This is a genomic window from Cypionkella aquatica, assembly GCF_030161095.1.
GTDB lineage: Bacteria > Pseudomonadota > Alphaproteobacteria > Rhodobacterales > Rhodobacteraceae > Cypionkella > Cypionkella aquatica.
Genome location: NZ_BSPP01000001.1, coordinates 1 through 56556, shown reverse-complemented (window position 1 = coordinate 56556; position 56556 = coordinate 1). Strand labels below are relative to the sequence as shown.

Annotated in this window: 56 protein-coding genes and 1 tRNA gene (1 of these 57 only partly in view); 32 read left to right on the top strand and 25 right to left on the bottom strand. The window is 59.2% G+C overall.

The window, feature by feature from the left end; genetic code table 11:
- The 9 genes in view from QQJ98_RS00285 to iscR are tightly spaced (at most 40 nt apart) and all read right to left on the bottom strand, a layout consistent with a single transcriptional unit that may run on beyond the window.
- A protein-coding gene (locus tag QQJ98_RS00285; protein WP_284323320.1) for a cysteine desulfurase crosses the window boundary here: on the bottom strand, positions 1–1025 show its 5' portion. Its footprint begins 196 nt before the window's first position; the window shows 1025 of its 1221 coding nt (coding positions 1–1025); the start codon lies at positions 1023–1025; the stop codon falls past the left edge of the window.
- Between the two features lie 2 nt (positions 1026–1027).
- On the bottom strand, positions 1028–1618 hold the full coding sequence (locus QQJ98_RS00280; RefSeq protein WP_284323319.1) for a Yip1 family protein: 591 nt from the start codon (positions 1616–1618) through the stop codon (positions 1028–1030).
- Positions 1608–2096, bottom strand: a complete 489-nt coding sequence (locus tag QQJ98_RS00275; RefSeq protein WP_284323318.1) for a YIP1 family protein — start codon at positions 2094–2096, stop codon at positions 1608–1610. Before QQJ98_RS00275 ends, QQJ98_RS00280 begins: the two co-directional genes overlap by 11 nt.
- Positions 2097–3383, bottom strand: a complete 1287-nt coding sequence (gene sufD, locus QQJ98_RS00270) for a Fe-S cluster assembly protein SufD (RefSeq protein WP_284323317.1) — start codon at positions 3381–3383, stop codon at positions 2097–2099.
- Positions 3383–4138 carry a Fe-S cluster assembly ATPase SufC gene (gene sufC / locus QQJ98_RS00265; protein WP_284323316.1) on the bottom strand — a complete coding sequence of 252 codons (756 nt, stop codon included), beginning with the start codon at positions 4136–4138 and terminating at the stop codon, positions 3383–3385. Before sufC ends, sufD begins: the two co-directional genes overlap by 1 nt.
- Positions 4139–4162: 24 nt before the next feature.
- The gene (locus tag QQJ98_RS00260) at positions 4163–4756 is read right to left on the bottom strand and encodes a hypothetical protein (protein ID WP_284323315.1); all 594 of its coding nucleotides are present in this window, start codon (positions 4754–4756) and stop codon (positions 4163–4165) included.
- Positions 4757–6271 carry a Fe-S cluster assembly protein SufB gene (gene sufB, locus QQJ98_RS00255; RefSeq protein WP_284323314.1) on the bottom strand — a complete coding sequence of 505 codons (1515 nt, stop codon included), beginning with the start codon at positions 6269–6271 and terminating at the stop codon, positions 4757–4759. It abuts the gene before it with no gap.
- 40 nt (positions 6272–6311) lie between these two features.
- A complete protein-coding gene (locus QQJ98_RS00250; protein ID WP_284323313.1) occupies positions 6312–7355 on the bottom strand; it encodes a cysteine desulfurase family protein in 1044 nt (347 codons plus the stop codon).
- Complete coding sequence (iscR, locus tag QQJ98_RS00245; protein ID WP_284323312.1) at positions 7352–7831, bottom strand: Fe-S cluster assembly transcriptional regulator IscR; 480 nt, start codon at positions 7829–7831, stop codon at positions 7352–7354. Before iscR ends, QQJ98_RS00250 begins: the two co-directional genes overlap by 4 nt.
- A 172-nt stretch (positions 7832–8003) precedes the next feature.
- Between iscR and QQJ98_RS00240 the strand changes: the two genes are divergently transcribed.
- From QQJ98_RS00240 to QQJ98_RS00205, 8 genes are all read left to right on the top strand, one after another.
- Positions 8004–8663 carry an alpha/beta hydrolase gene (locus QQJ98_RS00240; protein WP_284323311.1) on the top strand — a complete coding sequence of 220 codons (660 nt, stop codon included), beginning with the start codon at positions 8004–8006 and terminating at the stop codon, positions 8661–8663.
- On the top strand, positions 8664–8927 hold the full coding sequence (locus QQJ98_RS00235; protein ID WP_284323310.1) for a hypothetical protein: 264 nt from the start codon (positions 8664–8666) through the stop codon (positions 8925–8927).
- Complete coding sequence (locus QQJ98_RS00230; RefSeq protein WP_284323309.1) at positions 8924–9520, top strand: HD domain-containing protein; 597 nt, start codon at positions 8924–8926, stop codon at positions 9518–9520. Before QQJ98_RS00235 ends, QQJ98_RS00230 begins: the two co-directional genes overlap by 4 nt.
- Positions 9521–9615: 95 nt before the next feature.
- Positions 9616–10830 (top strand): NADP-dependent isocitrate dehydrogenase, encoded by a 1215-nt coding sequence (locus QQJ98_RS00225; RefSeq protein WP_284323308.1) that lies wholly within the window; start codon positions 9616–9618, stop codon positions 10828–10830.
- A 309-nt stretch (positions 10831–11139) separates the two neighbouring features.
- The gene (locus tag QQJ98_RS00220) at positions 11140–12159 is read left to right on the top strand and encodes a hypothetical protein (protein WP_284323307.1); all 1020 of its coding nucleotides are present in this window, start codon (positions 11140–11142) and stop codon (positions 12157–12159) included.
- Positions 12160–12268: 109 nt separating this feature from the next.
- Entirely contained in the window at positions 12269–12871 is a 603-nt protein-coding gene (locus tag QQJ98_RS00215) for a YitT family protein (RefSeq protein WP_284323306.1), read from the top strand.
- A gap of 75 nt (positions 12872–12946) precedes the next feature.
- Positions 12947–14764, top strand: coding sequence for a translational GTPase TypA (gene typA, locus QQJ98_RS00210; RefSeq protein WP_284323305.1), 1818 nt, complete (start codon positions 12947–12949; stop codon positions 14762–14764).
- A gap of 33 nt (positions 14765–14797) precedes the next feature.
- A complete protein-coding gene (locus QQJ98_RS00205; protein ID WP_284323304.1) occupies positions 14798–15733 on the top strand; it encodes a glycosyltransferase family 2 protein in 936 nt (311 codons plus the stop codon).
- Positions 15734–15742: 9 nt separating this feature from the next.
- Here QQJ98_RS00205 and QQJ98_RS00200 read toward each other — a convergent pair whose 3' ends face one another.
- The 6 genes from QQJ98_RS00200 to QQJ98_RS00175 all read right to left on the bottom strand — a co-directional run bounded on the left by QQJ98_RS00200 (position 15743) and on the right by QQJ98_RS00175 (position 24612).
- Positions 15743–16570, bottom strand: coding sequence for a class II glutamine amidotransferase (locus QQJ98_RS00200; protein WP_284323303.1), 828 nt, complete (start codon positions 16568–16570; stop codon positions 15743–15745).
- A gap of 107 nt (positions 16571–16677) precedes the next feature.
- The gene (locus QQJ98_RS00195) at positions 16678–16971 is read right to left on the bottom strand and encodes a DUF1330 domain-containing protein (protein ID WP_284323302.1); all 294 of its coding nucleotides are present in this window, start codon (positions 16969–16971) and stop codon (positions 16678–16680) included.
- A complete protein-coding gene (alaS, locus tag QQJ98_RS00190) occupies positions 16972–19626 on the bottom strand; it encodes an alanine--tRNA ligase (RefSeq protein WP_284323301.1) in 2655 nt (884 codons plus the stop codon).
- A gap of 138 nt (positions 19627–19764) precedes the next feature.
- Positions 19765–20832: a recombinase RecA gene (gene recA / locus QQJ98_RS00185; RefSeq protein ID WP_284323300.1), complete on the bottom strand. Its 1068-nt coding sequence runs from the start codon at positions 20830–20832 to the stop codon at positions 19765–19767.
- A 214-nt stretch (positions 20833–21046) separates the two neighbouring features.
- Positions 21047–23209, bottom strand: coding sequence for a hybrid sensor histidine kinase/response regulator (locus tag QQJ98_RS00180; protein ID WP_284323299.1), 2163 nt, complete (start codon positions 23207–23209; stop codon positions 21047–21049).
- A 248-nt stretch (positions 23210–23457) separates the two neighbouring features.
- Entirely contained in the window at positions 23458–24612 is a 1155-nt protein-coding gene (locus QQJ98_RS00175; protein ID WP_284323298.1) for an RsmB/NOP family class I SAM-dependent RNA methyltransferase, read from the bottom strand.
- Between the two features lie 123 nt (positions 24613–24735).
- Here QQJ98_RS00175 and QQJ98_RS00170 point away from each other — a divergent pair, with 123 nt between their 5' ends.
- The gene (locus QQJ98_RS00170; protein ID WP_284323297.1) at positions 24736–25353 is read left to right on the top strand and encodes an exopolysaccharide biosynthesis protein; all 618 of its coding nucleotides are present in this window, start codon (positions 24736–24738) and stop codon (positions 25351–25353) included.
- Between the two features lie 40 nt (positions 25354–25393).
- Here QQJ98_RS00170 and guaB read toward each other — a convergent pair whose 3' ends face one another.
- Entirely contained in the window at positions 25394–26842 is a 1449-nt protein-coding gene (gene guaB / locus QQJ98_RS00165; protein WP_284323296.1) for an IMP dehydrogenase, read from the bottom strand.
- Between the two features lie 141 nt (positions 26843–26983).
- On the opposite strand from guaB, the gene QQJ98_RS00160 reads away from it, so the two are divergent.
- Positions 26984–27679: a type 1 glutamine amidotransferase gene (locus QQJ98_RS00160; protein ID WP_284323295.1), complete on the top strand. Its 696-nt coding sequence runs from the start codon at positions 26984–26986 to the stop codon at positions 27677–27679.
- A 78-nt stretch (positions 27680–27757) separates the two neighbouring features.
- On the opposite strand, the gene QQJ98_RS00155 is transcribed toward QQJ98_RS00160, so the two are convergent.
- Entirely contained in the window at positions 27758–28543 is a 786-nt protein-coding gene (locus tag QQJ98_RS00155) for a phytanoyl-CoA dioxygenase family protein (protein ID WP_284323294.1), read from the bottom strand.
- 86 nt (positions 28544–28629) lie between these two features.
- Between QQJ98_RS00155 and QQJ98_RS00150 the strand changes: the two genes are divergently transcribed.
- The 3 genes from QQJ98_RS00150 to QQJ98_RS00140 all read left to right on the top strand — a co-directional run bounded on the left by QQJ98_RS00150 (position 28630) and on the right by QQJ98_RS00140 (position 31751).
- The gene (locus QQJ98_RS00150; protein WP_284323293.1) at positions 28630–29541 is read left to right on the top strand and encodes a LysR family transcriptional regulator; all 912 of its coding nucleotides are present in this window, start codon (positions 28630–28632) and stop codon (positions 29539–29541) included.
- A 161-nt stretch (positions 29542–29702) separates the two neighbouring features.
- The gene (locus tag QQJ98_RS00145; protein ID WP_284323292.1) at positions 29703–30731 is read left to right on the top strand and encodes a LacI family DNA-binding transcriptional regulator; all 1029 of its coding nucleotides are present in this window, start codon (positions 29703–29705) and stop codon (positions 30729–30731) included.
- Positions 30732–30779: 48 nt separating this feature from the next.
- The gene (locus tag QQJ98_RS00140) at positions 30780–31751 is read left to right on the top strand and encodes a glucokinase (RefSeq protein ID WP_284323291.1); all 972 of its coding nucleotides are present in this window, start codon (positions 30780–30782) and stop codon (positions 31749–31751) included.
- On the opposite strand, the gene QQJ98_RS00135 is transcribed toward QQJ98_RS00140, so the two are convergent.
- Both QQJ98_RS00135 and QQJ98_RS00130 read right to left on the bottom strand, forming a co-directional pair.
- On the bottom strand, positions 31748–32407 hold the full coding sequence (locus QQJ98_RS00135) for an alpha/beta hydrolase (RefSeq protein ID WP_284323290.1): 660 nt from the start codon (positions 32405–32407) through the stop codon (positions 31748–31750). The two genes, QQJ98_RS00140 and QQJ98_RS00135, sit on opposite strands and share 4 nt — an antisense overlap.
- Positions 32404–33048 carry a DNA-3-methyladenine glycosylase family protein gene (locus tag QQJ98_RS00130; RefSeq protein WP_284323289.1) on the bottom strand — a complete coding sequence of 215 codons (645 nt, stop codon included), beginning with the start codon at positions 33046–33048 and terminating at the stop codon, positions 32404–32406. Before QQJ98_RS00130 ends, QQJ98_RS00135 begins: the two co-directional genes overlap by 4 nt.
- Before the next feature lie 81 nt (positions 33049–33129).
- On the opposite strand from QQJ98_RS00130, the gene QQJ98_RS00125 reads away from it, so the two are divergent.
- Together QQJ98_RS00125 and QQJ98_RS00120 are read left to right on the top strand one after the other, a co-directional pair.
- A complete protein-coding gene (locus QQJ98_RS00125) occupies positions 33130–34338 on the top strand; it encodes an MFS transporter (RefSeq protein WP_284323288.1) in 1209 nt (402 codons plus the stop codon).
- Between the two features lie 3 nt (positions 34339–34341).
- The gene (locus tag QQJ98_RS00120) at positions 34342–34794 is read left to right on the top strand and encodes a GNAT family N-acetyltransferase (protein WP_284323287.1); all 453 of its coding nucleotides are present in this window, start codon (positions 34342–34344) and stop codon (positions 34792–34794) included.
- 69 nt (positions 34795–34863) lie between these two features.
- Here the strand turns inward: QQJ98_RS00120 and QQJ98_RS00115 are convergent, their stop codons facing one another.
- Genes QQJ98_RS00115 through cysS form a run of 3 tightly spaced genes read right to left on the bottom strand, consistent with a single transcriptional unit; the run spans position 34864 to position 38725 of the window.
- A complete protein-coding gene (locus tag QQJ98_RS00115) occupies positions 34864–35625 on the bottom strand; it encodes a squalene/phytoene synthase family protein (protein WP_284323286.1) in 762 nt (253 codons plus the stop codon).
- Positions 35622–37244, bottom strand: a complete 1623-nt coding sequence (gene cimA, locus QQJ98_RS00110) for a citramalate synthase (RefSeq protein ID WP_284323285.1) — start codon at positions 37242–37244, stop codon at positions 35622–35624. Before cimA ends, QQJ98_RS00115 begins: the two co-directional genes overlap by 4 nt.
- Entirely contained in the window at positions 37241–38725 is a 1485-nt protein-coding gene (cysS, locus tag QQJ98_RS00105) for a cysteine--tRNA ligase (protein ID WP_284323284.1), read from the bottom strand. The genes cimA and cysS overlap by 4 nt, the downstream gene beginning before the upstream one ends.
- 75 nt (positions 38726–38800) lie before the next feature.
- Between cysS and QQJ98_RS00100 the strand changes: the two genes are divergently transcribed.
- Entirely contained in the window at positions 38801–38989 is a 189-nt protein-coding gene (locus QQJ98_RS00100; RefSeq protein ID WP_284323283.1) for a hypothetical protein, read from the top strand.
- An 11-nt stretch (positions 38990–39000) separates the two neighbouring features.
- Complete coding sequence (locus QQJ98_RS00095) at positions 39001–39468, top strand: hypothetical protein (RefSeq protein ID WP_284323282.1); 468 nt, start codon at positions 39001–39003, stop codon at positions 39466–39468.
- Here the strand turns inward: QQJ98_RS00095 and QQJ98_RS00090 are convergent.
- The 3 genes from QQJ98_RS00090 to QQJ98_RS00080 form a co-directional block, all read right to left on the bottom strand.
- The gene (locus QQJ98_RS00090; protein ID WP_284323281.1) at positions 39465–41276 is read right to left on the bottom strand and encodes an ABC-F family ATP-binding cassette domain-containing protein; all 1812 of its coding nucleotides are present in this window, start codon (positions 41274–41276) and stop codon (positions 39465–39467) included. The two genes, QQJ98_RS00095 and QQJ98_RS00090, sit on opposite strands and share 4 nt — an antisense overlap.
- Positions 41277–41338: 62 nt before the next feature.
- Positions 41339–42088 carry a GNAT family N-acetyltransferase gene (locus QQJ98_RS00085; protein WP_284323280.1) on the bottom strand — a complete coding sequence of 250 codons (750 nt, stop codon included), beginning with the start codon at positions 42086–42088 and terminating at the stop codon, positions 41339–41341.
- Between the two features lie 54 nt (positions 42089–42142).
- Positions 42143–42640, bottom strand: coding sequence for an outer membrane protein assembly factor BamE (locus QQJ98_RS00080; RefSeq protein ID WP_348523116.1), 498 nt, complete (start codon positions 42638–42640; stop codon positions 42143–42145).
- 235 nt (positions 42641–42875) lie between these two features.
- On the opposite strand from QQJ98_RS00080, the gene QQJ98_RS00075 reads away from it, so the two are divergent.
- The 15 genes from QQJ98_RS00075 (at position 42876) to QQJ98_RS00005 (ending at position 56148) form a co-directional block, all read left to right on the top strand.
- Positions 42876–43448 (top strand): YceD family protein, encoded by a 573-nt coding sequence (locus QQJ98_RS00075; RefSeq protein WP_284323279.1) that lies wholly within the window; start codon positions 42876–42878, stop codon positions 43446–43448.
- A 162-nt stretch (positions 43449–43610) separates the two neighbouring features.
- Complete coding sequence (gene rpmF, locus QQJ98_RS00070) at positions 43611–43814, top strand: 50S ribosomal protein L32 (protein ID WP_054006057.1); 204 nt, start codon at positions 43611–43613, stop codon at positions 43812–43814.
- Positions 43815–43870: 56 nt separating this feature from the next.
- Complete coding sequence (plsX, locus tag QQJ98_RS00065; RefSeq protein ID WP_284323388.1) at positions 43871–44977, top strand: phosphate acyltransferase PlsX; 1107 nt, start codon at positions 43871–43873, stop codon at positions 44975–44977.
- On the top strand, positions 44974–45945 hold the full coding sequence (locus QQJ98_RS00060; protein ID WP_284323278.1) for a beta-ketoacyl-ACP synthase III: 972 nt from the start codon (positions 44974–44976) through the stop codon (positions 45943–45945). Before plsX ends, QQJ98_RS00060 begins: the two co-directional genes overlap by 4 nt.
- 100 nt (positions 45946–46045) lie before the next feature.
- Positions 46046–46345, top strand: coding sequence for an integration host factor subunit alpha (gene ihfA / locus QQJ98_RS00055; RefSeq protein ID WP_284323277.1), 300 nt, complete (start codon positions 46046–46048; stop codon positions 46343–46345).
- Positions 46346–46357: 12 nt separating this feature from the next.
- On the top strand, positions 46358–47158 hold the full coding sequence (locus tag QQJ98_RS00050; protein WP_284323276.1) for a MerR family transcriptional regulator: 801 nt from the start codon (positions 46358–46360) through the stop codon (positions 47156–47158).
- Positions 47159–47221: 63 nt separating this feature from the next.
- Positions 47222–47299 (top strand) — tRNA-Pro (locus QQJ98_RS00045).
- Positions 47300–47360: 61 nt separating this feature from the next.
- Positions 47361–48443: a 2'-deoxycytidine 5'-triphosphate deaminase gene (locus QQJ98_RS00040; RefSeq protein ID WP_284323275.1), complete on the top strand. Its 1083-nt coding sequence runs from the start codon at positions 47361–47363 to the stop codon at positions 48441–48443.
- 87 nt (positions 48444–48530) lie between these two features.
- Positions 48531–48905, top strand: a complete 375-nt coding sequence (locus QQJ98_RS00035) for a cupin domain-containing protein (RefSeq protein WP_284323274.1) — start codon at positions 48531–48533, stop codon at positions 48903–48905.
- Between the two features lie 12 nt (positions 48906–48917).
- Positions 48918–50975 (top strand): ASKHA domain-containing protein, encoded by a 2058-nt coding sequence (locus QQJ98_RS00030; RefSeq protein ID WP_284323273.1) that lies wholly within the window; start codon positions 48918–48920, stop codon positions 50973–50975.
- Positions 50976–51037: 62 nt separating this feature from the next.
- A complete protein-coding gene (locus QQJ98_RS00025) occupies positions 51038–51580 on the top strand; it encodes a sigma-70 family RNA polymerase sigma factor (protein ID WP_284323272.1) in 543 nt (180 codons plus the stop codon).
- Entirely contained in the window at positions 51577–52236 is a 660-nt protein-coding gene (locus QQJ98_RS00020) for an anti-sigma factor (protein WP_284323271.1), read from the top strand. The genes QQJ98_RS00025 and QQJ98_RS00020 overlap by 4 nt, the downstream gene beginning before the upstream one ends.
- Positions 52237–52381: 145 nt before the next feature.
- Positions 52382–52942, top strand: coding sequence for a fasciclin domain-containing protein (locus tag QQJ98_RS00015; RefSeq protein WP_284323270.1), 561 nt, complete (start codon positions 52382–52384; stop codon positions 52940–52942).
- Positions 52943–53166: 224 nt separating this feature from the next.
- Positions 53167–54828, top strand: a complete 1662-nt coding sequence (locus tag QQJ98_RS00010; protein ID WP_284323269.1) for a vWA domain-containing protein — start codon at positions 53167–53169, stop codon at positions 54826–54828.
- A 234-nt stretch (positions 54829–55062) separates the two neighbouring features.
- Positions 55063–56148 carry a tyrosine-type recombinase/integrase gene (locus QQJ98_RS00005; protein WP_284323268.1) on the top strand — a complete coding sequence of 362 codons (1086 nt, stop codon included), beginning with the start codon at positions 55063–55065 and terminating at the stop codon, positions 56146–56148.
- The last annotated feature ends 408 nt before the right edge of the window (positions 56149–56556 follow it).

Here is a 56556-nt window from a genome sequence, read left to right as displayed (position 1 = left end):
GCCTGACCTTGCAGGATAAACGAGAATATCGCCCCTTTGGTGGCCGAGTTTCCCTGCACTGTCAGCCAGTTAAGACCCGCCAGCTTTGCGCGGGCGTAATCTCGTAAAGACCGCTCATGCGCGGCAATGTTTGCCATGCCCAGGCTCGTCATATACTCCAACGCAACGCCAAGACCGATCTGCTGCACGATGCCCGGCGTGCCAGCTTCAAATTTCATCGGCGCATCATTGTATGTGACGCTATCCCGCGTGACTTCGCGGATCATATCGCCACCGCCAAGGAACGGCCGCATCTCGGCCATGCGATCAGCTTTGATGAAGATTGCTCCAGAACCACTTGGTCCATAAAGCTTATGTCCGGTTATGGCGTAGAAGTCGCAGCCAATCGCTTGCACATCGACGGCACCATGCACTGCGGCTTGCGAGCCGTCTACCAAGACCGCAACCCCCCTCGCCCGGGCCCCGTCGCAGATGGTTTTTACATCAACAACAGTGCCTAACACATTGGACATATGTGTAATTGCGACAAGTTTGGTACGTGGCGAAATTGCATCCAGCACCGCCTGCGGGTCCAGATCGCCGTTTGCATCAACCTCGACCCATTTCAGCACGACACCCAGACGCTCGCGCAGGAAATGCCACGGAACGATGTTGGCATGATGCTCCATAACCGACAAAACGACCTCGTCCCCGGCTTGAAAACGCGGTGCCGCCCAAGCGTATGAAACCAGATTGATACCTTCAGTTGCACCTGTGGTAAATACGATCTCATGCTCTGATCCAGCGTTCAGAAAGCGTGCAATCTTGCCACGGGTGGCTTCATACTTGTCGGTCGCAAGATTAGAAAGATAGTGCAAGCCCCTGTGAACATTGGCATATTCCATCGAATAGGCTTGGTTCACCGCATCAATCACCACTTGCGGCTTTTGTGCCGAAGCGCCATTGTCCAGATAAACCAAAGGCTTGCCATTCACCTGACGCGCCAAGATCGGGAAATCGCTGCGCACTTTTGCAATATCGTACATGATCAGCCTTTCAATTCCAGCAACCCAACCGTCGCCAGCGCCATCAGGAATGAGATCGCAAACACCGTGCCGACGATGCCAAACAACACTTTTCCGGTGGATTGGAAGCCATGCAATTCAGCGATGAAGTTCGATAAAACCCATACAAACAACACGATACCGAACATTCCCAAAGCCGCTGCAATGGATGGTGTGGCCAGCATCAAGATCGTCTGAGCCAGTTGGATCAGGCAGAGCAGCGCTTCGGTCCAAGCAATCAATATCAAGGCGTCGGGGAAGCTGCCGGTGCCACCAAACAGCCTGCCAATCCCCTGCGCCAGCATCGCCATGATCACCAGAACCAGGCCTTGCAGCAACGCGATCTGTAGTGGATTTGTGAAGATCGCCAACAGGTTAGGGTCAATCACACTCGGTTCAGACGGCGCGGGCGTCAGCAGAAATGATACGCTCGACAGGCATGCAGAGATCACCGCCATCAAAGCGATCATCAGCCACACCGTTGAGACCGGCAACTGCCATCCCATCAAACGCCGTGCGGCCGCGCGTGGGTTTTGCACTGTCAATTGCAGGACATGGCCTAATTCAGCTTGCATTGCCACGCTCTGCCTCCCGCAGCATCGAGATCCAGATCCACAGAAACGCCAGACCGACCAGCACCGAAACCAGATTGCTTTGCGCCCCAGGCCCGATCATTCCCGCAACTAGGCCTTGCAACAGCAATCCCGGCGAGATCGCAAGCAACGCCAAAAACAGCGCCATCCGAGCGGCGTAATAGCTGCCCTGCCCGCCTAAAGCCTTTGCAATCCAACGGCTTAATGCTGCCAGCAGATACCAGAATGGGATCAAGGCCAACAGCGCCAAGCCCGCCGCCACAAGCCGCTGCAGCATCGGCACCTCGGGTTGCAGCACGGTCTGGCGCGATAAAACCGGCCAAAGTGCCACGAAAGCCAGCACCAGAAACGCCACCAAAAGGCTGAAGGCGAAAGGCTCTGACTTTGGCCGTTGCAAATGCTGCGCGATCACCGCTTTCGGTCGCCGCCACGCCTGCACGATATCTGTGGTCACGGACATTTAATGCTCGTGCCGCGCCAGCCAGCTTTGCAGACGCTGCCGGATGTCGTCCGAGATCACCTCATCCTCGATCTCGGAAATCGCCTCTGCAAGGAAGGCAAGCACGAGCAACGATTGCGCCTCACGCAACGGCACCCCACGAGACCGTAGATAAAACAAAGCCGTCTCGTCAATCGCGCCCGAGGTCGAGCCGTGGCTGCATTTCACGTCATCTGCGTAGATTTCAAGCTCGGGTTTGGCGAGAAACTGGCTGTCACCATCCAGCAAAAGGGCTTGGCTGATTTGATAGCCATCGGTTTTTTGAGCGCCTTGTTTGACCAGAATCTTGCCCTGAAACACCCCAACTGCGCCGTTCTTCAGCACCTTCTTGAAAACCTGACGGCTTTCGCAGCGCTCTGCGGCATGGGTGATGAATACGGTGTCGTCGTGATGGAACGCGCCATCGCCCAATGCCACACCGGCCACATGCGCCACGGAATCCGCGCCAAGCAACTCGAGCACCGCGTCATTGCGGGTCAGTTTGCCGTTGGCGGTCATGGTAAACGATTTGAACGCAGCGTTGCGCCCGATCCGCGCGAACAGATGCGTGTTGGACTGACGGCTGTGCGCACGACCCTGCGCCCGGATATGATGGAAGCGGGCGTTATCGGCGATCTCTACTTCGGTCACATGGTTCAACCGCGCCGCTGCTGCACCATTTTCCAGCAAGATCACTTCTGCGCCGCTTTCGACCTTAATGCAATTGTGCAAAATCACGTCAGAAGTTTCTGATTTCTGTTGATAAATCAGAGAAATGGGTTTCGATGGAGTCGCGGTCACCCGGATCAAGACGCCATCGCTGGCAAAGGCAGAGTTCAGAGTTGCCAAAGGGCGCTGCACCGGGTTCTGGCCGCGCGCCTCTAGCACGCCGTAAAGCCCGCTTGCCCAATGGATATCAGCGCCTTCGGCCCCTGCCAGGCGCTCAATCACTACGCCATCCATCGCCAGAGCGTCGGATTGGGTTGGATCAAAGACGCCGTCGACGAAAACGATTTTCAGCCGGTCAATCGCATCAAACGGTGGGGGTTCGTCACGCGGATCAAAGAGCGCGACGGGGGTGGCCGCGGCGACATTCAGCCCGGTCGGGTCGGTGTAGCGCCAGTACTCATCGCGTTTGCCGGGCAGGCCCATCGCGGTTAACCGCGTCAAAGCCTCGGCGCGCGCGGCCCCCAGCCAGCCCTGCGGCGCAAAGCTAAGGCCAGCCAGTCGCGCCTGCAACGCGTCCAGTTTTGCTTGCAGAACGGCCATCAGATGCCCTCCGCCAGCAGATCCGCATAGCCGTTGTTTTCGACCTCAAGCGCCAATTCCGGCCCGCCGGATTTGATGATGCGACCCGCCGCCATGATATGCACAAAATCAGGTTTGATATGGTCCAGAAGCCGTTGATAATGCGTGATAACCAAGAAAGAACGCCCTGCCCCGCGCAAGGCATTCACGCCTTCGGAAACCAGTTTCATCGCATCGACATCAAGGCCGGAATCCGTCTCATCTAGGATGCACATTTTTGGTTCCAGCATCGCCATTTGCAGGATTTCGTTGCGTTTTTTCTCACCGCCCGAAAAACCGACATTGACCGGGCGTTTCAGCATTTCGGCGTCGATTTTCAGGGTTTTGGCCTTTTCGCGCACCAGTTTCAGGAAATCGCCGGCCGAGATTTCAGGCTCATTGCGCGCTTTGCGCTGTGCGTTCACTGCGGTGCGCAGGAAAGTCATGTTGCCGACGCCGGGGATTTCAACCGGGTATTGGAACGCCAGAAACAGGCCAGCGGCAGCGCGCGCTTCGGGCTCCATCTCCAGCAGTTCTTCGCCATCAAGGCTTGCCGAGCCGTCGGTCACCTCGTAGCCATCGCGGCCCGACAGCACATAAGACAACGTCGATTTGCCCGAGCCATTCGGCCCCATGATCGCATGTACCTCGCCCGCGCCGATTTTCAGGTTCACCCCACGCAGGATAACTTTATCTTCTTCTTCAAGTTTCACATGCAGGTTGTTGATTTCCAGCATTTTTTGTCCTTTGGGCAGGGCGCTTCAATGCGCGCGCAGAAATGATTGGATGATCCATTGCAGCCGATCAGCCGGAATGGGTGTCGGGGAAAGCGCAAACCGGGCCATGCGGCCATGCATTTCTACCGGTTTGGCGAGGGTTTCGCAGTCGTGGTATTCGGGGCGGTCAATGTAATCGTCCCACAGCAAGGTAATCGGTCGGGTGATCTTGAACAGCACCGACAAAAAGCAGGCCGGACGAAACCGACCATCAATCAGCACGACATCCGGATGAACAAACTCGGGTAAGTCCCAGATGGATAAGGGATATCCCGGCCACTTGCGAAACTGCTCGTCATTTTGCGGAAAGCCCCAGTCACGGGTGCGGCCAATCTTGCCGTGATGCATGGTGACCGCAGACTGGCCAGGATTGGCTTCAAAATAGTCGCGCATGCCGCGCCACCAGTTCACATCACTTTCCACAGAAAAGATGACTTTGCCGGGCATTTCCGAAGCAATCACCGTCGAGCCACCCGAGCCATATTCCAGAATGACCCGGTTTTCTGCATAGTAGTGCCGCACCGCAGCCTCGGCTTCCGGCGGCAGCGTGATCTTCGGACGTGAGAAGTCCTTCGCCACTTAGCCCACCGAGCCTTCCAGTGAGATCGCCACCAAACTTTGCGCTTCCATGGCGAATTCCATCGGCAGCGCCTGCAGCACTTCCTTGCAGAAGCCGTTCACCACCAGCGCAACCGCCTCTTCTTCGTCCATCCCACGCGAGCGGCAATAGAACAGCTGATCGTCGTCAACTTTGCTAGTGGTGGCCTCGTGCTCCACACGGCTGGAGTTGTTCTTGACCTCGATATACGGCACGGTATGGGCGCCGCATTTGTCGCCGATCAGCAGGCTGTCGCACTGGGTATAGTTGCGGCTGTCTGTGGCTTTCGGGTGCATAGACACCAGACCGCGATAGGTGTTCTGCGCCCTTCCCGCCGATATGCCCTTCGAAACAATACGACTTTTCGTCCGCTTGCCCAGATGCACCATCTTGGTGCCGGTGTCGGCTTGCTGCGCATTGTTGGCGATTGCAATCGAGTAAAACTCACCTTGGCTGTCATCGCCGCGCAGGATGCAGGACGGATATTTCCAAGTAATCGCCGAACCGGTTTCCACCTGCGTCCACATCACCTTGGCCCGGTCACCGCGGCAATCGGCGCGTTTGGTCACGAAGTTATAGATGCCACCAAGGCCGTTTTCATCGCCCGGATACCAGTTCTGAACGGTCGAATATTTCACTTCGGCATCTTCCAAAATCACCAGCTCTACCACCGCTGCATGCAACTGATTGGTGTCGCGTTTCGGCGCGGTGCAGCCTTCCAAGTAACTGACGTAACTGCCTTTATCGGCAATGATCAGTGTGCGCTCAAATTGACCGGTATTTTCAGCGTTAATGCGGAAATAGGTCGAAAGTTCCATCGGGCAGCGGGTGCCCGGCGGGATGTAGACGAAGGAACCGTCTGAAAACACAGCAGAATTCAGAGTGGCAAAGAAGTTGTCTGATTGCGGGACAACCGAGCCGAGGTATTTCTTGACCAGTTCCGGATGATCCTTGATCGCTTCGGAAATAGAGCAGAAAATCACCCCGGCCTTGGCAAGTTCCGCTTTGAAAGTTGTGCCGACGGATACGGAATCGAACACCGCATCGACCGCAACCTTACGCTCACCGGCAGTTTCTGCGCCTTCGACGCCCGCCAGAATAAGCTGTTCTTTCAAAGGGATGCCAAGCTTTTTGTAGGTGGCAAGGATCTTCGGATCAACCTCATCCAAAGACTTAGGCTTGACGGCCATGCTTTTGGGTTTGGCGTAGTAATACTGATCCTGATAGTCGATGGTCGGATAGTTCAACATCGCCCAAGACGGCTCTTCCATTTGCACCCAGCGCCGATAGGCCGCCAAACGCCAGTCCAGCATCCATTCGGGCTCTTCATTCTTCGCCGAAATCAGCCTTACGATGTCTTCCGACACGCCTTTCGGCGCGTAATCCATCTCGATCTCGGTCGACCAGCCGTATTTATAGGTGCCAGACATCGCGGCCACGGTTTCGATCGTCTCGCGATCCACGCCATCCCGCACTTCCAACTCTAGTTCGGCCATCATCGTCTTCCTTTTATTCCAAGGCGTTACCGCCGAACCTTCACGCGACGCGCGAACGTATTCTTTTGTAATCCCGCGCCCAAGCCTCGGCAAAGCGCAGCACCTGTTCTTCCGTCACATCCGGCCCAAGTGAGATGCGGATCGCCTGACCCGCGGCCTCATCGTCAAACCCCATCGCCTTCAGCACACGGCTCGCGCGCACCTTACCGCTGGAACAGGCCGAGCCTGCCGAAACCGCAAACCCCGCCAGATCCATCGCCATCACCTGAGTTTCGCCCTTCCAGCCGGGCGCGATCAGATTAAGCGTGTTGGGCAGGCGCTGCGCATCATTCCCGACTGAAATAATCTCAAATCCCAAGGCGGACAATGCTGAATCTAGAATATTTCTAATTTCAGCCACCCGGCCCCACACGCCATCCGCCAAATCACGCGCAGCGGCCTCGGCGGCGGCGGCAAATCCGGCAATGCCGATCAGGTTTTCGGTGCCCGCGCGCCGCCCCATTTCCTGGCCGCCGCCTTTCAGCTGCGACGCCACATCCAGACCACGCCGCAGCACCAAAGCGCCGACGCCCTTCGGCCCGCCCAGCTTGTGCGCAGCAATCAAGCCCATCTCACAGCCCAGCCAGTTGAAGGAAAACGGCAGCTTGCCAAAGCCTTGCGTCAGATCGGACACCGCCAGCCCCTGCGGCAGATCCTGCACCACACCAGTTTCGGAATTGGCCAGCTGCAGCGTGCTGCGCGCTGGATCCGGCACCGTCACCCTGCCCATCCGGTCAACCGTCAAAGCACGATCGCACCAAGCTGACACCGCCTCATGCTCGATCTCAGCGCAGACCAAGCTGCGTCCGGCGCAAGCCAAAGCCGCTGCTTCCGTCGCACCCGAGGTAAACACCAGATCAGCACCCTCGGCGCCCATAGCGGCTGCGATCTTGCCACGCGCACGCTCCATCATCGCTTTGGCAGCGCGGCCCTCGGCATGCACCGACGAAGGGTTACCCACCACCTCCATCGCCGCAACCATCGCGGCTTTGGCTTCAGGCCGCAGCGGCGTCGTCGCGTTCCAATCGAGGTAGATGCGGCTCATCCGTCCACCACCTCATCGACCACGCGAAACAGCGCAGGCACGGCAGGGCACGGCGTCATCACATTGCCGATCACATCAGACAGCCGGGTCTGATGCAAAAAGACATAGACATGCGCCGAAAGCCCTTCCCACAGCCGGTTGGTCAGGCTTTGCGCGCGCGAGCCCGACACACCGCCCGACGCCCCGGCCCCCGAATGCATCGCATCGACGTTTTCCTCGACTGCTTCCATCACCTCAGAGATACGGATAGAATCCGGGCTGCGCGCCAGACGATAGCCACCGCCGGGCCCACGCACCGCTTCGACCAATCCGGCGCGGCGCAGCTTGACAAACAGCTGCTCAAGGTAGGGCAACGACAGATCCTGCCGCTTGGCGATCGCCGCAAGCGAGGTCAGCTCATCCCCGGCTTTCAGCTCGGCCAAAGCCAGATCGGCAAGCGCCACCATCGCATAACGCCCCTTGGTCGACAGTTTCATCGCATCCCCTCACCCATTTCGCGTGACTTTCCATTGACGAAGCCACCACGTCCGCTTAACTCAACCCCAGTCCATCGGCCCAGTCCAAAGGCGGCTTGGCCGCTTTAGAATGGTTCTAATTTCTCCGAGAGAATTTGTCAACAATTCACTCGGCAACATGCACGGAGCATACATGCCCGAAGTTATCTTCGCCGGCCCCGAAGGCCGCCTTGAAGGCCGCTACCATCCGCAAAAAGAGCGTGATGCCCCAATCGCAATCGTGTTGCATCCGCATCCGGCCTATGGCGGCACGATGAACAACAAGGTTGTCTATAACCTGCATTATGCGTTTTACAACCTTGGCTTCACGGTGATGCGGTTCAACTTCCGCGGCGTCGGGCGCAGCCAAGGCGAGTATGATATGGGCATTGGCGAGCTGTCTGATGCAGCCTCAGCCTTGGATTATCTGCAATCGATGAACCAGAACGCCAAGCATTGCTGGGTGGCTGGCTTTTCGTTTGGCGCATGGATTGGCATGCAGCTGCTGATGCGCCGCCCGGAAATTACCGGTTTCATCTCGGTCGCGCCGCCCGCGAACCTGTATGATTTCAGCTTCCTCGCGCCCTGCCCGGCTTCTGGCCTGATCATCAACGGCACCGCCGACAAAGTGGCGCCGCCGAAAGATACCACCAACCTCGTGAACAAACTGCACGAGCAAAAGGGTATCACCATCACCCACACGCAGGTTGAGGGCGCTGATCACTTCTTCAAAGACGAAGAGGCGCATATGAAGCCGATGATCGACACGGTGTCGGGCTATGTGAAGCGTCGTTTGACCGAAGTGACCCGCTAAATGGGGGTCGTCGAGGATATGGGCGACGCACTCGCCCGCGATGTGATCGCCGCGATGGAAGAGCTCGACGATCACCGTCTGCCTGACAAGGTGTCGAAAGTGCTGCTCGACGCCTCACCCACCATGCAAGAGGCGTTCCTGACCGCCTACCGCGTCCGCGTCGCCGAGATGCGCGGGCGCAAATATGTTGACGCGCTTTTGAAAGCCAAGCGCGAAGGCACCGCCCCGCCGGTTGGCCCACATATGCAGTCGAGTGGCCATTGAGCGCCGCAGGTGATGCGCGGCTAGAGGCGCAATTCGCCTTTCTGAACGAGGCAGATCGCCTGAAATCCGTGCTGCGCGCCACCACCTTGTGCGATGGCTCGCGGCGGGAAAACTCTGGCGAACATAGCTGGCATCTGGCGCTCTATGCGCTGGTGCTGGCCGACCAAGCCGCCCCCGGTGTCGACATTTCCCGCGTGATTAAGATGTTGCTGATCCATGATCTGGTGGAAATAGACGTCGGCGACGTGCCGATCCATTCAGCAGATGGCAAGGCGCACGCCTCCGCCGACACCCAAGCCGCCGAATCCCGCGCCGCTGATCGGATCTTCGGCTTGCTTCCCGAGGATCTGCGTGACGACCTGCGTGCTATCTGGAATGAGTTTGAAGCAGCCCTCACCCCCGACGCCATCTTCGCCAAATCGCTCGACCGCGTGCAGCCCGTGATGGCCAACCTGCAATCCGGCGGCGGCACTTGGATCGAATACAACGTCACCGCCGAACAACTGGAAAGCCGCGTCGGCAGCAAAATCGCCAAAGGTGCGCCAAGGCTGTGGGATTGGGTGCGCGAAAAGACGCGGGTTTACTTCAAATAGCCCCCTTCATTTCAGTATACCATCGCATACCATCTTTCCTTTTACGGCATTTTCACATACACCATTCACAACGAATCCAACCATAAGGGGCCGACATGACCAAGATTAAGGTAGCCAACCCCGTTGTCGAACTTGACGGCGACGAGATGACCCGGATCATCTGGGATTTCATCAAGCAAAAGCTGATCCTGCCCTATCTCGACATTGATCTGAAATACTACGATCTGGGCATCGAAGAGCGTGATCGTACCAACGACCAGATCACCATTGATTCTGCCCATGCGATCCAGAAGTACGGCGTCGGCGTCAAATGCGCGACGATCACCCCGGACGAACAGCGGGTAGAGGAATTCAACCTCAAGCAAATGTGGAAATCGCCGAACGGCACCATACGCAACATCTTGGGCGGCGTGATCTTCCGCGAGCCGATCATCTGCAAAAACGTCCCTCGCCTTGTTCCCGGCTGGACCCAGCCCATCGTTGTGGGCCGTCACGCCTTTGGCGATCAGTACAAAGCCACCGACTTCCGCTTCCCCGGCGCAGGCAAACTGACGATGAAATTCGTAGGCGACGACGGCACCGTGATCGAGAAGGAGGTTTATCAGGCCGCGTCCTCGGGCGTCTATATGGGCATGTACAACCTTGATGACTCTATCATCGACTTTGCCCGCTCCTCGTTCAATTATGGTTTGCTCAAAGGCTGGCCGGTGTATCTTTCGACCAAAAACACGATCCTGAAAGCCTATGATGGCCGCTTCAAGGATCTGTTCGCCAAGGTTTATGCCGAGGAATTTGAAGACCAGTTCAAAGCCAAAGGCATCCATTACGAACATCGTCTGATCGACGATATGGTGGCATCGGCGATGAAATGGTCGGGTGGCTATGTCTGGGCCTGCAAGAACTATGACGGCGACGTGCAGTCCGATACCGTGGCGCAAGGTTTCGGCTCTTTGGGTCTGATGACCTCGATTCTGATGACTCCCGATGGCAAAACTGTCGAGGCCGAGGCCGCGCATGGCACCGTCACCCGCCACTTCCGCGAGCATCAGAAGGGCAAGGCGACCAGCACCAACTCCATCGCGTCAATCTTCGCATGGACGGGCGGCCTGAAGCACCGCGCGAAACTGGACAGCAACGAACAACTGATGCGCTTTGCCACCACGCTGGAAAAAGTCACCGTTGATGCGGTCGAAGATGGTTGGATGACCAAGGATTTGGCGCTGCTGGTTGGTCCAGATCAGAAATGGCTGACCACCATCGGCTATCTGGAAAAGGTCGATGAGTATCTGAACAAAGCCCTGCAAGGCTAAGGTCTGATCCTTATCATAGCAATCAAAGGCCCGGCGTTGCGTCGGGCCTTTTTTTATTTCACATCAGCGGCTTGGCTTACGCATCGCCATGGCCGCAGCAAAATTCGCCCAAAATTTTCGCAGAACCCCGGAACAGGAATCCCTGCGGCGCGTTGACGCGGTGCAAAGATCGCCAGCGCGGCGATCTCATCTCTGAGTGAAGGATGCCTCGAAATGGGTGGTATTATTTATCTTGTCGGCCTCGTTGTGATTGTCATGGCAATCCTCTCTTTCCTCGGCATGCATTAATTGGTTCTGAAAGCGAGTATCATGGAAAACACGGCACAAACCACAAATGCCGCAGCGCCAGCACGGCTGCTTGAAGGATCTTATGTTGACTGGGCCGCGATCTTCGCGGGCGCAGTTGTCGCCATTGCGATTGGCATTTTGCTGACTGGTTTCGGCTCAGCGCTGGGTCTGTCGACGCTGTCGGCTGAACCCGGTGAAGGCTCGGCAAAGTTCGGGCTTATCATCAGCGCGGTTTGGATTTTTCTGACCATCATCGCGGCCTATGCCACGGGCGGCTATGTCGCAGGCCGGATGCGTCGCCGCGTCGATAATGCGGCCGCCCCTGAGGTCGCCATTCATGACGCCGTAAACGGTGTTGTTGTCTGGGCCGTTGGCACCTTGGTTGGCGCGGTTTTGCTGACCAATGTGGTCACTGGCACGCTGGGTGCTGCCGGCAACGTCGCGGCAGCGGCAGGGTCTGCTGCGGGAACCGTTGTGCAAGCGACCGGGACAGCCGTGGGCGGTGTTGCGCAGGGTGCGCTGGCCGCAGCCGGAGCAGCAGTGCCAGACAGCGTCAAGGCCGATCCGATGGGTTACATCAACGACAGCCTGTTGCGTCCGCAAGTGGTGAACCCCGGCTCTGCCGACACCGCAAGCGTAGCAGCACATTCGGCTGCGATCATGGCGAATGTCGCAGCAACCGGTGCGATTTCGGATCAAGACAAGGCATATCTGGTCAGCGCCGTGGCCGCACAGACGCAGTTGAGCGCGCCGGAAGCTGCCGCGCGGGTCGATGAAACAGTCGCCGCTGCCGTCAAACTGCGCGAAGATACCGCCGCAGCCATCGAAACAGCCAAGGTCGAGGCGCAAAAGCTGGCGGATGATGCGAAAGCAACCGCGATTGCTGCCGCTGAAACCGCACGCAAAACCGCCATTCTTTCGGCCTTCGCGCTGGCTGCATCGTCTTTGCTTGCAGCTGTTGCGGCCTATATCGGAGCAGTGCGCGGCGGGCGTCACCGCGATGAGGGCAAGATCTCGGGGTTGTTCTCTTACAAAGGCTAAATCCAAAAGCCCTACTCATAGGCCCGGCCGTCGCGCCGGGCCTTTTTTTCTGCCTTGCGCAATAGGTCAGCATTGTTGACATAGATAACGCCCCGCGCTATGCACGATCATGACCGAAGCCCACCACCATTCTGTGATTGAAGACGCCCAAGGCATCGCCTTTGGTGTCTGCATGGCTGCGGTCGGCATGCACATCCTGACCTATCTGGGCTTCATCGCAGGCCAGACCACCGGGGTCGCCGCCTTGATCAGCTATGTAACTGGCTGGCCGTTTGCGCTGGTCTATTTCGCGATTTCGCTGCCGTTCCTGTGGTTTGGCTACAAACGCATGGGGCTGGAATTCACCCTGAAGACCTTTCTCTGCGTCGGTATGCTATCGCTTGCCATCGCTACACTGCCGCGCTGGCTGTCGTTTTCGCATATCGAACCGGCCTTCGCCGCCGTGCTGTTTGGCATCCTGTTCGGCATCGCTGCCCTCGCCGTTGTCCGTCACGGCGGCAGCTTTGGCGGTATCTCAATCCTGTGGCTGATCCTGCAAGACCGCACCGGCTTTCAGGCAGGCTACGCGCAACTGATTTTTGATGCAGTGCTGTTCACTGTCTCATTGCTGTTTCTCGACTGGCATATTTTGGGCTGGTCGTTCCTCGGTGCCGCCGTTTTCAACATTTTCCTCGCCATCAACCACCGCCGCGACCGATACATCGCCACCTGAAAAGGTTCCTCTGGCCTTTCCGGCCTATCTAGGCTATCGCCGCGCCAAAGCTGACAAAAGAAAGAGACCTCCCCGATGGAGCTTCGCAACATCGCCATTATCGCACACGTCGACCATGGCAAGACCACCCTCGTCGACGAGCTGCTGAAACAGTCCGGTTCGTTCCGCGACAACCAAGCGGTTGCCGAGCGCGCGATGGACAGCAACGACATTGAACGCGAGCGTGGCATCACCATTCTTGCGAAATGCACCAGCCTTGAATGGGGCGGCGCACGCATCAACATCGTCGACACCCCCGGCCACGCCGATTTCGGCGGTGAAGTCGAACGCATCCTGAGCATGGTTGACGGCGTGGTGCTGCTGGTTGACGCTGCCGAAGGCCCGATGCCGCAGACGAAATTTGTGACCTCGAAAGCTTTGGCTTTGGGTCTGCGCCCGATCGTGGTGCTGAACAAGGTCGACAAGCACGATGCCGAACCTTCGCGCGCACTGAACGAGGTTTTCGATCTGTTCGCCAACCTTGGCGCTGATGATGACCAACTCGATTTTCCGGTGCTCTATGCGTCGGGCCGCTCCGGTTGGGCGGACACCGAACTTGACGGTCCGCGCAAGGATCTGACCGCGCTCTACGAACTTGTGGTCAAACATGTGCCAGAGCCGAAACAGATTGCGCGCCGCGCCGAGCCCTTCCAGATGCTCGCCACCACCCTGTCGGCTGACCCGTTCATCGGTCGTATCCTGACCGGGCGTGTTGAGGCTGGCACCCTGAAAGCTGGCGAAACCATCAAAGCGCTGAGCCGCGATGGCGAAAAGCTGGAGCAGTTCCGCGTCTCGAAAGTCCTTGCTTACCGTGGCCTCGTGATGACCCCGATTGATGCGGCAGAGGCTGGCGATATCGTCACCCTTGCTGGCATGACCAAAGCTACCGTGGCTGATACGCTTTGTGCGCTGGAAATCGAAACCGCAATCCCGGCGCAACCGATTGATCCGCCGACCATCTCGATCACCTTCGGCATCAATGACAGCCCGCTTGCTGGCAAAGAAGGCTCTAAGGTGCAGTCGCGCGTGATCCGCGAGCGTCTGATGAAAGAAGCCGAGATCAACGTGGCGATCAAAGTCACCGACACCCCCGGCGGCGACGCCTTTGAAGTTGCCGGTCGTGGCGAATTGCAAATGGGCGTTCTGATCGAAAACATGCGCCGTGAGGGCTTTGAACTGTCGATCAGCCGTCCGCGCGTGATCTTCCAAGACATCGACGGTGTGAAATCCGAGCCGATTGAAGAAGTCACCATCGACGTGGATGATGAATACACTGGTGCTGTGATCGAAAAGCTGACAGGTCCCCGCAAGGGCGATCTGGTCGAGATGAAGCCCGCAGGCGTTGGCAAAACCCGCATCATCGCGCATGTGCCGTCGCGTGGCCTGATCGGCTATCACGGTCAGTTTATGACCGACACCCGCGGCACCGGCGTTCTGAACCGCGTGTTCCACGACTGGGCGCCGCACAAGGGCGCAATCGAAGGTCGCCGCCAAGGCGTTCTGATCTCGATGGAATCTGGGATCTCGGTCGCCTACGCGATGTGGAAACTCGAAGATCGCGGCCACTTCTTCATCGGCGTGCAGGAACCTGTTTACACTGGCATGATCATCGGCGAACACAGCCGCGACAACGATCTGGAAGTGAACCCGCTGAAGGGCAAACAACTGACCAACGTGCGCGCAAGCGGCACCGACGAAGCGGTGCGCCTGACCACCCCCGTCAAGCTGAGCCTCGAGCAGTGCATCGCCTATATCGACGATGATGAACTGGTTGAAGTGACACCAAAATCGGTGCGGATGCGCAAACGCTACCTTGATCCGAACGACCGCAAACGCATGTCGCGCTCGGCCTGAACCACAAAAACCCGCCGAAAGGCGGGTTTTTTCATGCTGCACCTGACACCCCGCAAGACAGTGAATATTGTTGTGCGCCCTGACTTCGCGTATAAAAACCCCCTAAGGTCGATCACGGGGATATCGCAGTTGCTGGTTAATCTGACAAACAAGGTCCGTACTTGGAACCGTTTGCGCGTTGAGCGGCTGCGTGCAGCCCGCGCCGAACAGGCGTCGCATGAACACACCTTGGGCGTGCTCGGCATCATGAAGAATGAAGGCGTCAACATTGATGAATGGGTGCAGCACTACGTTTCGGTAGGTGCGGGCAAGATCTTTCTGATCGACAATGGCAGCACCGACGACAGCGTCAGCAAGGCCAAAGCTTGGGTCGCCAAGGGCGTTGTCGAGCTTGTTGAATATCCGCAGCCGCATCGCCAACGAAAGCATTACTGGACCGCCTTCAACCAGTTCAAAATCGCGCGCAAATGCCAATGGCTGATCATCGCCGATCTGGATGAATTTTGGTATTGTCCCACAGGCGAGAAAATTTCCGACCAATTCAAGGATTATCGCGACCTGGACGTGATCTATGGCAACTGGCGGATGTTTGGCAGCAGCGGGTTGACAAAACACCCCGCCAGCATCCGGCAAGCCTTCACGATGCGCAATCCCAAGTTGCATTTTCACACTGGGCGCAAATATATGTGCCGCACCTCTGTGATCAAATCGGCGCAAACCATCGGGGTGCATGTGTTAAACGGCGCGCGCTCGGAACGCACTGTGTCGGATAATGAGAGGTTTCACCTCAATCATTACCCGATTCAAAGTCTGGAGTATTTCCAGAAGTACAAAATGACTCGCGGTGCCGCCAGCAAGATTGACCGGGACGGCTCGCGCAACATGCACTATTTTGAAAGTTTCGACGCCCCTGCCACTCAACCAGATCACGTGCTGGCCGATCTGGTGGCAAGCGGCAAACTCAAATAGGCTGGCGTCTTACTCTGCCGCCAGCTCCGACGCCGTGCTTTGCAGATAGCCTTCCACCAGTTTGCACGGCATGAATGCTTCGACCTGCACCTTTGCGCCATCAAAGGTGCAGAAGGTGTTCGAGGCGATCTGGTTCCAACCGCCCTCCTCCGCCTCTAGTGGTTCGGACACCACAGCCATACCGCCGCGCGTATCTGACCAACGATAATACAAGCTGGGGGCGGCATCATCTGTCGCATAGCGCACCGCATACAGCCGCTTTCCATCAGACAAAGCCGCCGTCATCCGCAGATGCGGTGCAGCCCCCTTGGCGCGTGCGAGAGCGATGAACCGCGCCGAAGCCCGCTCCAACGCAGCCCTCGGATCGCTGTCCAAGCCTTCGGCAAGTGCCACCAGAAACAGCGCTTCCGAATCCGTCGCCCCTTTGCGCGCGGCATAAAGCGTATCGGGAATCATCATATCGGCATCGCGGCGGAAATGGTCATAGCCGCCGACCTGACCGTTATGCATAAACGACCAGACACCATGCACAAAGGGGTGGCAGTTGTTGCGGCTGGTCGCCGTGCCGGTCGAGGCCCGCACATGCGCCAGAAACAGCCCTGATTTCACCTGCGCTGTCAGGCTGCGCAAATTGGGGTCAGACCAGGCCGGCAGCACGTCGCGGTAAAGCCCCGGCTCCGGGCGATCACCATACCACGCCACACCAAAACCATCAGCGTTAATCGACGAATGGCACTGCGTCGCGCCATGGCTTTGGTGGATCAACGAATGGCCGGGACGGCTGATGATCTCTTCCAGAAAAATCGGCGCACCCGCGTAAGCTGCCCAACGGCACATAAAACTGCCCTCACACTACCGGGCCTGACTGGCCTCTTAAGGAAAACATACCACAACAGAAGAAATATGCAGCATAATTTTCCGACAAATTGGCGTGATCCCGAAAACTATTCGCCCAGCTCTTCGACCACAACCAAATCACGCTGCGAGGCCCCTTTGGCATGGGCCAGCGCCGCTTGATAGGCGGCCGAGTGATAACACTCCACTGCCGCCTCAACGCTGGGAAAACGTGCGACCACATTACGGGCGCGCTCAACGCCCTCCAGCTGTACATAACGCCCTGATCTAGCAAGAAAATTTCCGCCAAAAGAGGCCAATATTGGCCCCGCCAGCACCGCATACCGGCCATAAGCCTCGGCATCCGTCACTTCAACATGCGCAATCCACAAAGCCGTTGCCATTCAAACCTCCAACGCGGCATGCACCGCTGCAATCGCCGCATCGGCAAGCGCAATATCGGCACCGCCGCCCTGCGCCATATCGGGCCGCCCACCGCCGCCCTTGCCGCCCAAGGCTTCGACCGCTGCCTTCGCCAAAGTCACTGCCGAAATCCGTGTCGTCAAGTCCGCCGTGACACCGGCCGCCACCGCAGGTTTCGCGCCGGTATCGGCAATCAGAACAATCGCGCCCGACCCGATCTGCGCCTTCATCTCGTCAATCAACCCCGGCAGATCCTTGCCGGACACCCCGGAAAGCACCTGAGCAATCAGCTTTACCCCGTTGATTTCCTTGATTTCCGGCCCGCCAGACTTGCCGCCCATCGCAAGATCTCGGCGCAATTGCGCGACCTCATTGGCCAAGGCCCGACGTTCGTCCTGCAATGCTTTCACCCGCTCAAGCACATCGCCCGGATGGGTTTTCAGCGCCAAAGCCACCGAGGCCAGCCGCTGATCTTGCGCACGCAGATGCTCCAGCGCCGCTTGTCCGGTCAAAGCCTCAATCCGCCGCACGCCTGAAGACGAAGCAGAATCGCTCAACAAAACAAACGCGCCAATATCGCCGGTGCGTGTCACATGAGTGCCACCGCAAAGTTCCAGCGAATAGGTTCGCCCCTCTGTCCCCTTGCCCGAGCCATCAAGTGCGCCCATCGAGACGACCCGCACCTCGTCGCCATATTTCTCGCCAAACAACGCCTGCGCGCCCAAAGCCCGCGCATCATCCGGCGTCATGATCCGGGTGTCGACCGCAGTATTTTGCCGAATGAATTCATTCACTTCGGCTTCTACCTTCATCTGATCGGCCTCAGACATCGCATGACCATGGCTGAAATCAAACCGCAGCCGATCCGCCGCGTTCAAAGATCCGCGTTGTGCGACATGATCGCCCAAAGCCCGGCGCAAGGCCTCATGCAGCAAATGGGTGGCCGAATGATTGGCGCGGATAGCTGCGCGCCGTGTGTGCGACACTTCAAGTTTCGCCGCTTGGCCGCGCAAAATCGTGCCTTCCAGAACGGTGGCAATATGCAGGAAAACCCCCGCCGATTTGCGGGTATCTGTCACTTCGGCCAGCCCGGTCGCGGTGCGGATCAGCCCGGTATCGCCAATCTGCCCGCCGCTCTCGGCATAGAACGGCGTTTGGTTCACCACGATCTGAACCGAGGTCCCGACCTCTGCCGCGCCAATCAGCGCGCCATCGCGCACCAACGCGTCGATCTGGCCTTCAGCAGTTTCGGTATCATAGCCAAGGAACTCAGTGACGCCATGCGCCTCGGCGATCTCGAACCAGATCTTGGCATCCGCGGTGCCGCCCGCCCCCGACCAAGCCGCGCGCGCCTTGGTTTTCTGCTCCTGCATCGCGGCATCAAAGCCCGCCACATCGACAATACGCTCTTTCTCGCGCAGTACGTCTTGAGTCAGATCCAGCGGAAAACCATAGGTATCGGAAAGTTTGAACGCCACATCGCCCGGCAAAGCAGCGCCTTCGGGCAGGCGTTCCAACTCATCATTCAGCAGGCGCAAACCACGGTCCAGCGTGGTCTTGAAGCGGGTTTCCTCCAGCAATTGCGTCTCTTCGATCAGGCTTTGCGCGCGCTGCAACTCGGGGTAAGCAGCGCCCATCTGCCGCACCAGCGCCGGAACCAGCTTGTGCATAACCGGATCCTGCGCGCCCAGCATGTGCAAATGCCGCATCGCGCGCCGCATGATCCGGCGTAACACATAACCGCGCCCCTCATTGCTGGGCATCACCCCATCGGCGATCAGGAATGAAGTCGAGCGCAAATGATCCGCAATCACCCGGTGGCTGGTTTTGCCGGGGCCATCCGGGTCGGTGTTGGTGGCATGCGCCGAAGCCTCGATCAGGCTGCGCATCAGATCAGTGTCATAATTGTCGTGTTTGCCCTGCAACAGGGCGCCAATCCGCTCCAACCCCATGCCGGTATCGATCGACTGCATGTCCAGCGGGCGCATCGTGCCATCCGCGAACTGCTCGTTCTGCATGAACACGTTGTTCCAAATTTCAATGAATCGGTCGCCGTCTTCTTCGGCAGACCCCGGAGGGCCACCCCAGATATGGTCGCCGTGATCATAGAAAATCTCGGTGCACGGACCGCACGGCCCGGTCGGCCCCATCCGCCAGAAATTGTCATCGGTCGGGATGCGAATGATCTTATCATCCGACAGACCCGCGACCTTTTTCCAGATCGCGGCCGCCTCGTCATCGGTATGATAGACCGTGACAAGCAGTTTATCCTTGTTCAGACCAAAATCCTTGGTCAGCAATTCCCAAGCAAAAGCAATGGCTTGATCCTTGAAGTAATCGCCAAAGCTGAAGTTGCCCAGCATCTCGAAAAACGTGTGGTGCCGCGCGGTATAGCCGACATTGTCCAGATCGTTGTGCTTGCCGCCCGCGCGGACGCATTTCTGCGCTGTGGTCGCGCGTTTGTAATCGCGCGTCTCAACCCCGGTGAAGCAATTCTTGAACTGCACCATGCCAGAATTGGCGAACATCAGCGTCGGATCGTTGCGCGGCACAAGCGGCGAGCTGTCCACCCGTTTATGGCCATTGCGTACGAAGAAATCGAGATAGGTCGAGCGGATGTCGTTCAGCGAAGCCATAGGCTTGGGCCTCCAAAAAGCTAGGAAAACTCTGGTCCCGCCCCGTTTATCTGCCGCTGCGGGGGCTGTCCACTGCCGATGCAAAAAGGCCGGGAACTTGGCGTTCCCGGCCTTGGTTTTCTACTGTTTGATCAAATGTCAATCATCAAGCAGCGCGCTGTCTTCCGGCCCGGTTGAGAAATCCAGGCCATTGGCGGCACGGATCTTATCTTCAATCTCAAGCGCCATCGCCGGGTTTTGCTTCAGGAAGCTTTTGGCATTTTCACGTCCCTGGCCAATCCGTTCATCGCCGTAGGAATACCAGCTGCCTGATTTCTCAACCACGCCAGCTTTCACGCCGATATCGACCAACTCGCCAACTTTGGAAATGCCTTCGCCATACATGATGTCGAATTCAACTTCCTTGAACGGCGGCGATACCTTGTTCTTGACCACTTTGACGCGGGTTGCGTTGCCGACCACCTCGTCGCGGTCCTTGATCGCGCCGGTGCGACGAATGTCCAACCGCACGCTTGCGTAAAATTTCAGCGCGTTGCCGCCGGTGGTGGTCTCTGGGCTGCCGAACATCACGCCAATCTTCATGCGGATCTGATTAATGAAAATCACCATGCAGTTCGATTTGCCAATGCTGCCAGTCAGCTTGCGCATCGCCTGCGACATCAGACGTGCCTGGCTGCCCATCTGCATGTCGCCCATATCGCCTTCGATTTCCGATTTTGGCACCAGTGCCGCCACCGAATCGACCACGATCAGGCTGACCGCGCCCGAGCGCACCAGCGTATCGACGATCTCCAACGCCTGCTCGCCAGTATCGGGTTGGCTGATCAGCAGCTCATCCAGATTGACGCCCAGCTTTTTGGCATATTGCGGGTCCAACGCATGTTCGGCGTCGACAAAGGCGCACACGCCACCTTTGCGCTGCGCCTCGGCCACAACATGCAGCGTAAGCGTGGTTTTGCCCGAAGATTCGGGGCCATAAATCTCAATAATTCTGCCCTGCGGCAGACCGCCAATCCCCAAAGCGATGTCGAGCCCTAGCGAACCTGTCGACGTCGCCTCAATCTCCATCACCGGATTGTCCTGACCGAGCTTCATGATCGAGCCCTTGCCGAACTGCCGTTCGATTTGTGCCAATGCGCTTTCCAGCGCCTTTGCCTTGTCCATATCGCGCTTCCCGTTCAACTCGATCAGATTTGCCGCTGCCATTGCTTTACCCTTATCCCACGCTTGTCATCAGGCGGCAATCGCCCAAGATGTTCCGTGTTTGTTTACCTTATATGAGGGTAAACAGAGAACATTTCAATCTAATTGTCGCAGCCCCAGCATTTCGCAAGATGATTAAGGATTGGTTACCAAAGAACATCTGTAGAACATATTTCGCCTTCTGGTCGGAATCGCCAGAACCCAATCGCACCCGCATCTAGTGAAGTTGCTCTTGCACCGTCGCGGTCAGATCGCTGAGCGAAAACGGCTTGGGCAAAAAGATCGAGTTTGGAATACGCGACTGCCCCTCCGAGAGCGATTCCTCGGCATAGCCAGAAACAAAGATCACCTTCACATTCGGGCGCGCTTGCAATGCCTGCCGAACCCAGCTTGGGCCATCCATCCCCGGCATCACAACGTCGGTGACGAAAATATCCACCTCAAGCGCCGGATCTTCCAATTGCTTCAAAGCCTCTTCGGCATTTTCGGCCTCTAGCACGGTGTAGCCCCGCATCCGAAGCGCGCGGCTGGCAAAAGCGCGCACCGGCGCCTCGTCCTCGACCAGCAGCACCACGCCCTCGCCTTGGCGCACGACAATTTTCTTGGCTGCCTGTCCGGCAACATTCGGCTCTGCTCGACCTTCAAAGATCGGGAAATACAGCTGAAAGATTGACCCTTCACCTTCGGTCGAATCAACGAAAATAAAGCCACCCGATTGTTTGACGATGCCGTAAGCGGTGGAAAGCCCAAGGCCAGTGCCTTCGCCGACCCGCTTGGTGGTGAAAAAAGGCTCAAAAATCTTCTGCAACCGCTCGGGTGGGATCCCGCACCCCGTATCGCTGACCCGGATCAGCGCATATTCACCCGCAGGCACCACCGCGCGGTCGCGGCGCATCTCGTCGCGCAGGGTCAGCGCCTCTGTGTCAATGCGGATGGTGCCGCCCTCGGGCATCGCATCGCGGGCATTGACCACAAGGTTCATGATCACCTGCTCTAACTGGCGTTTATCGGCGCGGATTGGGCCCAGATCTGGTGCATGCGCCAGCCGCAACCGCACCCTTTCGCCGACCAAACGGTTCAGCAAATGCGCAAGATCAGACAGCACATCCTGCACCTCAAGCCGTTCGGGTTTCAGGGTTTGCTTGCGCGAGAACGCCAGCAGTTGCCCGACCAAAGCTGCGGCCCGATTGGCGTTTTGATGGATCTGAATAAGATCGGCATAGGCCGCATCGCCGCTGTTGTGGCGCAGTAACAACAGATCACAATGGCCAGAGATCGCGGTCAGCAGGTTGTTGAAATCATGTGCAACACCGCCTGCAAGTTGGCCAATCGCCTGCATTTTCTGGCTTTGGACAAATTGTGCCTCAAGGGTTTTCAGCGCGGTCGCGTCCTGCAACACGGCAAGCACACCGGGGCGGCCCTGATCAACGATACGGCTGAGGGTGACTTGCAAAAACACCTCGCCGCCCAGTTTGCGCGCGCACAGCACTTCGGCACCCCCCGGCACGCGTTGATGGATCACGTCAGACAGCCAATCCGCCACCGGGCGGCCAAGGCCCTCAAACATTTCATGCACCATTTCCGGCTCGCCGTTCAGCGCAAGCAGATCCCGCGCGGCTTTATTCGCGATGCGCAGCGCGCCGTTTGCTTCAAATTTTAGCAGCGCGACCGGAACATTCTCAAAATCGGCGGACATGCTTTCATCAGTATGATGGCGTGGCAAAGGCAGCAGATAGATCTCGCGCCGCTCTCCCAACCCCTCAACCTCGGCGAGAATGGCGCGCACCGGGCCCGTTGCGGCCGACACCTCAATCTGTTCACCGGAATGAAGATTGCTTGATGTGAACACCCGATCTAGCCGTTTTGGCCGACCGCCAAGCAACCGTCGCATCGCATCATTGGTAAACAGCACCACCCCCGCTTTATTGGCGGTCAACATGGGCAGGCTGAGCGATTCTGCGCCGCGCCCGACCGCGGCACGGTCCTGAAATTCTTCCAGCCGCCACAGAAAGCGGGTTGCCGTCAGCCGGTGCACCGACAGTCGCAGCTGGCCCCGCCGTGTCGCCACATCTTCCCGCGCAGCCCCGGCGTGATTGGCGCGGGTTTGCAAACGGTAAAGCACCGCCGACGGGGCCGCGAAGTGATCTTTCATCGCCGCAATCAACGTGCTGCCCGGAGATGCTTCAAATCGGTTGCGCGCGGCGGCGTTCTGAAAGCCAATCTGCCCCAGCGCATCCGTGGTAAAACAAGGGGTTACATCAGCGCCCACCAAGGTGATCAGCCGAGCATCCAGCCGATTCTGCGCACGCTGCCCCAACCAGCCCGCGCCCTGTTTCATCATCGCCAACACGGCAAATGTCAGCCCTGCCGCCAAAAACATCAGTTGAGCCACAAGATACGGCGCAAGTAAGATGCCAAGCGCACACAGCGATGCAGCCGCGATCAACAGCCAAACGCCAAAATGAGAATGTCCAGCGGGCGACAAAACCCTGGCAAGACGTGTCGTCGAACTGGCCACTGCGCGCTCCGATCCGGGATTCGTTTTAGCTCACTTGACAGAAAAAGTGTTAACTGAGGCTTAACCTGATCTGGATAGCGCTAAAAATCACCTAGAAGTTGCGGCTGGCTTTAACTTTCCCGCGTCAACAGTGCCACAAAAAAACCATCCGCCCCCTGTAGCGGCGAGAATCGTTGCTGATGCGGGCTGTGCCACGCCGGATTCCGCTTCAGAAACTGCGCGATTTGGTCTTCGTTTTCCGCGCGCAGCATTGAGCAGGTCGCATAGGCCAAAGTGCCAGTGGGTGCCACAATCTGCGCCGCCCGGTCAAGAATATCGGCTTGAATTGCGCACAATTCTGCAAGGCGCGCGGGCGTCAGCGCCCATTTGCCTTGCGGATCGCGCCGCCAAGACCCCGAACCGGAACAGGGAACGTCTGTCAGGATCACATCGTAACCCGTTCCAATCGCAGCAGTTTCAACCAACTTGATCTGCACGCCAGCCCGCGCCGCCCGCGCCGGAATGTCGCGCATCCGCCGCGGGTCCACATCATGTGCGTCCACATCCAGCCGCGCCTGCGCCGCCATCGCCAATGCTTTGCCACCACCGCCGCTGCAATAATCCAGCACGCGCTGGCCATCCCGCAGCGGCAAGGCTGCGATCACGGCTTGGCTGGCGGCATCCTGCAACTCTACCATACCCGAAAGATAGGCTTGAGAATTTTGAATTTTCCGCGCGTTTTCCGTGACTTCCAAAGCGGTCTTCGCAAGTGAGTTTAAGCGGCAAAGAATGCCCTCATCCGCCAAGGCGGCCCGCGCCTCGGCAACAGCGGCCTTGGCCAGATTGACCCGCAAAAAAATCGGCGCGCGCCTGCGCATCGCCTGCATCACACCTGCAAAATCATCCCCCAAGGCCGCCTGCAAGGGGTCAGCCAGCCAATCCGGGCAATCAAGGCCGACATTGCCCTCTGCCGGAAAGCCTGCATCCGCCGCGCCCAAAACTGACGGGGCATGGCCGATGCCGGTGAACCATTCCGCCGGATCAAGCCCGCGATCGCGCAAGCCGCCCAGCACCAGACCGCGCCCGCTCAGCGCGCCCCCCAGCGCCGCATAAGAGCGTCGGCAGCGCAAGGCATCAAACACCAGATCCCGCACGCCCGCGCGATCACCCGAGCCTGCAAATCGGCTGGCGCGGCCCCAATTGGTCAAGGCTTGCTCTGCCGCCGCCCCTGCCAAAATCTGGTCCAGCACCTCGATGGCGGCGGAAAGCCTTGCTTGCGGTGTCATGGCCTGCTCCTGCTGCCCCGGATCAACCCCCTCCCTACAGGGCAAGCGGAAATCCCGCAACCAGACCCGCAGGCTCTGGCAATTGCAACCCCGCCGCCCCATCTTCAGACCTAGCGAGGTGCCATGCCCAATCCCAAGCCAAAAATTCCGTTTTCGCAACAATTGCTGCAGCTTGCACAAGATGGCAGTTCCGAACGTGTCAGTCTGGGCGACTTGCTGGCCGGGATCAAAGCCCATGCCCGCGCCACCCTATTGATCCTGTTTGCGATTCCAAATCTGCTGCCCGGCCTGCCCGGAACTTCCGCAGTCACTGGCCTGCCTTTGGTGTATCTGACTTTGCAAATGATGCTGGGCCGCCCGGTGTGGTTGCCGGGGTTTATCGCAAACCGCTCGCTTTTGCGCGCCAATCTGCTGGCGATATTAACCAAGGCTGAACCCTATCTTGCCCGGATCGAGCGTGTGCTGCATCCGCGCTTGTCGAGCCTTAGCAGCCCACAGGCGCAACGCATCATCGGCGGCGTCGGGGTGATCTTAAGCGTGCTGGTCATGCTGCCGATCCCCTTGGGCAATTTTTTGCCCGCCTTGGCCATCCTGATCGCAGCCTTGGGTCTGCTGGCGCAGGATGGATATTTCATCATCGCGGCCCTGGTGATCGCGGTTTTGGCCGTTATCGTTCTGGTTGGGGTCTATTGGGCGGTGATCAGCGCTGTGATCTACATGGCGCTCAGCACCAAAGCTTAAGGTAAAGATGGCCCCGCAACAGGGCCATCTATATGGATAATCAGCCAACTCGGTAATTCGGGCTTTCGCGGGTGATCTGCACATCATGCACATGGCTTTCCTTCAGGCCCGCGCCTGTGATCCGCACGAACTGGCAGTTTGTCCGCATCTCGGCCACGGTCGCACAGCCGGTATAGCCCATCGCCGCGCGCAAGCCGCCGACCATCTGGTGAATGACCTGCGCCGCCGTGCCCTTGTAGGGCACTTGCCCCTCAATACCCTCTGGCACCAGCTTGTCCGAGGCCGCATCCTTCTGGAAATAGCGATCAGCCGAGCCGCGCGCCATCGCGCCCAAAGACCCCATGCCACGGTAGGATTTATACGACCGACCGTTCCACAAGATCAGCTCGCCGGGCGACTCATCTGTTCCCGCAATCGCAGAGCCTACCATCGCGCAAGAGGCCCCCGCCGCAATCGCCTTGGCAAAATCGCCCGAGAATTTGATGCCGCCATCTGCGATGATCGGCACATTGCCCGCCGCGCCCGCCGCATCCATGATCGCCGTCAATTGCGGCACACCGACGCCCGCGACAATCCGCGTCGTGCAAATGCTGCCGGGACCAATGCCAACCTTCACCGCATCCGCGCCTGCGCCAATCAGCGCCCGCGTGGCCTCTGCAGTGGCGACATTGCCCGCGACCACCTGCACCTTGTTCGATGCCGCCTTGATCCGCTCCACCGCCACAGCAACCCCTGCCGAATGGCCGTGTGCCGTGTCAATCACCACCATATCAACGCCCGCTTCGATCAAAGCCATCGAGCGTTCAAACCCGGCGTCGCCGACGGTCGAGGCCGCAGCCACGCGCAGCCGCCCCATCTCGTCCTTGCAAGCCTGCGGGTTCAGCACCGATTTCTCGGTGTCTTTCAGCGTCAAAAGCCCGGTCAGCTTGCCCGCACCATCGGTCACCAACAGCTTTTCAATCCGGCGCGCCTTCATCAGGCTGATGGCTTCCTCGCGGTCAATCGGCTCGCGCAGCAGTGCCAGATTTTCGAACGACATCATCGCATGCACCGGCGTTTTGTCATCCGACGCAAATCGCATATCGCGGTTGGTCACGATGCCCAGCACCCGACCCTCTTTATCGACCACCGGAAATCCGGTGATCTGATAGCGCTCCATCAGCAGCTTGGCATCGCCCAAGGTCTGATCCGGCGTCAGCGTGATCGGCTGATAGACCACGCCGCTTTCAAACCGCTTCACCCGGCTGACCTCGCGCGCTTGCGCCTCAAGGTCCAGATTGCGGTGAATAACCCCAATCCCGCCCGCCTGCGCCATCGCAATTGCCATGCGTCCTTCGGTCACCGTATCCATCGCCGAGGACAGCAGCGGAATGTTCATCCGGATGCTTTGGGTGACAAAAGTAGCAGTATCCGCCTCCGATGGCAGCACTGAGCTTGCCTGCGGTACCAGCAAAACGTCATCAAATGTGAGCGCCTCGCGAATCTCCATGTTCACCTCCAACGGGGTCTAAGGGGAGTGTTCGTTTGACACGTCCCACTTTCACGGGCCGCAAGGATTGGCAAGGCCGAAACAGCGCTTGCGGTCAAAATCCCGCTCTCGCATGGTGCGCTGCATCTCCGGGGGAAATCCATGCGCGTCGCCATCATCGAAAACACCGCCGTCACCCATCACGGTCAGGTCGGCGTCGCCCTGCATGAGGCCGCAGCGGTGATTGATCTGTATAAACCGTGGCTGGATGGCCGCTTGCCTGCGCCCGACAGCTTTGATGCGCTGATCTCTTTTGGCGGTGAGCAAACCGCGTTATCCGATCACAGCCATCCGTATTTGCCCGATCTTGCCGCATTGCTCTACAATTCCGCAGTTTCGGGCAAGGCAGTTCTCGGCATCTGCCTTGGCGCGCAGGCGATGGCGCGAGGTGCGGGTGCTGAAAACACCATCGGCACCAATCCCGAATTTGGTTGGTGCCAGATCGGCCTGACCGATCAAGGCCGCGCCGATCCGCTGTTCGCAGCCCTCCCCGCCGACTTCCCGATTTTTGAATGGCATGCCGATCACTACACTTTGCCACCCGGCGCCGTGCATCTGGCCACCAACCCGGCCGCCCGCGTGCAAGCCTATAAAATCGGGCGCGCAGGCTATGCCACCCAGTTTCACTTTGAGGCAAGCCGCGCCGTGGTCGCAGATTGGCTGCAGCGCTTTCCCGATCTGATCGCAGCGCAAGCCCCCGCATTTACCGCCGAGCACGCCAGCCTTGCCGCAAGCGCGGGCCTTGCCGCCGATGCCTATGGTCTGGCCATCGCGCGGGCTTGGGTGGCGCTGATTTAGCGCGACATCTGCCAGAGCGCCGCCAGAAGCCCAAGAGCCTCCGGCGGGGATATTTAAGCAGAGAGGATGAACGGAACCCTAGCGCAGAAACGGGAACCAATCTTCGCGGAGCACTTGTCCCGGCACCATGTCATGCCCCGGATAGGGTGGCGAGGTGCGGCCCGGACGCTCTACGTACCGGGCATCATCGCCCAGAACCCGCAGGGAAAATGCCCGCCGCCGCGTGCCGGCCTCGTTGCCGCGCGCGCCGTGAAGGGTGCGATAGTTGAACGCCACCGCGTCGCCGGGCTCCATCTGCCATTCGCGCACCGGCATGCCTTCGGCATCCGGGTCTGGCACCGGCATGTATAGCTCCGGGTTCGGATAGAACGAGGTTTCCGCCAGCCACCGCGTCGGCAGCACCTCTTTCGGCCACAGATGCGAGCCTGCCACGCAGCGCAGCGACGCTTCCTTCACCGGATCAAGCGGCGACCAGAACGACACATTCTGCTGACCGCCCACAAAATAATACGGCCCATCCTGATGCCAGGGCGTCGCCCGAGCAGTCCCCGGCTCTTTCACCAAGACATGGTCATGGAACATCTGCACCCGCTCCGAGCCCATCAGCTTGGCCGCAACCTCAGCCACCTCGGATTGCTTGATCACCCGCTCAAACTCCGGGATTCTCTCCCAATTGCAATAATCGTCAAAGAACCGGCCTGATTCCCCCGGCTTCTGGTTTTCAGCGGCAAACGGCCCCGGCTCGGCCATGTTGCGTGCGATGCCTGCGCGCAATTCCTCAACCCAATCCGCCCACAGCCCTTTGATCAGCACCACGCCATCGCGCTGATACGCCTTGATCATTTCATCGGTGACTTCGACCATCCCGGCCTCCTGATTTCGCTTGGACCCAAGATGACGCGGCCTTAACATAACCGCAAATAATACCTTTCAATGTAGGTCATAATGCAATGCTATCCCTAACCCTGCGCCAATTGGAATATGCCACCGCCGTCGCCAGACATGGCGGCATGACCGCTGCGGCACAGGCGCTGCATGTCAGCCAACCGGCACTTTCGGTGGCTTTGGGCCAGTTGGAAACCCTGCTGGGCCGCCCGTTGTTTCTGCGGCGCGCGGGCGGTCGTTTGACCCCCACCGCCTTTGGCCGCAGCTGGCTGGAGCTTGCCGACGCGCAACTCAGCGCCCTTGTGCGCCTGACAGACCCAAACGCTGCAACCGAAGATATCCGGCTTGCGGTGTTCGCCGACCTTGCGCCGACCTGCCTTGCCCCGATCCTGACCTATACCGCAAGGCTGGCACCGCACCTGAAGATAACCCCGCAAGTGATGGATTTTGAAATGCTGTCCGATGCGCTTTACAAAGGCAAAGCCGATCTGGCACTGACTTGGGATCTGGGATTGCAAAGCGATATCGCCCGGCAAACTTTGGCACGGATCGCACCACATGCGGTGCTGGCCCCCGATCATCCGCTTGCGCATCATCCCAGCTTGCGCCTTGCCGATCTCGGGCCCGAGGCCCTGATCCTCACCGATCAGGGTCTGTCGCTGGGTCATATGCGCGGTCTGTTCGCGCAGGCGGGCCTGACGCCGCAAATCCGACACCGCACCGCCTCGCTTGACCTGATGCGCAGCTATGCCGCCAATGGTCTGGGCGTTGGTTTGTCCTACACAAACCCCGCCGCGCGGCTTAGCCCTGACGGCAAGCCGATCGTCACCCGGCCAATTAGCGATGCAGGAACCGAGCCGCTGATCCTTGCCCATCTGGCGCAAAACCCGCCATCTGCCGCAGCGCAGCAATTGGCCAGCCTGATCCCGCAGGCCTTGCCCACGACTTTGACCTGCGATGCGACGCCGGTGATTTGATACCGCTTTGGATCAAGTCACGCAGTATAACCCACTGAAAAAACGATAATCTGCAAAATTCTGCAAAGATTTCCGTCAAGCCCGCTCAAACACTTTGACCGCATCGCCCACCGCGGTTAGTGTCCCTGCGCAACCGTGACCCTTTGGCCAACAAAATTGCGATGAACCTCAAAGAACTAGCGCAAAAACTTAACCTCTCTCCTACAACCGTCAGCCGCGCGCTGAACGGTTACCCTGAGGTTAATGATGTCACGCGCGAGCGTATCGTTGCCGCCGCCAAGCGTTACAATTACCGCCCGAACACCCGCGCCATCCGGCTTGCCACCGGGCGGGCTTTGGCAGTAGGCCACGTATTTCCAGTGGCCACGAAATCCGAGATCATGAACCCGATTTTCGCCGATTTCATAGCCGGCGCGGGTGAGATTTATGCCGCCAACGGCTATGACATGCTGCTGTCCGTGGTCGCCGACGACGCCGAGGCTGCCGCTTACCGCGATCTGAAGTCACGCGGTGCTGTTGACGGCGTGATCGTGCATGCGGTGCGCACCTACGATCCGCGCATCGAAAGCCTGCGCGCGCTTGGGCTGCCGTTTGTCACGCATGGCCGCGCCACTGGCATTGAAACCGATTATTCTTGGGTCGATGTCAACAACCGCCGCGCCTTCCTGCGCGCCACCGAATTTCTGCTCGATCTTGGCCATGCCCGCGTTGCTTTGGTCAATGGCCGCGAGGATATGGATTTCGCGATCCGCCGCCGCACTGGCTATCTTGACGCGCTGGCAGGCCGCACGATTGCCGCCGACCCTGCCCTGATGGCCAGCGACGAGATGACCGAGCTTTCGGGCTATCGCGCGGCCAAGCATATGCTGGCGTTGGATAATCCGCCGACAGCTTTTGTTGCGGCGTCGATGTTGTCGGGCATGGGTGTGCGCAGGGCGATTGAGGGTCAGGGGCTGAAGCTGGGCCGCGATGTCTCGGTGATCATCTTTGACGACGAATTGAGCTATCTGCGCAACGGTGACGAGCTGCCGATTTTCACCGCCACCCGGTCGTCGGTGCGCGATGCAGGCCGGATCGCTGCGGAAATGCTGTTGGCGCTGATCGCAGACCCCGCCCAAGGCCCGTTGCATCGCTTGCTAGAGGCCGATCTCATCCTTGGCCAATCCACTGGCCCTGCCCCGCGTAAATAGCCTGTAATCAACAGCCTGCGGGCCAAAGTTAAGACAATGAGGTAACCGATGCCAACCCCACTCGCCCTAGTCGCTGACATCGGTGGCACCAACACCCGCGTGGCTTTGGCCGATGGCAAAGTCGTGCGCCCGGCCAGCATCCGCCGCTATGCCAATGCCGAATTCACCAGCCTGGAGCCGGTTTTGGCGCGGTATATGGCTGAAGAGGGTCTGAAATCAGTGGACGGCACCTGCGTCGCAGCGGCAGGCCCGGTGCGCGATGGTGTGGCGGTTATGACCAACCTGTCGTGGGTGATTGATGCCGCCCTGCTGATCCGGGCCACCGGGGCGGCCCAGACCGCGATCCTCAACGATCTGCAGGCACAGGGCCACGCTTTGGGCCATATCGCGCCCGAATTTCTGCGTCCCTTGATCCCCGGTCCGCAAACCGCGGGGGCGGCGATGTTGGTGGTGGGGGTTGGCACCGGAATGAACGCCGCACCCGTGCATGATACCGCGCAGGGCCGCTTGGTGGCACCCTCGGAATGTGGCCATATCGCAATGCCGGTGCAAACCGAACAAGACTTCCGCCTGTCGCGGTTCGTCGCCCATACGGGTGCCAATGCGCACGGCTATGCCGGGGTCGAGGATGTTCTGGCGGGCCGTGGGTTGGAGCGCGTGCATGCCTTCATCACCACCGAAGCCGGGGCTTTGCAAGATCTGAAAGCCGCCGACATCATGACCGCTCTTGCTGCGGGTGAGCCTTTGGCGCGGGAAACTGCCAAGCTTTACATGCACTTGCTGGGGCAAGAGCTTGGCAATCTCGCGCTGATCCATCTGCCCTTCGGTGGCATCTACCTGATCGGCGGCGTCGCCCGCGCCATGGTGCCCTATATGGACGAGATGAACCTGACGCAGGCCTTCCGCACCAAGGGACGCTTTGCCGAATTCATGCAAAGCTTCGCGGTGTTTGCGGTCGAGGATGACTTTGCTGCTTTGACTGGCTGCGCCGCCTTCCTTGCCAGCGGTGGGCGCGACTAGACGCCCAACCGATCCGCAATAAAGCTCAGCGCCACCTGCAAGCCATCGGGCGCAATGCCATGCCCGGTACCCTTCATCACATGACCATAGGTCGCAAAGCCATTGGCAACCAAAGCATTTCCCGCCGCCTGCATTTCGTCAAACGGCACCACCGGGTCTTGATCGCCATGCACCAACAACACTTCAGGCTTTACCTTAGCTTCAGCCTGCAATGTATCGGGAAACATCATCTTTCCTGATATCGCCACCACACCGCCCACCGCCACGTCGCGCCGAGGTGCGACATGCAGGCTCATCATCGCGCCTTGGCTGAAGCCCACCAGCACCAATGCTTCGGGAAGCAATCCTTCAGCGCTCAATTGCGCATCCAGAAACCCGTTCAAATCCTCTGCTGAGCGGGCCAAGCCAGCCTTGGCATCCGCCTCGCTTGATCCATCAAAGCGCGGAATACCAAACCATTGCCGGCCAAACGGATTGCCCGCACACGCCTCGGGTGCATCCGGGGCGTAAAACACCGTATTGGGCAGATGCGGACCCAACGATTCCGCCAGCCCCAAAAGATCCGCGCCATCTGCGCCATAGCCATGCACAAACACAACCATGCTTTGGGTAACACCAGAAACTGCCGCCACCCGGCCGAACTTCAATTCCCTCATCGGATACCTTCCCGCGATTTTACCACATGATAATAAGCCCATAGCACCCGGGCCGCAACCGATCGCCACGGGCTCCACGCCTCGGCCATGCCGCGCAGCACCTTTTCCGAGGGCCGCACCTCCAGCCCGAACAGCAGCTTGGCGCCTTCTTGCAACGCCAGATCGCCCGGCGCGAAGACATCCGCCCGCCCCAAAGCAAACATCGCATAAATCTCGGCGGTCCAACGCCCGATCCCTGGCACCGCCACCAATTCTGCGATCACAGCCTCATCAGCTTTGCCGCGCAAAGCCATGAAATCAATACCAGACCCCGCCAAAACCTTGGCATAGCGCGCCTTTTGCCGTGACAGCCCAACAGCGCGCAATTCCTCATCCGTGGCAGCCAGAACCCCGTCAAAACTGACCACGCCCGCAGCTTCCATCCGCGCCCAGATCGCATTGGCCGAGGCCACAGACACCTGCTGACCGACAATCGCATCCAACAGCGCGGTAAAGCCATCGGCATGACGCCGCAGCGGCAGAGCGCCCACCACCGTCAACGCCTGCGCAAACCGCGCATCCGACGCTGACAGCCACGCAGCCCCCTCTGCCACGCAATCCAGACTTTCAATGATCCGCCCAACACTGATTTCCGCAGCCATCACCCCTCCACCCCGCGCCATTCCATAAGGCCAGAGCGAATCCCCCTTGCCCAGCCCGAAACCGATGCCTACCGATGGCACATGATGACCGATCAAGACAGCCTCGCCCGCCGCAACGTCTATGTGCTCGTTGCTTCCCAAGCCATTCTTGGCGCGCAACTGCCGATGATGTTCATTATCGCGGGCCTCGCTGGCCAAAGCCTCGCCCCCAACCCGTGCTGGGCCACCCTGCCGATCTCGGCCATGGTGATCGGCTCGATGCTGACCGCCACACCAATTTCCGCCTTTATGGCCCGCTATGGCCGCCGCGCCGGCTTCATCATCGGCACGCTGGGTGGCACCTTGGGGGCCAGCATCAGCGCTGTCGGCCTGCTGTACAGCTCTTTTGCGCTCTTCGTTCTGGGCGGCTTGTTCTCCGGCATCTATATGTCGGCGCAAGGCTTTTACCGCTTCGCCGCCGCCGATACCGCTTCGGACAGTTTCCGCCCCAAAGCGATTTCCTGGGTGATGGCCGGGGGGCTGCTCTCTGCCATCGTCGGGCCAGAGCTGGTCAAACTGACCAATGACATCATGGTGATACCTTTCCTTGGCACTTACCTCACGGTGATCGTGCTGAACTGCGTCGGGGTGTTTTTGTTTGGCTTGCTGCGCATCCCAAAACCCAGCGCCACCACCACGGGCATGGATCAAGGTCGTAGCCGCGGCCAGTTGATCCGCACCCCAGCCATCGCGGTCACGGTGATTGTCGCCACGGTCTCTTACGCATTGATGAATCTGGTGATGACCTCGTCGCCTTTGGCCGTCGTCGGCTGTGGGTATCTGAAATCAGACGCTGCCAATGTGGTGATGGGGCATGTCTTGGCGATGTATGCGCCGTCCTTCGTCACCGGCAATATCATCAACCGCTTTGGGGCGCAAAAAGTGATGGCCACTGGCCTGATCATCCTCGCCGCCGCCGGAGCCGTCGCTATGGCCGGGGTCGATCTGTTCAACTTCTTCGCCGCGCTGATGCTGCTGGGTTTTGGCTGGAATTTTGCCTTCATCGGTGCCACCACCATGCTCACCACTCTGATCACCCCGGCCGAGCGGGGCCGGATGCAGGGCATGAACGACCTTATCGTATTTGGCGGCGTCACCATGGCCAGCTTTTCGTCGGGCGGCTTGATGAACTGCTCGGGCAGCTCGGTTCAGGCGGGCTGGCAAGCGGTGAACATGGCAATGCTGCCATTTCTCGTGCTGGCCGGGGGCGCGCTGATCTGGCTGGCCTTGCGCCCGCGTGAGACCCGCTAAGCCATGATCCGCGCCGCCACCCCGGCTGATCTGCAGCAGTTGTGCAAGATGGTCCACGCGCTTGCCGAGCATCACGGCGATACCGCGACGGCGACGGTTGCCAACCTGCAGCGTGATCTGTTTGGCCCTGCACCTTGGCTCCACGCCTTGGTGTTTGAAGATCGCCGTCGCCTGCTCGGCTACGCCGCTTTGACCCAACTGGCACGGCTGCAATATGGCCAGCGCGGCATGGATCTGCACCACCTGTACGTTTGTCCGGACGAACGCGGCGGCGGTATCGGCAAGGCGCTTTTGGCAGCAAGTTTGGACTACGCCCGCAAAAAAACAGCAAGCTACGTCACGGTGTCAACCCTGCCGGGAAATGACTTCGCGCAGGCGTTTTATCTATCGCAAGGTTTCACGCCCGCCCCGATTTCGGGCCTGCGCTATGCGTTTGATCTTGCGGCGAAGTCTTAACAAAGCGTTACCAAGGCCCTGTTAAGTCCTTGATTTATCGTGATCGGAAAGCTGTCCACGCGTGGACACTCACCAACGCCCGGTCAATCCTTGCCACAGCAACAGACCACGCCGCTGAAATTCCGACAGACCCAGACGACCCTCTGCCACCACCATCGGATCGGCCACAACCTGGCGCAACAATGCCTCGGCCTGCCATCCCGCCAGCAAGGCCGGCGCGGCTGCCCCTAGCCTGATCTCAGAGCGCCGCGCCTGCCTGATCTTCTCCAGCCCACGCGCCGCCAAATCCCTCACAGCCCCCGGCCGCCCATCCACCAAAGGCCGCCGTCCGCGCTGCTCCAGCCCCGGCACGGCCCACAAAAAATTCGCAAGCCCCGATGCCCAGCCATAATCCCGCACCGCCCGCTCTGCCTGATCCGGCGCCCCACAAGACCGCGCCGCCAGCCACATCAACCCCGCAGCGCTGTCCTCAATATAGCGATCAAACGCGGCCTGATCCTCGAACGCATCGCTGTAAATATCCCAAACCCGCGCCGCCGCCATCCGGTCCAACACCGCCACATCCAAGCCAGCCGCCCCGATCAGATCGTGCAACGGCCCCGCCACCTCATGCGCCCGAGGAGCCTTTTCCGCCACCACATCGCGCCACCATTGCAGCCGCATCTCAGCGATCATCGGCTCTTTCGTCACCCAAGGCGCGCGCGCAATTTCAAGATTGAACGCATACAACGGCCACAACCGTCCCCGCAGATTGATCGGAGCCGCCATCACCGCCGCAAATCGGTCGGCATCGCCGCGCTCAACCAAATCGGCGCAGGCTTGCAAGCTCACACCGGCACCCCAATATCGCGGATCAGTTTCCAGTTGATCGCATCCAGCAGCGCCTCAAACGAAGCGTCGACGATGTTGGCCGAGACGCCAACCGTCGACCACCGCCGCCCCTGTGCGTCTTCACTGTCAATAATCACCCGAGTCACGGCCTCGGTCCCGCCTTGCGTGATCCGCACCTTAAAGTCGACCAAGCGCAGATCATCAATCATGCCCTGATACGGCCCCAGATCTTTCGCCAAAGCTTTGGACAAGGCATTGACCGGGCCGCGATCGGTGCCGGTTTCATCCATGCTTTCGCTGACCGATAGCATCTTCTGATCGCCGATCTTTACCACCACCACGGCTTCGGACAGGCTGACCATACGATCATATTTGTTCTTGCGCCGCTCTACCGTCACCCGATACCGCTTGACCTCGAAGAACGCGGGCAGCAGGCCCAGTTCCTTGCGCGCCACCAACTCAAAGCTGGCCTGAGCGCTGTCGTAAGCATAGCCCTGATCTTCGCGTTCCTTGATGATCTCCAGGATGCGGCCCAGTCTTGGATCGCCTGCGGCCACTTCAATTCCCGCTGAAACCAAGCGGGCGCGCAGGTTGGACTGGCCGGCTTGGTTCGACATCGGAATGATACGCTCATTGCCAATCAGCTCAGGCGCGATATGCTCGTAAGTGCTTGGGTTCTTTAGAATAGCGCTGGCATGCAGGCCAGCCTTGTGGGCAAAGGCGCTGGCCCCGACATAGGGTGCCGCACGGTTTGGCACGCGGTTCAAAATGTCATCCAGGGAGCGGGACAAACGTACAAGTCCGGAAAGAGCCTCGGTTGTTACCCCGATTTGTAACTGACTGGCAAACGGCTCTTTCAACAAAAGCGTCGGTATCAGAGTGACCAGATTTGCATTGCCGCAGCGCTCGCCCAAGCCGTTCAGAGTACCCTGAATCTGCCGCGCCCCGGCCTCCACCGCCGCCAAAGAGTTCGCCACGGCGTTGCCAGTGTCATCGTGACAATGGATGCCCAACCGATCACCGGGGATGCCAGCAGCGATCACTTCGGCCACCACGCGGCCGACCTCAGACGGCAAGGTGCCACCGTTGGTGTCGCAAAGAACGATCCATCGCGCACCCGCATCAAAGGCCGCGCGCAGGCAAGACAGCGCATATTCAGGATTGACGCGGTAGCCATCGAAGAAATGCTCGGCGTCAAACAAAGCTTCGCGGCCCTTGGCGATGACGTGTGTGAACGACGCCGCAATCGCCTCCCAATTTTCCTCTAAGGAAACACCCAGCGCGGTGGCGACGTGAAACTCATGGGTCTTGCCTACCAGACAGACCGCAGGCGTGCCCGCATCCAGCACCGCCGCCAGCACATCGTCGTTTTCAGCTGAGCGCCCGACCCGCTTGGTCATGCCAAACGCCGTCATGGTCGCCCGCGTGCGCGGCGCATGGGCGAAAAACTCGGAATCGGTCGGATTCGCCCCCGGCCACCCGCCCTCGATGTAATCCACGCCTAACGCATCGAGCGCCGTGGCAATCTGGCGTTTCTCGGCAGTTGAGAACTGCACGCCTTGGGTTTGCTGGCCATCGCGCAGAGTGGTGTCGAACAAATAGAGGCGCTCTCGGGTCATTTGAGGGACTCGAGTTTGGTGGCGTCGAAGTTGGATCCGGGGATAAGTTCAATCTTTTCTTTTGAAATCCTAACTTCTACCCCAGCCTCTTGAAGAAGCATCTTCAATGCATCAACTGAACTGAAGTCTTTCTGCTTCATAGCGGCAACACGCAGTTGAACCATTTTGTCCAAGTATGCCGTTAAAAACGCATCGTTCCGTGTCTTTCTAGCGGCCCTTTTACGAAGCAAATCTAGCAGGCCAAAGACATCCAAGGCCGTTAAAAAGCTGTCGCCATGTTCTTTGATAACGGATGACAACTCTGTTCCGTCGATGCTCAATGTTCCATCCGCAAATTTTGTGATAACCCTCGCCTCACTAACAAGTGACGTTAACGCCTGACTTGTATTGAGGTCATCACGCAGTGCCGATGAAATTTGGTCTGTCACATGCTCTAGCGTTTGGCTTGGAATAGCGCCGTAACCTTCGGCAATCTGCATAGCGCGCATGAGGAGGTCACAGGTCTTTTCTTCCTGCTCCGCCCTCTCCTTCGTCCAGTCCATCGGCTTGGAGTAATGCGTCCCCAGATACACCATCCGGATCACTTCCCCCGGATAGCCCTGATCGAGCAAATCCCGCACGGTGAAGAAGTTGCCCAAGGACTTGGACATCTTCTTGCCCTCCACCTGCAACATCTCATTGTGCATCCAGACCCGCGCGAAATCCGCCCCCGGATGGGCGCAGCAGCTTTGGGCGATTTCGTTCTCATGATGCGGGAATTGCAGATCCAAGCCGCCACCGTGGATGTCGAACGACGACCCCAGCAATTCGTAACTCATCGCGGAACATTCGATATGCCAGCCCGGACGACCCCGGCCCCAAGGGCTGTTCCAACCCGGCTCATCCCCAGACGAAGGTTTCCAAAGCACGAAATCCATCGGGTCTTCTTTATAGGGGGCGACCTCGACCCGCGCGCCTGCAATCATGTCGTCGACAGAACGGCCAGACAGCGCACCGTAATTCTTGTAGGACCGCACGCGGAAAAGCACATGCCCTTCAACGGCATAGGCATGGCCACCCGCGATCAGCCCCTCGATCATTGACACCATCGGGCCGATATATTCGGTCGCGCGCGGCGCATGATTGGGCCGCAGCGCCCCCAAAGCATCCATATCGTCATGATACCACTGGATGGTTTCCTCGGTCCGCTCGCGGATCAGATCTTCCAGCGAACCCGCAGCCCCTGCCTGTTGCCGGGCCAAGGCGGTGGCGTTGATCTTGTCGTCCACATCGGTGAAATTGCGCACGTAGGTGACATGTTCAGCCCCGTAAACGTGGCGCAGCAGGCGATACAGCACGTCAAACACCACCACCGGGCGGCCATTGCCAAGATGGGCGCGATCGTAAACTGTCGGGCCGCAGACATACATCCGCACGTTTTCTGCATCAATCGGCGTGAAATCTTCTTTCTTCCGCGTCTTGGTGTTGTGCAGTTTGATCATCGCAACCCTCGCCTTTAGCGCTCGCATTTGCCTGCGGCGGGTCTATCAGCTTGATCCTGTTGAGGGAATGAGGTGATGGCCCGCCTGACGAATTGTCAGCAGGTAATGCAGCAAATGATGATGCCCATCGTGTTCATTCCTCTTCATAGCGCCGAAATGCTGGCCCGCCAAGGGCGTTTGTGCGCGGGGGTGGGCTTTGCAAGCTTGTGGTTTGACGGCACCGGCGACCATGGCATGCTAACAGCACAAACAGTGCAGCGCTGATCGGAGCACAGATGATTCGGGCGATGATTTTGATGGTGCTGCCGCTACCTTTGTTGGCACAAACTGCCGCCACGGCGATGTTTCCGCCCGAAGCATCGTGTTTTCAGCGCCACTATTCGGCCGCACATCTGGCCCGGCATCCGCAGCAGAAAATCAGCGAGATATCGTTGACCCCCGCCGAAGGCCAAGCGGTGAGCACATCTTTGGTCGTCGATATTTCGGTGAAATTGCGTGGTCGCTCGGACAGTTACATCGGCAGCGCTTATTGCGAGCCGCAGGGCGATGGCCTGTCTTGCGGCATGGAAGGCGATGCGGGCGCGTTCACACTGTCGCTGAGCGAGGCTGGAGCGTTGCTTTTAACTGTCGATCCACTGGGCATCAGCTTTGAGGGGGCGCAAAATTTTCTGACCCTGTCTGGCACCAGCGGCGATGACCAGGCATTTCTGATGCACCCCGTCGCCGCCGTTGCGTGTTTTTAGGCTCGTTCTGCCAATGACAGCCATTCGGCTTCGGCGGCGGCAAGTTGGGCCTGACGTTCTGACAAGGCTTCGCCAGCTTTGCGGAATTTCACCGGCTCTTTCGAGAACATCTGCGGATCGGACAGCAAATCAGACACTTTGCCAATCTCGGCTTCCAGCTTTTCGATCAGGTCGGGCAAAGCCTCAAGACGTTTACGCTCGGTAAAGGTCAGGCCGTCCGCCTTCTTCACATCTGACTTTACGTTTGCGGCGGAAGATCCTGATTTTGCAGAGTTATCCGCAGTCAGTGTCGCCCCAGAAACCACGCGTTGGTTCTGGTAATCGGTCCAACCGCCCGGATAAACTGAGGCCCTGCCGCGGCCTTCCAGCGCGATGGTCGAGGTGGCTATGCGGTCGATGAAATCGCGGTCGTGGCTGACCAGCAGCACGGTGCCATCATAGTCGCCCAAGATATCCTGAAGCAAATCAAGGGTTTCCACGTCGAGATCGTTGGTCGGCTCGTCCATGATCAACAGGTTCGACGGCAGTGCCATCAGTTTGGCCAACAGCAGCCGCGCCTTTTCTCCGCCAGACAGTGAACGCACCGGGGCGCGGGCTTGGCTTTCGTCGAACAAAAAGTCTTTCAGATAGGCCACAACATGCTTGGGATTGCCACGCACCATCACCTGATCGGAACTTCCCGAGACCGCCATCAACGGATCATTGGTCAGGCTGTCCCACAGCGTCGCATTGGGGTCCAGACGCGCGCGGGCTTGGTCAAAGACTGCAATTTCCAGATTGGTGCCAAGCTGCACGCTGCCGGAATCAGGTTGAAGTTCGCCGATCAGCATCTTGAGAAGCGTGGTTTTTCCAACGCCATTGGGGCCAACAAACGCCACGCAATCGCCGCGCTGCACCCGCAGATCGAAGTTCTGCACGATGGTCTTGTCGCCAAAAATCTTGCTGATGCCCTTGGCCTCGATCACCCGCTTGCCGGATTGGGTGCCGGAATCCAGCTCCAACTGCGCAGTGCCTTGGCGGCGAATTTGGCTGCTGCGCTCGTCTCGCAAAGCGGCCAGCGCGCGCACCCGGCCTTGGTTGCGCTTGCGTCGGGCCGAAATGCCCTCGACCGCCCATTTCGCCTCGGCCTTAATCTTGCGATCCAGCTTGTGGCGGGCCTCATCCTCTTCGGCCCAGACAGTTTCGCGCCATTCTTCAAAGCCATCAAAGCCAGCCTCGCGGCGTTTGATTTGGCCACGGTCGATCCACAAAGTCGCACGCGTCAGTGCGCGCAAAAACGCGCGGTCGTGGCTGATCAACACAAAAGCGGTACGAGTGCCTTTAAGTTCTTCCTCAAGCCATTCAATAGCTTGGATATCCAGATGGTTGGTCGGCTCATCCAGCAGCATCAGCTCGGGCGCTTCGGCCATCAGCTTGGCCAAGGCTGCACGGCGACGCTCACCACCCGATGCCGTCGAGACGGGCGTTTCTGGGTTGAACTTCAGCCCCTCGGCCACCATCGCGACCTTGTATTCTTCTCCCTCGGGCAGCATCGAGGCGGCGTAATCGCCCAAGGTCGCAAACCCCGACAGATCGGGGTCTTGCTCCATATAGCCGACATGCACGCCGGGCGGCACCACGCGGATACCCTTGTCGGGTTCGACCAGCCCGGCCATCACCTTCATCAAGGTGGATTTGCCAGAGCCATTGCGGCCGACCAGCGCCACCCGATCACCGGGTTGGACGACAAGATCAAGCTCGTCAAATACGGGATTGCCGCCGAAAGTCAGCGAGATGCCAGAAAGCTGGAGAAGGGGTGCGCGTGCCATGCCGCCTGCTAGGATACCTAGCGCGCGGCGTCAATCGGCGATGACGCCACAGCCCGTGCCCTCTACTCTGAAATTGCGCGCAAAGCACGCGCGCGGGCGCTTGGAATCCGCGCAATTTCGACGGCGGTGAACACATGCAGCGTATCCAGTTCGCGGTCGATCACCGCATGATCGCTGACCCAACCCGCCATCGCAAGATAGGTGCGCAGCAGCGGCGGCAGGCCTTGCAAGGCGGCGCGCAAATCGTAGCCCATATCGCCAAGATCTTGGCTAAATCGGAAAACTTCAGCGGCCTTTTCCTCTGGTAGCCATGCGGCGGGTGCCAGATGGCCGCGCAGCAATGCCAACGCTTTGGCATGCGGCAGCCAATCAGCGCCCTCAAAGGATGAACAGCCAAACAACAAAGTCACCGCCTGCGCATCGACGATCTGCGCCATAGCCCCCCAAGCCAGCCGCAGAATATCCGGGTCGTGCCAATCAGGGTCCAGACAGAATCGGCCAAGTTCCAGCTTGGCCCCGGCAAAACCATCCAGCGCGGCCAACCCATAGACCTGTGAAGCATAACTGTTGTCCAACGACTCGCCCGCCGCAAACGACAACAACCGGTAGCAGCACACCAACTGGCCACTGGCGGTATCTTCGACCAACACATGCTGGCACATCGCGTCAAAACGATCTGAGTCGCGGCCATCGGCTTCGGTCGTGCCACGCCGCGCAATAAATCGGCGGTGGCGCAACGCCTGCGCGCGGGCAAGATCAGCGTCACCTGCAGCAAGACGGGCGCGATATTTGCCCCTGACCAGCAGAACCATCAAGACCTCACGCAGGTTAAGACGCTATCGGCGCGGCTGCTTCTAGGGGGCTGCCTATTTCAGCAACTGATCCGCTGTCAGACCGCCGACATTGCCAAACAATTGTTGCAGCAGGCTTGCACCCTTGACGTTATCCTTGGTCACACGCCGCGACAGCGGCACGATCTGGCCCTTTTCAAGCCCGAACCGCTCAATATTCTCGACTGTGCCAGCTTCTGTGAAGGTGATTGCAACAACTTCGCGGTTCACTTCTTTCGGGGTGAACGCGCCTTTGGTGACAAAACGGCTTTCGACGTAATACCAACCGACATCGTTCAACAAACCCGAGGCAGACGGCCGCCCGACTTTGACGGCGACAGATTCGCGGGTGTCTTTGCCAACCGTCAGCAGGGCCAATTCTTCGTCAGAAGGGATATAGCCATGATCGCGGTAGATCGGCGAGCAGGCCACAACCAGCATCATCGCCGCTGCCATCACCCAAGACCGCACTCCAACGCGACGCGCAGACCCGCCAAAGCCGATCCGTGCCGATTTACCGAAAAGCTGCGCCATTCCTGCCCTCATCCTCGTGGTCTTGCCCCTGCCGCTGCCCCACCAAGGCCTTGCGCCAGCCGAAGAGGGCCAGTATCGCAAGGGCAAAGCGACGGTTGCCAAGGCCCGTTGCTTTTGGCTTACAGAAGGACGCGGCTCTGTTCAAGAATGGAACGCGGATGCGACCGAAAACACTGGCAGAACCTGCTTTAATCGGGGGGATTTGCCGGATACCACAGAAGAAGGGGAAATCAGGATGACCGATGCAAGCGCCGCAAGCCCAGCTTTGCCAAGCCAACCCTATCGCTCTGCGTTGGTGTCGGGCCGCAAAGCCCTGCGCTTTACCTTTGCCCCCGATGAGGCTGCACGCAAATTGATCGCAGCAGCCCTCGATCTGCTGGATCTGCCAGAATTCACCTTCAAGGGTGCGTTGACCCCTGCAGGCCGCGCTGATGTGATGCTGACCGCCGATTTGACCGCCTTGGTGGTGCAGCCCTGTTCGGTGACGCTTGCCCCGGTGCGCAGCCATCTGACCGATACAACCGAGCGGCGCTATGCCTATGATTACGCCCATCCCGACGCGGACGAGCTGGAAATCCCCGAAGATGATATCGAGGCTTTGCCAGAAATCATCGACATCGCGGCCGTCGCCATTGAAGCACTGGCGCTGGCGCTGCCGCTATATCCGCGCGCCCGTGGCGCAGAATTCGCCGAAGCCACCTTCGCGGCCCCGGGGGTCGCGCCACTGCAATCTGCCGATCTGAAACCCTTTGCCGGATTGGCGGCGCTTGCCGACAAGCTGAAAAAGCCTGACGAACCACAGGTTTAGCCCGATTGCCCCCTGCTTGCAGAAAGGGGGTTGCGCATGGCGGGAATCTGACTATGTTCCGCGCCTCAATCAGGGCTTTGTCGCGCCGCTTACATTGGTGTAACAAGGTGCTGAAATCAAAGTAAAATCCGGGGCCTGTCCCCCACTATCCGAGGTCGTGACATGGCTGTCCCGCAGAACCGCACCACCAGCTCCAAACGTAACATGCGTCGCTCGCATGACGCTCTGGTTGCTGGCAACCCGCAAGATTGCACCAACTGCGGCGAATTGAAGCGCCCGCACCACGTTTGCCCGTCCTGCGGTCATTACGATGCGCGCGAAGTTGTCGCGACCAAAGCAGTGGAAGTTGACGAGGACGCGGCGTAAGCCGCTTCTGAGCCCGCTTGCCTCCTGTGGAACCCGGAACCCAAACTCCGTCAGACATTGGTGCAAGCGGCATCGCTGCTACTGGTATCGTCATTTCTGTTGATGCGATGGGATCAGATCGCGGACCGGGGGCCGTTGTCGCCGGTCTTGTGCTGTCTGCGGCGCAGCTGCCGGATGCAAAATTCCTGCTGCACGGTGATTCTGCAATCGTGGCACCACTGTTGGCCCGCCACCCGGAGCTTGGCTCTCGGGTGACTTTGCGCCACGCACCGCGCGTGGTGACGATGCAGGACAAGCCGTCTCAGGTGATGCGCCACGGCGAGGGCACCTCGATGTGGTCTTGCATTGATGCGGTCAAGAATGGCGAGGCTGCGGTTGCGGTGTCTTGTGGCAACACGGGGGCGCTGATGGCGGTGTCGATGATCCGCTTGCGCAAGCTGCCCGGCGTCAATCGTCCTGCCATCGCTTGTTTGTGGCCATCGCGCAATCCCGGCGGCTTTAACGTCATGCTGGATGTCGGCGCCGATATTAAGGCCGAAGCTGCCGATTTGCTGCAATATGCGGCAATGGGGGCGTCTTATGCCCGCAATGGTTTGAAACTCGACCGTCCGCGTGTCGGCTTGCTGAATGTTGGCACCGAAGAGCATAAGGGCCGCGCCGAGCTGAAAGACGCCAATGATCAATTGGCCTTGGCAGCAGAGGCTGGCGGCTATGAATACATCGGCTTTGTCGAAGGCGGCGATCTGCCGTCAGACCGCGTCGATGTGATCGTCACCGATGGTTTCACTGGCAATATCGCGCTGAAAACCGCAGAGGGCACCGCCAAGCTGATCTCTGATTTCATGCGCGAAGCCTTCAATGCCGGCATCTTGTCAAAATTTGCAGCCTTACTTGCGCTCAACTCGCTGAAACGTCTGCAGCGCCGGATGGATCCGCGCCGGGTCAATGGCGGGATCTTTCTGGGGCTTAACGGCACTGTGATCAAATCGCATGGCTCTGCCGATGAAACTGGCGTTGCGGCGGCGATCGCCCTTGCCTACCAGTTGTCGAGCGCGGGCTTTTTGGCGCGGCTTGCGGCACGGGTTGCATCAACAGTGCGCGCGGGCCAAGATGCCGTGGTCGACAGTGGCGCAGATCGGGCGGAGGCAAAGTCCAGCGAATGACAATACGCGCCGTTGTAAAAGGCGTTGGGCATTATCTGCCCGACCGGGTTGTGCCGAACGCAGATCTTGAGACTTTGGTGGACACCACCGATGAATGGATCAAGACCCGTTCGGGGATCGAGCGTCGCCATTACGCCGCCGAAGGCCAGACCACAGCCGATCTTGGTACCCGTGCGGCATTGGCGGCTTTGGCGGATGCCGGGCTGCAACCCAATGATATTGACGCGGTGATCGTGGCGACCTCAACCGCCGATTTCACCTTTCCATCTGCCGCGACGACGATTCAAGGCGCCTTGGGCATGACCCGCGGCTTTGCCTTTGACGTGCAAGCCGTGTGCGCGGGCTTTGTGTTCGCGCTGACCAATGCCAATGCGCTTATCCTGACGGGTCAGGCCAAGCGCGTGCTGGTCATCGGAGCAGAGACGTTCAGCCGCCTGATGGATTGGACCGACCGCGCCACCTGCGTTTTGTTTGGGGACGGTGCTGGCGCTTTGGTGCTGGAAGCCGCCGAGGGCACGGGTGAGAACAGCGATCGCGGCATCCTTGCCACCGATCTGAATTCCGATGGCCGCTACCGTGACCTGTTGTATGTCGATGGCGGCAGCTCTACCGGGGCTACGGGCCATCTGCGGATGGAAGGCAAAGAAGTCTTCCGCCACGCCGTCGAAAAACTGGCAGAAACCGCGCATACAGCTTTGGCGAAAATCGCGCTGACCGGCGATGATGTCGATTGGATCGTGCCGCATCAGGCCAATATCCGCATCATCGAAGCCACCGCCAAACGCATGCATGTGCCGATGGATCGCGTGGTGGTGACGGTGCAGGATCACGGCAACACCTCGGCTGCATCGATTCCCCTCGCATTGTCAGTTGGCAAGGCGCGCGGCCAGATCAAACCCGGCGATCTGCTGGTTACAGAGGCAATCGGCGGCGGTTTGGCTTGGGGTTCGGTGGTTCTGCGCTGGTAAAGCGCTGAAATGCGATTTTAAGAACGTCTGCCAAGCCCCTGTTATTGACTCGCAATTCCGAAAGACGCATCGTGCTCAAAATAGCCCCGGGGGGATTATGATGAGCGAGAAGACTCTAACGCGTATGGACCTGTCTGAAGCTGTGTTCCACGAAGTGGGCCTCAGCCGCAACGAATCGTCCGAACTGGTCGAGGCTGTGCTGCAACATATGTCGGATGCACTGGCCTCGGGTGAGACGGTCAAGATCTCGTCCTTTGGCACGTTCTCGGTGCGCGACAAGACGGCGCGTGTGGGCCGCAACCCGAAAACGGGCGACGAAGTGCCGATATCGCCGCGCCGTGTTTTGACCTTCCGCCCCTCGCATCTGATGAAAGACCGCGTGGCGGCTGGCAAGAAATAAGGACGCGATTGGGTGGACAAGTCACCGGACGCTTTCCGCACGATTTCCGAGGTGGCCGACGACCTTGAAACTCCAGCGCATGTGCTGCGGTTTTGGGAAAGTCGTTTTCCACAGATTCGCCCGGTGAAACGCGCGGGCGGGCGGCGGTACTACCGCCCCGCCGATGTGGCTTTGCTGACAGGGATCAAGCGGCTTTTGCACGATGAAGGTCTGACCATCCGCGGCGTGCAGAAAATTCTGCGCGAACAGGGCGTGCGGCATGTCGCGGGCCTTTCGGGCGAGCTGGTGCCTGATGACGTGGATATCGACGCTGAAGCCGCACTTGAAGCGGCACTCGCGTCGAATTTCGGCCTGCGCGATGAAGCCGACATGCCGCCGGAAAAAGCGACGACGGCCACCATCGTCGCCTTGGAATTCGCCCTGCGTAATCCAGCACCTGCGCCAGTATCAGAACCCGAGCCCAGCTTTAACTTCGCTGACCTTGTCGAGGATTCGGCGGGCCCCGTTGTGCTGGACGCAGCTAAAACTGATCTGCCCGAAACCGATCTACCGGAAATAGAGCTGGTGGAAGCCGAACCGGAAACCGCTGAAATTGTTGCAATCCCGCGGCCCGCCTTGGCAGAATCACCCAAAGCACCCGCGCAGCCTAAGTTGGCCGCCGATGCGCCGCTGATTGACCGTCTGCGCGCCCTGCCCCCGCATGCGTTCCACGACCGCCAATCCGATCTGCACCATTTGCGCGCCCGTTTGCTTTATCTGCGCAACCGGATGCAGGCAGCGCCGAAAGGCCCTCTCCACAGCCCCGCAACATAGCATTGATCGCCTTGCACTTTCCTGCTTGCTCCTGCCCGGAATATCAGTATGAAGACCGCGTGTCGGGCCATAGCGCAGCCTGGTTAGCGCGTCCGTCTGGGGGGCGGAAGGTCGAGAGTTCGAATCTCTCTGGCCCGACCAAATCGAAAAACGCCCGCCTGCCAAACGGTAGTGCGGGCGTTTTCGTTGATAGGATATGAAGATGAGCCAACCCGGTGTTCTGCCAGTCCAAGCCCTGCGCGGCCTGATCGCTTCCGGGGCCATCACCGCCCTGCCTGCAATCATTCCAGAACAAATCCAGCCCGCAAGCCTTGATCTGCGGCTGGGGACGGTGGCCTACCGGGTGCGTGCCTCGTTTCTGGTCGGCAAGGGCTGCCGCGCCGCAGATCGAATCGCCGAATTTGAAATGCACCGCATTGATCTCACCGACGGCGCTGTGCTGGAAAAGGGTTGCGTTTATGTCGTGCCCTTGATGGAAAGTCTGGCGCTGCCAGTGGGCATCACGGCGGTGGCCAATGCGAAATCTTCGACTGGCAGGCTCGATCTGCTGACCCGTCTGATCACCGATGGCGGCACAGAATTTGACCGCATCGCCGAAGGATACCACGGCCCGCTTTATGCCGAGGTTTGCCCGAAAAGTTTTTCCGTGCTGGTGCGCGCCGGCCAGCGCCTGAACCAAATCCGCTTTCGCGATGGTCAAGCTGTGCTGTCGGACGCCGAGTTGGCAGCGCTGCATGGCGCTGAACCGCTGGTGTCCGGGCCTGCGATGATCTCGGAAGGTTTGGGCTTTTCGGTTGATTTGAAACCTGCGCAGGGCGATCTGGTCGGCTACCGCGCCAAACCGCACACTGGCGTCGTCGATCTTGACCGCATCGGCCACTATCCGGCCCCCGAGTTTTGGGAAGAAATCCGCACCACCAATGGCCGCATCATCCTTGATCCTGGCGCATTCTACATTCTGGTCAGCCGTGAGGCTGTCACCATCCCCCCCGACTACGCCGCCGAAATGGCCCCCTTCCTTGCCATGGTCGGCGAATTTCGCGTCCATTACGCGGGCTTCTTTGACCCCGGCTTTGGCCATGCGGCGGCGGGCGGTGCGGGCAGTCGCGGTGTGTTAGAGGTGCGCTGCCACGAGGCCCCCTTCGTGCTGGAGCACGGCCAGATCGTAGGGCGTCTGGTCTATGAACGCATGGCCAGCCGCCCCGAGACGCTTTATGGCCGCGAGATTGCGTCAAATTATCAGGGTCAGGGCCTGAAACTCGCCAAGCAGTTCCGCACTGAATAGCCGCAGACCGACCCTGCAATGCCGCGAACAGGCATCGCGGGCGCGCGGATGCAGCTTAGACTCATCTCAGGATGCAAGGGGGGCTTCATGACCGCAGTTATGGTCGATCAATCGAACCTGTCAGCCGAGGCTTGGGCCGACCCCGCGCGGGGCAGCATCCAATGGAAAACCCTGATCTCTGGCGATGTCACAGCGACAGACAGCCTCGTCTGCGGCATAGCCATCATGGCGGCTGGCGACACGTTCGCGCTCCACTCCCATCCGCAACCCGAGCTGTATTTCGGCCTTGAGGGCGAGGTCGATGTCAGCATCGACGGCGTGCTGCATCGGCTGAAACCCGGCGTTGCTCTTTTCATTCCCGGCGCCGCCGTGCATGGAGTGTTGGCCGCGCATCAATCAGTGCGCTGGTTCTACACTTTCGCCACCGACAGCTTTGCCGATGTCTCTTATACGTTCGTCTGATCCGAGGACTACATGACCGACACCACACACACCCCGACAGAAGATGCTCTGGTGATCTTCACGCCTTCGGGCAAGCGCGGCCGCTTTGCGCTTGGCACGCCCGTGCTGACCGCAGCGCGGCAATTGGGGGTCGATCTGGATTCGGTATGTGGCGGGCGCGGCATTTGCTCGAAATGCCAGATCACGCCGGGCTATGGCGAGTTTTCAAAGCATGGTGTGACAGTCGAGGCCGATGCGCTGACCGACTGGAACGCGGTGGAAGAGCGTTACAAAACCAAGCGCGGCATGATTGATGGCCGCCGTCTGGGCTGTCAGGCCAAGGTGATGGGTGACGTGGTGATCGACGTGCCGCCGGAATCTCAGGTCCACAAGCAGGTGATCCGCAAATCCGCCTCGCAGCGCGACATCGTGATGGATCCCGCCACCCGCGCGCTTTACGTCGAAGTGGCCGAGCCTGACATGCACGAACCCACAGGCGACTTTGAGCGACTGGTGACAGCCCTGCAACAGCAATGGGGCGTGGGCGAAGTTGCCGCTGAACTGCCGATCCTGCGCCGCTTGCAACCAGCTTTGCGCAAGGGCAACTGGAGCGTGACGGTCGCCCTGCACAAGGGCAACCACGACGCGCGCCACCGCATCCTTGATATCTGGCCGGGCTTCCATGAAGGCAAACTTTATGGGCTGGCGATCGACTTGGGCTCGACCACCATAGCCGCACATCTGTGCGACTTGCACGACGGCAGCGTACTGGCCTCAAGCGGCGTGATGAACCCGCAGATCCGCTTTGGCGAAGACCTGATGAGCCGCGTCAGCTACGCGATGATGAACCCCGGCGGCGACGTTGAAATGACCGCCGCCGTGCGCACCGCGTTGAATGGTCTGGTGCAGGCAATTGCGACCGAGGCCAAAATCGTGCCGACCTCAATTTACGAGATCACCTTTGTCTGCAACCCGGTGATGCACCACTTGCTGCTGGGGATTGATCCGGTGGAACTCGGCCAAGCCCCGTTCGCGCTGGCCACCTCGGGGTCGCTGGTGCTGGACGCCGCTGATCTGGACATCAAAGCGGTCAACCCCGCAGCCCGCGTGTACATTCTGCCCTGTATCGCAGGCCATGTTGGGGCCGATTGTGCGGCGGTGGCTTTGTCGGAAGAGCCGAACAAATCAAAAGAAATGGTGCTCATCGTCGATGTGGGCACCAATGCCGAACTGCTGCTCGGCAACGAGTCGCGCGTGCTGGCCTGTTCTTCCCCCACCGGTCCCGCCTTTGAAGGCGCGCAAATCTCGTCTGGCCAACGTGCGGCGCCCGGCGCGATTGAACGGGTGGAAATTGATCCTGAAACCAAGGAGGCGCGCTTCCGGGTCATTGGCAGCGATCTGTGGTCCTCCGATCCGGGCTTTGTCGCAGCCACCAGCAACAGCGGCATCACTGGCATCTGTGGCTCGGGCATCATTGAGGCTGTGGCCGAGATGCGGATGGCGGGCCTGGTCGATCAAGGCGGCCTGATCGGGAGTGCCGATCAAACCGGCACCACCCGCTGCATCGCCGAAGGCCGCACCCATTCCTATGTGCTGCATGACGGCACCGCCAATGGCGGCCCGCTGATCACCGTGACTCAGGGCGATATCCGCGCCATTCAGCTGGCAAAAGCCGCCCTTTACGCCGGGGCCAAGCTGTTGATGGACGAGATGCAGATTGAAACCGTGGAAAAGGTGGTGCTGGCAGGGGCATTTGGCGCACATATCAGCCCGAAACACGCGATGGTTCTGGGCATGATCCCGGATGTTGCACTGGATAAGGTGATCAGCGCCGGCAATGCCGCAGGCACCGGCGCGCGCATCGCTTTGTGCAATGTGGCCGCGCGCGACTATATCGAGGCCACCGTGCATCAGATCCACAAGGTCGAAACCGCCATCGAGCCGCGCTTTCAAGAGCATTTTGTCAATGCCAGCGCCATCCCGAACGCAGTCGATACCTTCCCCGAGTTGTCGAAAATCGTCACCCTGCCACAGGTCAGCTTCAACACCTCTGGTTCGGGCGGCGCAGGCGGTCGGCGCAGGCGTGGTTAAGGGCAGGTCGGCCTCCATTCAGGCACCCTTGACCTATCGCGCACAGCCCCTAAGTTGCGTGCATGATGGATGATCCGATTGCTGATTTGCTTGGAAAGATCGCCGCGCAAGACCGCGCGGCGTTTCGCTCCATATATTCCAATGCCTCTGCGAAACTTATGGGCGTGCTCTTGCGTATCTTGGGAAACCGGGCAGAAGCGGAGGATGCGTTGCAAGAGGTGTTTACCAGAGTATGGCTGCGGGCAAATCGGTATGAAGCCGATAAAGGCCGTGGCATGACCTGGCTGATCGCCCTCGCACGCAACCATGCGATTGACCGTCTGCGGGCACGGCGAGAAACGCAAGCCGATGATGAAGACGCGATGAACGCGGTGATCGACACCACACCGCGGGCCGAAAACCGCCTGATTGCCGTGGGTGAGGCCAAGCGCATCAATCAATGTTTCGACACTTTAGAGGTCGAGAAAGCTGCCGCCCTGCGTGGTGCATACCTGACCGGCACGTCCTACATTGACCTTGCGGCGCAGTTCGATGTGCCGCTGAACACCATGCGCACCTGGCTGCGCCGCAGCCTGCTGAAACTGAAGGAGTGCATGGAGCAATGACCAGCACTCCCGCCTTTGATCTACCCGAAGATGAAGCCTTGGCCGCTGAATATGTGCTGGGCACGCTCGATCTGGCCGAGCGCAGCGCCGCAGAGAGCCGCCTGCGCCGCGATCCAGCTTTTGCGGCGTTGGTAAACGACTGGCAAAATCGGCTCGCGGATCTGAACGACGACTATGCCGAGGCCCCGGCCCCAAACCTTTTGCCGCAGATCGAGGCGCGTCTGTTCCCGCAAGCCACCGCCAAACCAAGCCGCTGGCTTGCTTGGATCGGTGGCGCTGTGACTGCTGCCGCCATCGGTGCCGCTGCCTTCATGATGCTTCCGCCACCTGCCCCGCCCGCGCCCACAATGACCGCCGAGATGTCCGCCGAAGCCTCGCCCCTGCGCTACACCGCAGCCATCGCTGGCGATCAGTTGACGCTCACCCGTGTGGCTGGGACGGATGCCGAGGCGGGCAAGGATTACGAACTGTGGATCATTGAAGGCGATAAGGCCCCGGTCTCCTTAGGGGTGCTCAGCCAAGCCTCGGTCACCATCCCTGCCCCGAAAGCCGCAGCGGGCTATGTACTGGCGATCACGCTAGAACCGAAAGGCGGCGGGCCGGATGGCAAGCCAACCGGGCCAATCGTTGCCGCAGGACCGCTCGCAGAGATCTGACAGCGGTGACATGACCGCGCAAATCGAACAGCTACAAAAATAATCAAAAAAAAAATTCGGGCGGCTGAAACTTTTCAGCCGCCCGTTTCGTTACTTCACCATGAGGCAAGGCTGTCTTGCCCGTCAACCAACAAGAGGTAACACAATGAACGCTTCCCGTATGGTCAAAGCCGCAATGGCAACCGCGTTTCTGGCGCTCTCTTCGGGCATGGCTTTGGCCGAAAACCCGATGGTCGGTGGTGCTGAAATGTTCCCCGAGAAAAACATCGTTGAAAACGCTGTGAACTCGAAAGACCACACCACTTTGGTTGCCGCTGTGACCGCTGCTGGTCTGGCCGAAACCCTTTCGGGCGCTGGCCCGTTCACCGTCTTCGCGCCCACCAACGACGCCTTTGCGAAACTGCCCGCTGGCACCGTTGAAACCCTGCTGAAGCCGGAAAACAAAGACACGCTCGTGAAAATCCTGACCTGCCACGTGGTCGGCAAAGAAGTGATGTCTGACGCCCTCAAAGGCATGATCGCGGATGACAAAGGCACGCACCCGGTGCCGACGCTGGGCGGCTGCACCCTGCAAGCCACCTACGAAGGCGACATGATCAAGCTGACCGATGAGATGGGCAACGTGGCAACTGTCACCCAGGCCGATGTCAAGCAGTCGAACGGCGTCATCCACGTTATCGACACTGTGATGCTGCCGAAAATGTAATGCACTGGCGATCTGCCACGGACCTCCCAGTGGACCGCAGATTGCCACAGCAGACGCTGGACTGATTTTTTCAAAGTCCCCACTTTAATCTGTCCAGCGGAAGGGTCTTGCAGAGCAATCTGCAAGACCCTTTGCGTTTCTGCGCAGGCTTAAAGCTGTGCTTTGCGTTTTGTCACAGCTTCGCTACTCTTTCGGCATTGGACTTTGTTTTAAGGATTCTTCTGATGCGACTTTTATCAACCTTGCGCGCCCTTGTTTGCGCGCTGTTCTGCCTGCCAGCACTTGCCCATGCCGATGGCCGCACCATCATCGTTCTGGATGGATCAGGCTCGATGTGGGGCCAGATCGACGGCAAACCCAAACTTGAAATCGCACGCGAGGCATTGGCCGAAGTGCTGAAAACCATCCCCAGCGATACCGAACTGGGCCTGATCGCCTATGGCCACCGCTCAAAAGGGGCCTGCGACGACATTGAAACCCTTGTCGCCCCAGCCACTGGCACGGCGCAAGCGATCTCGGATGCCGCAGCCAAGATGCAGTTCTTGGGCAAGACGCCGCTGACCGAAGCCGTGCGCCGCGCCGCAAACGAGCTTCACTCCACCGAAGAAAAAGCCACCGTCGTGCTGATCACCGATGGCATTGAAACCTGCGAAGGCGACCCTTGTGCTTTGGCGCGCGACCTCGAATCTTCGGGCGTCGATTTCACCGCGCATGTGGTAGGGTTTGGCCTGACCAAGGACGAGGGCAAACAAGTCGCCTGCCTTGCCGAAGATACCGGCGGCCAATACATCACCGCTGACGATCTCGACAGTCTGACGCTTGCGCTGCAAAGCACCGTGATCTCAACACCCGCCCCGGTGCCCGCCCCAGAACCTGTACCCGCGCCAGAACCCGCCAAACCAGCCCAGTTGGAAATCAACTTCGCACCCAAAGCATTGTTGGCCCCCGGCGTCGCAAAGCCAGATGACAATTCGCAAGTGAACTGGGAGCTTAATGCGATCAATGCCGATGGCAGCACCGGCGACCGCTCCACCACCGAATACAATAATTTCAAAGGCTATATCGAACCCGGCAATTACCGCCTGATTGCCACGCTGGATTCCGCGACCACCAGCACCGACATCACGATCACCGCTGATACGCTCAGCGCACCGGAGGTCAACTTCAATGCTGCCCGCGTGATCCTGCATCCCAAAGGCACCGCAGATGGCGCCGTCGAACCCGAGGCCAGCTTGAACTTTGCCACCACCTCGGGCGTCAACACCACCTACTTCGGCGACACGCGGGTCTATCTGCCTGCGGGCGAGGTGACGCTGACCGCAGGCCTTGGCCTTGCCAGCCAGACCACAACCTTGACCCTAACCCCCGGCCAGTTGCTGGAGCGCGACGAGATCATCGAAGTCGGCCTCGCCGCGATTGAGGGGTATTATGTGGAGGGCATGCTGATAGAGGGCAACGCGCATCAGGTCGCCATCCGCTCGGCAAAGAAAAGCATCGACGGCAGCCGTGAAACCCTGAACACCGCCTACGGCACCGGCAATCAGATCAAACTTTCACCCGGCGACTACATTGCATATGTCGAGCTTGACGCGGCTTCGGCCGAGGTGCCCTTCAGCATCAAAGCCGGCGCGCGCACCGATGTTGCGGTGATCCTCGACGCAGGCGTTCTGGCCTTTACTGCCGCCGGTGCCACCGAGGTCGAGATATATTCGGCCAAAAAGGACATCAACGGCGACCGCAAATCGGTGTTCCACGATTTCAACGCCGAAGACCAGACCACCCTGCCCGGCGGCGATTACACCATCGTCACCAAAAAGGGCGAGATCGAAACCGAAACCCCCGCCAGCGTCAAACCAGGCGAGCGTACAGAGATCAATGTGCCCTAAGCACATGCCAGCCGCGCCAAATCACCTTGACCTTATGGCGCGGCTGGCATAATCCAAGCCGCATCGCGGGTGTAGCTCAATGGTAGAGCAGCAGCTTCCCAACCATACGCGTTCCCCCACAGCATGTTTGAAGCCGTCCCAACGCGGTTGAAATCATTGAAAAAACCACCATTGTTCATCCGAGCGCGTTGCAAAGCGCCAACTACAGAACGCCTGCAAAAAGGATGATCAGCGATGGAAAGCCAGAAGGTCAAGTTGACCGAGACCACCGTGAAGGCGGCCCCGCCTGACGCGAAGCTGTGGGACACCGAAATCAAGGGTTTCGGCCTGTTCACGGGCAAGACGACGAAGACCTTCTACTACCAGAAGGACTCGAAGGGCAAAACGGTTCGCACGAAGTTGGGCACTTGGCCCGAGACGCGAGTAGCAGACGCGCGGCACGAGGCATCCTTGCTCGTCGCCGACTACGCGTCAGGGGCTGTAGCAAAGCGCCTGCGTGCCGCGAAGACGCCGACGCTGGCTGACGCGACCAAAGACTACCTCGCCCGCCCAAAGCTGCGCTCCGATCACAACAAATCCGTCGTTCAACGACAGATCGACGTCCATCTGAAAGCATGGCTCAAGCGGCCCATTGACGAAATCACCAAAGCCGACTGCGTTGCCGCTCACAGCCGCATTGCCAAGTTGGGCGAACGCGGCGCGAACCACGTCCTGAAATCCTTCCGGTCGATCTGGAATCATGCCCGACGCACATATGACCTGCCCGAATGCCCGACGGTCGCGATTGAGTGGTATCCTGAGCCTCCGTCGCAGCGGATCATCACGGACCTTGACGCATGGAAGAAGGCCGTCGATGCCCTCGAAAACCCCGTCCACGCCGCCTTCTATCGCTTCTTGCTGACCACGGGCTTGCGGTCGTCAGAGGCGATGACCCTGCGGTGGGATCAAATCCACGGCGACCACCTGCACCTGCCCGAGACGAAAAACGGTCGCGCTTTCAACCTGCCCCTGCTGCCCGAACATCACGCGATCCTCGAACCGATGAAGGCTTACAAGTCGGAGTATGTCTTTCACGGCACGCGCCATGCCGTCCACTTGCGCGCCCCTACGCGCATCGGCTGGTCTGCTCATGACCATCGGCGCACCTTCACAACCTTCGCCACGACCGAGGCTGGCCTGTTTGAGGAAGTCGTCGGACGGCTCCTCAACCATACCCCAACGTCCGTCACAGGCGCGCGGTATATCGTCGTCGGGCATGACAAGTTGCGCGAACCAATGGAGCAGATCGTCACTGCGTTTAAACGCAGGGGTCTGATTTAAAAGAACATTACCCGCTTTGACACTTGCAAAGTGATGGAATGCTTCCTAACTTGCTTCTTATTGCTTCCTCCGCGCTGACAACCCTCGACGCGAAGAAGCTGCGCTGTCACGGCGAACCTGAATGTGCTGTGGAACCAATAACGCGCGCCCGAAAGGGCCAGAGTGGGTGAAAGCAGTCAGGGGAGAGGATGGGGTCACAACGCGCAGCCCACTAGCAGCTAACCCTCAAGAGGGAGATGCTCTCTATGCGCGACACTCAAAGTGACGACCCGTTTCTCGATACGGCACAAGCTGCCGAACACCTCAACTATTCCAAGTCCGCCCTCGAATACTGGCGCTGCCAATTAAATAGCCCCTAGTTTGCTAGACGCCTCGCAGTTTCTGTTTCTGCTGCTGTTCGAAGGCAAT

What these genes read in the sequence shown, in the direction of transcription:
- QQJ98_RS00180 (WP_284323299.1), bottom strand. Translation starts at nt 23,209, where the DNA reads ATGTTTTTGGCGGCAGGGCTGACATTTGCCGTGTTGGCGATGATGAAA.
- sufD (WP_284323317.1), bottom strand. Translation starts at nt 3,383, where the DNA reads ATGGCCGTTCTGCAAGCAAAACTGGACGCGTTGCAGGCGCGACTGGCT.
- QQJ98_RS00040 (WP_284323275.1), top strand. Translation starts at nt 47,361, where the DNA reads ATGAGCCAACCCGGTGTTCTGCCAGTCCAAGCCCTGCGCGGCCTGATC.
- QQJ98_RS00090 (WP_284323281.1), bottom strand. Translation starts at nt 41,276, where the DNA reads ATGGCACGCGCACCCCTTCTCCAGCTTTCTGGCATCTCGCTGACTTTC.
- QQJ98_RS00075 (WP_284323279.1), top strand. Translation starts at nt 42,876, where the DNA reads ATGACCGATGCAAGCGCCGCAAGCCCAGCTTTGCCAAGCCAACCCTAT.
- sufB (WP_284323314.1), bottom strand. Translation starts at nt 6,271, where the DNA reads ATGGCCGAACTAGAGTTGGAAGTGCGGGATGGCGTGGATCGCGAGACG.
- QQJ98_RS00250 (WP_284323313.1), bottom strand. Translation starts at nt 7,355, where the DNA reads ATGAGCCGCATCTACCTCGATTGGAACGCGACGACGCCGCTGCGGCCT.
- QQJ98_RS00005 (WP_284323268.1), top strand. Translation starts at nt 55,063, where the DNA reads ATGGAAAGCCAGAAGGTCAAGTTGACCGAGACCACCGTGAAGGCGGCC.
- QQJ98_RS00150 (WP_284323293.1), top strand. Translation starts at nt 28,630, where the DNA reads ATGCTATCCCTAACCCTGCGCCAATTGGAATATGCCACCGCCGTCGCC.
- QQJ98_RS00085 (WP_284323280.1), bottom strand. Translation starts at nt 42,088, where the DNA reads ATGGTTCTGCTGGTCAGGGGCAAATATCGCGCCCGTCTTGCTGCAGGT.
- typA (WP_284323305.1), top strand. Translation starts at nt 12,947, where the DNA reads ATGGAGCTTCGCAACATCGCCATTATCGCACACGTCGACCATGGCAAG.
- cimA (WP_284323285.1), bottom strand. Translation starts at nt 37,244, where the DNA reads ATGACCCGAGAGCGCCTCTATTTGTTCGACACCACTCTGCGCGATGGC.
- QQJ98_RS00280 (WP_284323319.1), bottom strand. Translation starts at nt 1,618, where the DNA reads ATGCAAGCTGAATTAGGCCATGTCCTGCAATTGACAGTGCAAAACCCA.
- QQJ98_RS00015 (WP_284323270.1), top strand. Translation starts at nt 52,382, where the DNA reads ATGAACGCTTCCCGTATGGTCAAAGCCGCAATGGCAACCGCGTTTCTG.
- recA (WP_284323300.1), bottom strand. Translation starts at nt 20,832, where the DNA reads ATGGCAGCGGCAAATCTGATCGAGTTGAACGGGAAGCGCGATATGGAC.
- QQJ98_RS00240 (WP_284323311.1), top strand. Translation starts at nt 8,004, where the DNA reads ATGCCCGAAGTTATCTTCGCCGGCCCCGAAGGCCGCCTTGAAGGCCGC.
- QQJ98_RS00175 (WP_284323298.1), bottom strand. Translation starts at nt 24,612, where the DNA reads ATGACACCGCAAGCAAGGCTTTCCGCCGCCATCGAGGTGCTGGACCAG.
- QQJ98_RS00275 (WP_284323318.1), bottom strand. Translation starts at nt 2,096, where the DNA reads ATGTCCGTGACCACAGATATCGTGCAGGCGTGGCGGCGACCGAAAGCG.
- QQJ98_RS00160 (WP_284323295.1), top strand. Translation starts at nt 26,984, where the DNA reads ATGCGCGTCGCCATCATCGAAAACACCGCCGTCACCCATCACGGTCAG.
- QQJ98_RS00010 (WP_284323269.1), top strand. Translation starts at nt 53,167, where the DNA reads ATGCGACTTTTATCAACCTTGCGCGCCCTTGTTTGCGCGCTGTTCTGC.
- rpmF (WP_054006057.1), top strand. Translation starts at nt 43,611, where the DNA reads ATGGCTGTCCCGCAGAACCGCACCACCAGCTCCAAACGTAACATGCGT.
- QQJ98_RS00220 (WP_284323307.1), top strand. Translation starts at nt 11,140, where the DNA reads ATGGAAAACACGGCACAAACCACAAATGCCGCAGCGCCAGCACGGCTG.
- QQJ98_RS00080 (WP_348523116.1), bottom strand. Translation starts at nt 42,640, where the DNA reads ATGGCGCAGCTTTTCGGTAAATCGGCACGGATCGGCTTTGGCGGGTCT.
- alaS (WP_284323301.1), bottom strand. Translation starts at nt 19,626, where the DNA reads ATGGCTTCGCTGAACGACATCCGCTCGACCTATCTCGATTTCTTCGTA.
- iscR (WP_284323312.1), bottom strand. Translation starts at nt 7,831, where the DNA reads ATGAAACTGTCGACCAAGGGGCGTTATGCGATGGTGGCGCTTGCCGAT.
- QQJ98_RS00100 (WP_284323283.1), top strand. Translation starts at nt 38,801, where the DNA reads ATGGCCCGCCTGACGAATTGTCAGCAGGTAATGCAGCAAATGATGATG.
- QQJ98_RS00020 (WP_284323271.1), top strand. Translation starts at nt 51,577, where the DNA reads ATGACCAGCACTCCCGCCTTTGATCTACCCGAAGATGAAGCCTTGGCC.
- QQJ98_RS00095 (WP_284323282.1), top strand. Translation starts at nt 39,001, where the DNA reads ATGATTCGGGCGATGATTTTGATGGTGCTGCCGCTACCTTTGTTGGCA.
- QQJ98_RS00215 (WP_284323306.1), top strand. Translation starts at nt 12,269, where the DNA reads ATGACCGAAGCCCACCACCATTCTGTGATTGAAGACGCCCAAGGCATC.
- QQJ98_RS00200 (WP_284323303.1), bottom strand. Translation starts at nt 16,570, where the DNA reads ATGTGCCGTTGGGCAGCTTACGCGGGTGCGCCGATTTTTCTGGAAGAG.
- QQJ98_RS00155 (WP_284323294.1), bottom strand. Translation starts at nt 28,543, where the DNA reads ATGGTCGAAGTCACCGATGAAATGATCAAGGCGTATCAGCGCGATGGC.
- QQJ98_RS00060 (WP_284323278.1), top strand. Translation starts at nt 44,974, where the DNA reads ATGACAATACGCGCCGTTGTAAAAGGCGTTGGGCATTATCTGCCCGAC.
- QQJ98_RS00130 (WP_284323289.1), bottom strand. Translation starts at nt 33,048, where the DNA reads ATGGCTGCGGAAATCAGTGTTGGGCGGATCATTGAAAGTCTGGATTGC.
- QQJ98_RS00030 (WP_284323273.1), top strand. Translation starts at nt 48,918, where the DNA reads ATGACCGACACCACACACACCCCGACAGAAGATGCTCTGGTGATCTTC.
- QQJ98_RS00235 (WP_284323310.1), top strand. Translation starts at nt 8,664, where the DNA reads ATGGGGGTCGTCGAGGATATGGGCGACGCACTCGCCCGCGATGTGATC.
- QQJ98_RS00145 (WP_284323292.1), top strand. Translation starts at nt 29,703, where the DNA reads ATGAACCTCAAAGAACTAGCGCAAAAACTTAACCTCTCTCCTACAACC.
- guaB (WP_284323296.1), bottom strand. Translation starts at nt 26,842, where the DNA reads ATGGAGATTCGCGAGGCGCTCACATTTGATGACGTTTTGCTGGTACCG.
- QQJ98_RS00125 (WP_284323288.1), top strand. Translation starts at nt 33,130, where the DNA reads ATGATGACCGATCAAGACAGCCTCGCCCGCCGCAACGTCTATGTGCTC.
- QQJ98_RS00120 (WP_284323287.1), top strand. Translation starts at nt 34,342, where the DNA reads ATGATCCGCGCCGCCACCCCGGCTGATCTGCAGCAGTTGTGCAAGATG.
- cysS (WP_284323284.1), bottom strand. Translation starts at nt 38,725, where the DNA reads ATGATCAAACTGCACAACACCAAGACGCGGAAGAAAGAAGATTTCACG.
- QQJ98_RS00225 (WP_284323308.1), top strand. Translation starts at nt 9,616, where the DNA reads ATGACCAAGATTAAGGTAGCCAACCCCGTTGTCGAACTTGACGGCGAC.
- sufC (WP_284323316.1), bottom strand. Translation starts at nt 4,138, where the DNA reads ATGCTGGAAATCAACAACCTGCATGTGAAACTTGAAGAAGAAGATAAA.
- QQJ98_RS00195 (WP_284323302.1), bottom strand. Translation starts at nt 16,971, where the DNA reads ATGGCAACGGCTTTGTGGATTGCGCATGTTGAAGTGACGGATGCCGAG.
- ihfA (WP_284323277.1), top strand. Translation starts at nt 46,046, where the DNA reads ATGAGCGAGAAGACTCTAACGCGTATGGACCTGTCTGAAGCTGTGTTC.
- QQJ98_RS00140 (WP_284323291.1), top strand. Translation starts at nt 30,780, where the DNA reads ATGCCAACCCCACTCGCCCTAGTCGCTGACATCGGTGGCACCAACACC.
- QQJ98_RS00025 (WP_284323272.1), top strand. Translation starts at nt 51,038, where the DNA reads ATGATGGATGATCCGATTGCTGATTTGCTTGGAAAGATCGCCGCGCAA.
- QQJ98_RS00035 (WP_284323274.1), top strand. Translation starts at nt 48,531, where the DNA reads ATGACCGCAGTTATGGTCGATCAATCGAACCTGTCAGCCGAGGCTTGG.
- QQJ98_RS00205 (WP_284323304.1), top strand. Translation starts at nt 14,798, where the DNA reads ATGCTGCACCTGACACCCCGCAAGACAGTGAATATTGTTGTGCGCCCT.
- QQJ98_RS00135 (WP_284323290.1), bottom strand. Translation starts at nt 32,407, where the DNA reads ATGAGGGAATTGAAGTTCGGCCGGGTGGCGGCAGTTTCTGGTGTTACC.
- QQJ98_RS00170 (WP_284323297.1), top strand. Translation starts at nt 24,736, where the DNA reads ATGCCCAATCCCAAGCCAAAAATTCCGTTTTCGCAACAATTGCTGCAG.